This window comes from Mesorhizobium sp. CA10 (assembly GCF_020165285.1).
Taxonomy (GTDB): Bacteria; Pseudomonadota; Alphaproteobacteria; order Rhizobiales; family Rhizobiaceae; genus Mesorhizobium.
Map to the genome: position 1 here is coordinate 1 of NZ_JAIUHV010000018.1, position 54,162 is coordinate 54,162.

Below are 54,162 nucleotides of genomic sequence, written 5' to 3' on the forward strand. Positions count from 1 at the left end.
CCTTCTCCCGGTTCGCCGTTCTCGCGAACTTTCGGGCTGCTAATTTGTTCCCGGCATCAATCACTTCGCCGTGGCATTACACAAATTGGGAAAGGGCGCGCCACATGGCCATACTGCCGGATGGGCAAGCCCGGCGCGCTGGCCGACGATCCGCCGATCCTTCTGATGGACGAACCGCTGTCGGCCCTGGACAAGAAGCTGCGCGAGGAGATCCAGCCGAGATCCGACGCATCCATCGCGAAACCGGCGTCACCATCCTCTACGTCACCCACGATCAGGAAGAAGCGCTGCACCTGTTGGACCGCAATCGCTCTCTTCAAGGATGCCGTCGGCCTTTGTCTCGGACTGGACGCGAAACACGCTGGAGCAGGGCGCCATCCACCGCCGCCTGGCGGGATTGGGAGTGGGTATCGTCCTTAACAGGACCGTCACGAACATCGCTTCAGGCGGCGTCGTGACAGCCTGCGTCTATACCGGCGCGAAACAGGAGCTGGCCGCCGATGCCATCGTCCTGGTCACGTCACGCAATCAGGACGATGCCGTTTGGCGCGCGCTGAAAGCCCGGGAAAACGAGTGGGCCGGCAACGGCATTCGTTCGATCAAGGTCATTGGCGATGCGGAAGCGCCGGGGCCGATCGCCTGGGCAACCTATGCCGGCCACCGCTTCGCCCGCGAGCTGAACGAACCCGATATCGGTGACGCGCAGCCATTTCGACGCGAAGTGACGGCGCTGGCGGTGCAATAGGATAGAAGAGGGGAGCCGCAACTTCCCTTCCACTCTATTCTGCCCGCAAGCGGAGCGCGTATTTCTAGCAGGTATCAGCCAACAGATGCTGCCGACCAACAGGCGGGGGAGCTTCGCGTTGAGGAGCTCGATTGCCTCTTCCGGTGGCGACTTCTTCCGCCGACGTTCGCTTCAGTTAGAACATGGCTTGTAGCGGTACGAAGCGTGACGTGCCTGCGCGCTGTTCTGTTGATCCCGACCCACACTTCCGCGGCGTTGCCCTCGTTCCTCGACCGGCCGATCGAAGGCGACTGGCCATACCTGTGGATCGATCCCACCTAACTGAAGGTGCTCCGGCGCCACGCGCGGGCCGCTCGGGATCCTACTTGCACTTTCCTGCCGCACCGGTCGTCTCGCAAACCGATCCGTCGAATCTGGGCCCGCTTACCACTCGGCGAACGAACCGTCCTTGTGGCGCCAGACCGGGTTGCGCCAGCGGTGTCCCTCCCGGGCGCGCTCCTTCACATACTCTTCGTCGATCTCGACGCCGAGGCCCGGGCCATCGGGAATGGCGACATAGCCATCCTGGTAGCGGAATACGTCCTTGTTGGCGGCGTAGTCGAGCAGGTCGTTGCCGGCATTGTAGTGGATGCCTAGGCTCTGCTCCTGGATGAAGCAATTGTAGCTCACGGCGTCGAGCTGCAGGCATGCGGCGAGCGCGATCGGCCCGAGCGGACAGTGCGGCGCCACAGCCACGTCATAGGCCTCAGCCATCGCCGCGATCTTGCGGCATTCGGTGATGCCGCCGGCGTGCGAGAGATCCGGCTGGATGATGTCGACGACCGCATCCTCGAACACCGATTTGAAATCCCAGCGGCTGTAGAGCCGTTCGCCAAGCGCGATCGGCGTCGAGCCGAGTGCGGCGATCTCCTTCAGAGCCTCGCGGTTTTCGCTGAGCACCGGCTCTTCGATGAACATCAGCCGGTAGGGCTCAAGCTCCTTGACCAGGATGCGCGCCATCGGGCGGTGCACGCGGCCGTGGAAATCGACGGCGATGCCGATATTCGGCCCGACCGCCTCGCGCACCGTGGCGACGCGCTCTATAGCCGCGTCTATCTTGTCGTGGCTGTCGACGATCTGCAGTTCCTCGGTGCCGTTCATCTTGAGCGCTAGGAATCCGCGCGCCACCATATCCCTGGCGCCGGCCGCCACTTCCGCCGGCCGGTCGCCGCCGATCCAGGAATAGACCTTGACCGTTTCGCGCAGCCTGCCGCCGAGCAATTCATGGACCGGCACGCCGAGCGCCTTGCCCTTGATGTCCCACAGCGCCTGGTCGATGCCGGCGATAGCGCTCATCAGGATCGGCCCGCCGCGATAGAAGCCGCCGCGATGCATCACCGTCCAATGATCCTCTATCAAACGCGGATCCTTGCCGATCAGATAATCGGCCAGTTCCCTGACCGCCGCTTCGACCGTCAGCGCCTTGCCTTCGACCACCGGCTCGCCCCAGCCGCTGATGCCGGCATCGGTTTCGATCTTGAGGAACAGCCAGCGCGGCGGAACGATATAGGTGGTCAGAGCGGTGATCTTCATGCGGCCGGCCGGTCTCAGTTGTTTTTCAGTTTCTTGGCGCTGACGAGGTCGCGCGCGGCAAGGTCGAGGATCTTGTTTGCCGCATTGCGCGCGGCGACGGCGTCGCGCATGCGCAAGGCCTCGACCACCTCGCCATGCGCCGCCGCCGCTTCCCTGCGCCTGACCGGCGAGATGGTCGCGGTGGCTTCCAGCGAAAACAACAGCGCCGTGTCGATCAGCTTGCCGATCTGACGGAAGATCGGGTTGTGGCTCGCGCCATAGACGATCTGGTGAAAGACGATGTCGGAGCGCGAGAACTGCGTCAGGTCCTCGCCGGCACCCGCCATGCCTTGCCAGGCTACTTCGAGATCAGCGATCTCCTGCAGCGTCGCGCGCGTTGCCGCGAGTTCGGCGACCAGCGGCTCGATGGCGCGGCGGGTTTCCAGGATCGCGTCGAACAGCTTGTCGTCCAGCGCATGCGGCGCATGCCAGGCCAGCACCTGCGGGTCGATGATGTTCCAGTTGTCCTGGTCGCACACCACCGTGCCGACGCGTGGCCGGGACAGTACCAGCCCCTTGGCCGCCAGCACTTTCAGCGCTTCGCGGATGACGGTGCGGCTGACGCCATATTCGATGCCGAGATCGTTCTCGGTCGGCAGCGACGACCCGGCCGGATATCGTCCGGAGAATATGTCGGAGGCGATCGCCTTGGTCACGTCGGGCATGACGCGCGGACGGCGCGCCGTCTCGCGCGTTTGCGTGTCTTCGTCAGCCTTCTTCGGTGTTTCGTTCACCTCAGCCCCTCCTCCAAGGCAGCGAACCGTTCGGTTTGCGCGCAATTGGTCCGGCCTTAGCGGATGCGAGTGATTTGCGCCAGCGACTACTTATCGGACTACCTATCTCATTTATCATACCAGATCAATTGACGGGTATGATAAAATTGATTACACACGACCAATCCGGGCTGAGCGCCTGGCTGTTTGCTGGGAGGTAATCATGCGACTTTTGAAAACCGCGCTTGTCGCGGGTGCTCTCGCCGTCTTGTCGGTCACCACGATCGCGTCGGCCTACGCTCAGGACACCAAGATCGGCTTCATCGTCAAGCAGCCCGAGGAACCCTGGTTCCAGGACGAATGGAAGTTCGCCGACCAGGCCGCCAAGGAGAAGGGTTTCACTCTCGTCAAGATCGGCGCCGAGGACGGCGAGAAGCTGATGTCGGCGATCGACAATCTGGGCGCTCAAGGAGCGCAAGGCTTCGTCGTCTGCACGCCGGATGTGAAGCTCGGCCCCGGCATCGTCGCCAAGGCCGCCGCCAACAATCTCAAGCTGATGACGGTCGACGACCGCCTCGTCGGCGCCGACGGCAAGCCGCTGGAAGACGTCCCGCATATGGGCATTTCCGCCACCAAGATCGGCGAGGCCGTGGGTCAGGCCATCATCGACGAGATGAAGGCGCGCGGCTGGAAGATGGACGAGGTCGGCGCGATCCGCGTTTCCTACGACCAGCTGCCGACCGCCGTCGATCGTGTCGAAGGCGCGATCTCGGTGCTGAAGGCCGCCGGCTTCAAGGCCGAAAACATCTTCGACGCGCCGCAGGCCAAGACCGACACGGAAGCCGCGCTCAATGCCGCGACCGTGGTGCTCAACGCCCATGCCGACATCAAGAAGTGGATTGCCTTCGGCCTCAATGACGAGGCGGTGCTGGGCGCAGTGCGCGCTTCTGAAAGCGTCGGCATTCCGGCGGACGGCATGATCGGCGTCGGCATCGGCGGCGCGGAATCGGCGATCAACGAGTTCAAGAAACCCGCCGCCACCGGCTTCGTCGGCACGGTGATCATCTCGCCCAAGCGCCACGGCTACGAGACGGCGCTCGACATGTATGACTGGATCGCCAACAACAAGGAGCCGGCGAAGCTGACGCTGACCGCCGGCGCGCTGGCCAAGCGCGACGATTACCAGAAGGTGCGCAAGGACCTCGGTATCGAATAGTCCTCCCTGTACAAACAGGCGGCGGCTTGATGCCGCCGCCTGTTTGGCATGCTCAAGAAGGATCGAAGCCCCGTGTCCTTTCTCGAATTCTCCAACATCACCAAGACCTATCCGGGCGTCAGGGCTCTGTCCGATGTGTCGTTCGGCGTCGAAAAGGGCGCCGTGCACGGATTGATGGGTGAGAACGGCGCCGGCAAATCGACGCTCATCAAGATCCTGTCCGGCGACCAGCATGCCGATGCCGGCGAGATAAGCATCGACGGCAAGGTCCAGGCCTATGCCTCGACCAGAAATGCCTTCGACAATGGCGTCATTGTCATCCACCAGGAATTGCAGCTGGTGCCCGAGCTGAGCGTCGCCGAGAATCTCAGCCTCGGACGCTTTCCGGCAAGCGCCGGCGTCATCGCCCGCCGCCGCATGCTCGACGACGTCGGCGCCAAGCTGAAATCGGCCGGCATCGATATCGACATGCGCCGCAAGGTCAAGACGCTCTCGATCGGCGAGCGCCAGATGGTTGAGATCGCCAAGGCGGTGATGCTCGACGCCCGCGTCATCGCGCTCGACGAGCCGACCTCGTCGCTCTCCTCGCGCGAAAGCGAGATCCTGTTTAAACTGATCGGCCGGCTGCGCGGCGAGAAGGTCATCATCTATGTCTCGCACCGCCTCGACGAGGTGTTCCGGCTCTGCGACAGCCTGACGGTGCTGCGCGACGGCAAGCTCGCCGCGCATCATCAATCGCTGAAGGATGTCACCCGCGATCAGGTCGTGGCCGAAATGGTCGGCCGCGAGATTTCCGACATCTGGGGTTTTCGGCCGCGCAAGAGGGGAGAGGTTCGCCTCAAGGTCGACAATCTGAGCGGCGCCAGGCTGCGCACGCCGGCAAGCTTCGAAGCCCGCGCCGGCGAGATCGTCGGCTTCTTCGGCCTCATCGGCGCCGGCCGATCCGAACTGATGCGGCTGGTCTTCGGCGCCGATCCGCGTTCGGGCGGCACGATCATGGTCGACGGCAAGACGGTTGCCGCCGCCAGCCCGCATGACGCAATCAGGGCCGGCATCGTGCTGTGCTCGGAAGACCGCAAGCATGACGGCATCATCCAGGGCCGCTCGATCGAGGAGAACATCAACATCTCCTCGCGCCGCCATCACACGCGCTTCGGCGTGCTGAACCGCGCCAGCGAGATCACGACGGCCGAAACCTTCATCAAGAAGCTCAAGGTGCGCACGCCGTCGCGCAAGCAGGACATCATCAATCTTTCCGGCGGCAACCAGCAGAAGGTCATCCTCGGCCGCTGGCTGTCGGAGCAGAACATCCGCGTGCTGATCGTCGATGAGCCGACGCGCGGCATCGATGTCGGCGCCAAATCGGAGATCTACGAGCTGCTCTACCAGCTGGCCGAGGAGGGCATGGCGATCGTCGTCGTCTCCTCCGAGCTGCCGGAAGCGATGGGCATTTGCGACCGCATCCTGGTGATGTGCGGCGGGCGCATCAGCGCCGAGCTCGCGCGCGACCAGTTCGCCGAAAAGGCGATCCTGGCCGCGGCGCTCCCCGACAAGAAAACCCCCGACGCGATCGCATCCTGAGGCTTCCAATGACCAGTCGGCTGAAGAAGATCCTGCTCGGCGAACAAGGCCTCGTCGTCATCTTCATCGTCGCCTTCGCGCTGGTGTCGCTGCTCGTGCCGAACTTCCTCACCGACCGCAACATGCTCGGCCTGCTTCAGTCCGTGGTCACCGTCGGCATCGTTGCCTGCACGATGATGTTCTGCCTCGCTGCGCGCGACTTCGATCTGTCGGTCGGCTCCATCGTCGCCTTCGCCGGCATGGTCGCGGTGATGGCCTCGAACGCCACCGGCTCGATCCTGCTTGGCCTGGTTGCGGCGATCGCCTGCGGCGCCGTCGTTGGCCTCGTCAACGGCGTCGTCATTGCCAAGTTCCGCATCAACGCGCTGATCACCACTCTGGCCACCATGCAGATCGTGCGCGGTTTCGCGCTGATCTCGTCGGACGGTCGCGCCGTCGGCATCAACAGCCCGGACTTCTACCAGCTGGCCCTCTCGAAGCTGCTCGGCATACCGACGCCGATCTGGGTGCTGGCGGTGCTCTTCGCCATTTTCGGATTTGTGCTCAACAGCACCGTCTTCGGCAAGAATACGCTCGCCATCGGCGGCAACCCGGAAGCTTCGCGCCTGGCCGGCGTCAACGTCGATCGAACGCGCATCTGGATTTTTACCCTGCAGGGCGTGGTGTGTGGCATCGCCGGCATCCTGCTTGCCTCGCGCATCACCTCCGGCCAGCCTAACGCCGCGGTGGGCTTGGAGCTTTCGGTGATCTCCGCCTGCGTGCTCGGCGGCGTCTCGCTTGCCGGCGGCAGGGCGACGATGTCGGGCGTCATCGTCGGCGTGCTGATCATGGGCATCGCCGAAAACGCCATGAACCTGCTCAACATTCCAGCCTTCTATCAATACATCGTCAGAGGCGTGATCCTGCTCCTGGCCGTGCTCCTCGACAATCTGCGTTCTTCGGCATTGGGGCGGCGCTGATGGGACGCCTCTCCGGAAAACGCATCTTCCTCACCGGCGCCGCGCAAGGCATCGGCTACGCCATGGCCGAGGCCTGTCTGCGCGAGGAGGCCGGGCTGTTCCTGGTCGACCGCGACGCGGACATTCTCGTCGAAAGCGCTGCACGTTTGGGCGACGTCGCGCATGCCGCAGCCGACATCGCTGATGCCAAGGCAATCGAGGCCGCAATGGCGGCGGCGACGAAGGCCATCGGCCCGATCAACACCGTCATCAACAATGCCGGCATGAACGTCTTCTCGACGCCGCTTGAAGCCACCGAGGACGACTGGACGCGCAATCTTGACGTCAATGTGAAAGGCGCCTGGCACTGTGCCAAGGCGGCGCTGCCGGGGATGATCGGGCAGGGCGGCGGCGTGATCCTCAACATCGCCTCCACGCACGCCTTCACCATCATCCCGCACACCTTTCCCTATCCCGTCGCCAAGCATGCTCTGCTTGGCCTGACCAAATCGCTGGCGATCGAATATGCCGGCGGCAATATCCGCGTGAACGCGCTGGCGCCCGGTTATGTCGCCACCCAGAAGGTCATCGACTACTGGAACAGCTTCGACGATCCGGGGGCCGCGCGCGCCAAGACGCTGGCGCTGCATCCGGGCGGGCGGATCGCCACGCCTGAGGAGATCGCCATGGCGGCGGTCTTTCTCGTCTCCGACGAATGCCCCTTCATCAACGCCGCCTGCCTCGTCGCGGATGGCGGGTTGAGCGTGCTTCACCACCCCTGACACACAAGCCATAATGGGAGGAAACCATGGCAAATGATGTCTTCGCGAAATCCCTGCTGACACGCCGGCAAGCGCTTGCGCTTGGTGCAAGTGCTGCGCTGGCGGGCGCGTTGCCGCGCGGCGCCTTCGCCGCGGACGAGAAGGTGACGCTCTGGCATGGCTGGACCGGCGCCGACAACACCACCGCGCTCAACGGCGTCATCGACACCTTCAACAAGGGCGGCAAGGGCGTCATCGTCGAGCCGACCGGCTATGACTGGGACACCTTATTTTCCAAATGGGTGGTCTCCTCGGCCGGCGGTCGTGCGCCGGACCTGGTGCTCTTCCACATCACCGAGCTGCCGGAATTCGCCACGCGCAAGGTCATCCGGCCGATCGACGACGTCGTCGCTTCGTCCGGTCTCGACCTGTCGCAGGTTCCGGATGCCGGCCGCGCCGGCGTGACCTTCGACGGCAAGGTCTATGCCGCGCCGCTCGACGTGCATCCGCTCGGCTTCTATTACAACGTCGATATGGTGCAGGAGGCGGGGCTCGATCCGGCCAAGCCGCCGAAGACCGGCGAGGAATTCCTCGAATGGGCAAAGAAGCTGACGGTCAAGGACGGCAGCGGCAAGGTCACGCGTTACGGCTTCGAATTGCCGAACACCTGGGCGACAGCGCGCTGGATCTGGTTCAGCCTGATGTACCAGTTCGGCGGCACCTTCCTTGACGACAAGGGCCTGGCCGCGGTTGACAGCGAGGCCTCGCAGAAGGCGTTGCAATATCTCGTCGACCTGATCAACGTGCATGGCGTGACCAATCCCGAGGTCGGCGGCAACAAGGGCGAGGACGCCTTTGCTTCCAAGCAGGTCGCGATGAAGTTCATCGGCCCCTGGGAGGTCAATCTGCGCATGGCGCAGAAGATGAATTTCATGACCGCGCAATTGCCGGTGTTTGGCCAGAAGGCGGCCGTCTGGGCGAACTCGCATTGCATGGCGGTGTCGAAGCAGAAAAGCGACGACAAGCTCGCCGCCGATGGCACTTTCATGAAGTGGTTCTTCGACAACTTTGCCGCGCCCGCCACCACCGTCGGCATCATCCCGCAGAGCAAGGCGGTGCGTGAAAGCGCTGCCTTCACAGGCACCGAGCAGTACAAATATTTCAAGTCCTTCGTCGACGACCTGCCCAACATCGTCTACGAGCCGCTGATCCCGCAATATCTCTCGGTCTTCTCTTTCGACAAGCCGACGCCGCTGGTCACCAACCTGCAGGCCGCGCTCAGCGGCTCCAAGCCAGTTCCGGACGCCTTGAAGGCGATGAAGGAAGGTCTCGACGCGCAGCTGAAGAAGGGCTGATGACATCGCTGGCATCACACCCGGCGGGCCGCTCCAGGGCCCGCCGCGCATCGGCGCAGGAGGGAGGGGCGGTGCGCAGCGGCATGACGCTTGCCGCCTATCTCTTCCTGTCGCCCTATCTGGCGCTGTTCATCGCCTTCATGCTTTTGCCGACGCTGGCCGCCATCGGCATCAGCTTCATGCGCTGGGATATCCTCGGCGCGCCGGAATTCATCGGGCTCGACAATTACCGGCAGATCTTCGCCGATCCGCTGTTCCTGACCGCGATCAGGAACACCTTCTACTTTGTCTTCCTGACGGCGATCCCGATGGTCGTGCTCGGCCTGGCTTTGGCTATGCTGCTCGACCAGAAGCTCAAGGGCACCGCTTTCGTGAGGACGGTGGTGTTCCTTCCCTATGTCGTCATGGTCTCGACCGTCGGCATCCTGTGGGGTTGGCTGTTCGACAAGGGCACCGGCCTCGTCAACTATTACCTCACCACGATCGGCATCGAGCCCATTGCCTGGCTCAAGGACCCGCACTGGTCGATGCCGGCTTTGGCCATCACCACCATCTGGTGGACCGTCAACACCAACATGATCATCTTCCTGGCGGCGCTGCAGGACATTTCCGAGGAATTGCATGATGCCGCCACGCTCGACGGCGCCGGCCCCTGGCAGCGCTTCGTCTACATCACCTTGCCTTTGCTGCGGCCGGCCATGGCGCTGGTCACCGCGCTCACCATCATCAATGGCTGGCGCGTCTTCGGCCAGGCCTATGTGATGACGCAGGGCGGGCCGGAGGCGAGCACCTTCGTCATCGTGCAATATATCTACCTCACCGCCTTCCAGAATTTCGAGATGGGTCCGGCTGCCGCCGCGGGCGTGGTGCTGCTTTTAATCACGCTGCTCTTCTCGCTCGCCCAGATGAAGCTGATGAAGGCGATCTGATGCAGGACCAGCGCTCCAATCGTGCCGGAAAATCGCTTGGCGGGCGCTCGCTCGCCTATGTGCTGATGATCGTCGTGACGGCGCTCTGGGGCGCGCCGATCCTGTGGATGCTGGTCACTTCGGTCAAGCCGGAAAGCGAGATCTACGCTTATCCGCCCACCTGGATCCCGGATACGCCGACGCTGGAAGCCTATGGCGCGCTGTTTCAGCGCTTCCCCATGCTGACCTGGTTTCGCAACTCGGCCGTTGTCGGCATTCTCACCACCGCGCTGACCCTGGCCGTCGATGCCTTGGCGGCCTATCCGCTGGCGCGCATGCAGTTCCCTGGCCGCCGCGTCGTCATGGGCGTGATCTTCGCGACCTTCCTGCTGCCCTATGAACTCCTCTTCGTGCCGCTGTTCCTTGGCCTGAATAGCTACGGCCTGGTCGACAGCATTTTCAGCCTGACCGTGCCGGCATCGGCCAACGCCTTCGGCGTTTTCCTGCTGACTCAGTTCTTCCAGGCCGTGCCGCGCGAACTGGAGGATGCCGCCATCATGGATGGCTGTGGCCGTTTCGGCTTCTTCTGGCGCATCCTCTTGCCGCTCACAAAACCGGGGCTTGCCACCGTGGCGATCTTCACCTTCGTCGCCAGCTGGAACAATTTCTTCTGGCCCCTGATTGCCACCAATTCCGACGAGACGCGCACGCTTCCCGTCGGGTTGGCAACGCTGGTGGGCGGCGCCGGCATGTCGATGAAGCAGAGCGTGCTGATGGCGTCTGCCGTCGTGGCGACGCTGCCGACGGCACTCTTCTTTCTCGCCTTGCAGCGACACTTCGTGCGCGGCATCGCCGCGACCGGCATCAAGGGCTGACGATGGCCGATATCGAGATCGCCAGCCACCGTCTTCGCTGCGTGCTCTCGACGCAAGGCGGGTTGGTCTGGCGGCTGGAGGCCAAGCCTGGCGATGCCTGGCAAGCGCTGCTGCGCCCGCCGCCAGACGGTTCGGATCGCGATCCGCTGAAGGCCGGTTGTTTTCCGCTCGTCCCGTTCAGCAACAGGGTCGAAGGCAACCGTTTTCTGTTCGATCGGACCGAGTATCGTCTGAAGCCCAACACACCCTGGGACAAGCACTACCTCCACGGCGATGGCTGGCTTGGCGACTGGACTGTCGAGGATCGCGGCGACGCCGAGGCATCGCTGTCGTTCGAATTTCAGGGAGAACCTTATCGCTATCGCGCCACGCAACGCTTCAAATGCGAAGGGGTGAGCTTCCGGGCGATCCTTGGCGTGACGAATCTCGGTGAGCGGCCGATGCCGTTCGGACTCGGCTGGCATCCCTATTTTCCGCTGACGCCGACAACCACGCTTGCAGCGCCGGCGACGGCTTATTGGACGGAAAAAGCGGGCTGGCTTCCGGACACCTGCACCTCAGTGCCCGAGGCACTTGATTTCAAGTACCCGAGAGCGCTGCCGCGCCGTTGGGTCAACAACGGTTTTGAAGGCTGGGACGGCGCGGCCTCCATCGTCTGGCCTGAACAGCGCATGCGGCTCAGCATCGAAACCGCGCCGGCGCTGTCGCGCTATTTCCTTTTCGTCTCCGACACGCATTTCGATCCGCATTACCGCGAGGACTTCTTCTGCTTCGAGCCGATGAGCCACTCGGCTAACGGCCACAACCTGCCGGATTTGGGTGGCCTGACGGTACTTGCGCCGGGGCAGGGGACCGAGACTTCCATGGCATTTTTGTGTGGCGCGGCAGAGGATGGGGGATGAGCAGCGTCACGGAAGTCTTCCGCTCGCGCGACAAGCTTGGCGAGGTTCCGGTCTGGGATGTGGCCGAGCAGGCGCTCTATTGGGTCGATATCGAGAGCAAGCGGCTGCGCCGCTTCGACCATGCCACCGGTCAGGTTCGCGAATGGCACTTCCCCGAGCGCATTGGCTCTTTCGCACTGCGCGAAAGAGGCGGACTGGTCTGTGCCTTCGAAAGCGGGTTGGCCTTCTTCGATCCGGCTACCAAAAACATCGACTGGATCGCCAGACCCGAAGCGCACATCCCCACCAACCGCTTCAACGACGGCAAATGCGACCGCAAAGGCCGATTCTGGGCCGGCACCATGGACGACAAGCTCAAGGACCACAGCGCGTCGCTTTATCGGCTTGATCCCGACTTGCAGGTGACGCGGCTGGCGGGGGGAATCTGCATCTCCAATTCGTTGGTCTGGAGCCTCGACAACAGCATTTTCTATTTCGCCGATACGCCGGATAACGCGATCTACGCTTACGATTACGATCACAACGCTGGGACCATCGCCAATCGCCGGCTCTTCGCCTCGACCGCCGAGCAGCCCGGAACGCCTGACGGCTCGACGATCGACGAACATGGCTATCTGTGGAACGCGCAATGGGGCGGCTGGCGCCTGGTACGCTATGCGCCGGACGGCTCGATCGACCGCATCGTCGAACTGCCGGTGCAGCGTCCATCGAGCTGCATGTTCGGCGGCCCGGACCTTGCGACGCTCTATGTCACCACCGCCATCTGGGATTCCAACCAGGCCGACCTGCGGGCTCAGCCGCTGGCCGGCTCGCTGCTGGCGCTCGACGTCGGCGTGCGCGGCGTGCCGGAGCCGCGCTTCGCCGGCTGACAGGAAGCAGGAATTCTCCGGCGAGATCATCTCGCTCCAGAGTCCAGGCCAAGGGCATGGTCGGTGGTCGACCGGCACACCGGGGAGCCCGCTGAGCCGGAGGGTCGCCCTGCTGTTGGCCTTGAGCTGACCTATGCGACCGACCTCGCGATCCTCCTCAACGCCTCCGACATGAAGCGCAGGATGATCCGAAATCACACCGTGTGAACCTCAACTGGTTCTCCCCACCAGTTCCCATCAAGGCCCGCGTCGGGTTGACCCTGAACGTCTCCAACGTCCAGGCAGCCGGCACGGAGCTGCTGAGGTTCACTGAGAAGGGCCGACACTGGCGGAGGGCGGTTGAATGTGTGGTCGCTTTCGGTGAAGGTCAGGCCTCCGTAACCGACGTGAGGCGCACCTTTAGGCTGGCCGCTAAGGAGAAAGGGGGCCTGATGCCCGAATAACAATGTCGGGAACCTGTCAGGCGTTCGTCCGTTGCGTGGGGCAAACAGGTTTAGCTGCCATCATGACGTCACGCGCCGTGCTTGTGGTCGAGGACGAATCAGTCATCCTTCTCGATATTGAACACTCTCTTGAAGAAGCGGGGTTTGAGGTGGTCACCTCCTATCGGGGGGAGGATGCAATTTCAGTCTTTGATGACGATCCCGAGCGTGTCCTCGCGCTCGTAACCGATATCAGGCTTGGCGACGGCACTGACGGGTGGGCAGTGGCCAGACACTTGAGAAACGTGAATCCAACGGTTCCGGTGATCTACATGAGCGTCGATGGGGCCGTAGACTGGCCCTCTTTGGGCGTCCCGAATAGCCTCATGATCGAGAAGCCGTTCGTCATGCAGCAGATCATCACTGGTCTGGCAATCCTGCTGAATGAGGTCCATCAAGTCTGATGAGAGCGTATTTCCAGCATTGAGAGCAGAGCCTCTCGAGTGTCGATCCCTGAACGGAGCAGCATCAAGAGATGCTCCCGATCTTCCCGCGTGTCTCCTCGGTACAGCCGCGCTTGCAGTATTCGGAGGGGACCTCCGTCGGTAGCATCCGCTCCTGAGGCGCCCAATAGAGCATTCTTGAGTATTTGGACGTCTTGAGCAAAGTCGAACGCGCATGAACACTCGAAATAACGTGCAACTCACACCAACGCGGGATGGCTGTTCGGCGCGGCGGGAATTTGCCGTATGGAGAAGCGCTGCGCGGACGTGCTTAGCAGTCAGGAGACTTACGACCGCGTTCTGCGCCAGCTTTGCATGCTGATCGCTCGTCGATAATTGTCACCGCCGGACGGAAAGCGCGAACCGGCCGCCAGGCGGTATGACACTCTCCAAGCCTGCGGCCAGTCAGAAAACCCGTTGCTCCAAGCGTAACGGGCTCTTGTCGTCGAGATGCTGACACCGGGCTGGTTGCACTCCTGCGCAATCAGGCGCTCTTCCGCGTCGCTGGCGACGATGTCGAGCCGGAAGACGTGCTGCGCTTCATGGAGTCGGACGAGACCGCGGCGAAGATCCGCGCAGATTCTGACCGCCTCGACGGCGCGCGCAGCAACGGCTCCGGCTCGGTCACCATCGACCTTTGGGCCGGTGTCGAGGGCAGCTACACCATCGGGTCCATCACCGACACGCTTGACCACGGCAGCGGCTACACCACGCAGATCTCGCTCGGGAATCCGCAAGGATCGGCCGGGGCTGACAGCCGCTAGGTCGAGAGCAGTTTCACCATCGTCAGGCGCATGCGTGCCAGTCTTCGTGCCGAACTATGGAATGCCTCCCGCTCGGCCTCGAGCAGGAATTCAAGCGTCATCATGTCGAGCAGGAATTCATCCACGGCTGCAGCCAGGTCGTGCGACTTGCCTTTGATTTGAGCAAGCAGCGCGCGCGACTCCGCGACCAGGTTGGCGCCGCCGGCGTCGATCAGCCCCTCAAGCTTACTAAAGCAGTCCAAATCTGAAGTCCCCTGCGGCGACCCTCAATCGCCGACGAGCCGGAAAGTTCCCAAGCGAAACAAAAATTCGATGATCGCATCTCGCGAGCAGAGATCGCTCGACGATCTCTTCGAAATCTACGACTGCCAGTATCAAGCACCCTTGGCTAGTGCGGGTGCCCAAAGCGATCGCAGGTGACCGTGGACATCCGCGCACTGGAGATGACGGGACTATGCTCGCCAGCTACGCGGCGAATACCTTCGGAAGATGTTTCCCGGTCCCGACTTATGAGTTGCCCGGCAAGACCTTTGTCTCAGGAGTAGTACGACTGAGGCGTGAGGCTCACCTGCGGGAACGACAGACGCGCTTTGGTTGTTCCGTGATCGGCCTGCCGCGCACGTTGCACTTTGCGCATCCAGGCTACTCCAGCACCTGCCCGTGGGCCTCTGCCGGCGGGCTTTTTCTTTTGTTGACAAGGTGCGCAATCAATGGCGAGTTTGACCGCGTTTGAGGGATCATCCGATTTGGGAGGGTCTCGTGCCAATTCATCAAAGAGCCCGAGAAGCTGGCATCTTCAGTTCTTCGGACCTGGCGTTGCTCGGTCGCGTGTTCGACAAATTGAAGGTCGAACATCAGTCTCCCGAGCGACGCGAAGTCCTCGCATCTCGCCTTCTGGCCAACTACCTGGCAGGAATCAGGGACGAGGCTGAACTGATGTCAGTGTCAAAACTGCCACTCGGTCGTTAGTTTAGGCTGACCGTCCGGGGAAGGGAAGCACAAGCAGTTTGAGGAAGATGGCCCGTCGGCTCGGTCGGCGGGCTTTCTCACTTTCTACCACGCCTGATCCTCACCCGAAACCTTTCCGATCACAACCAATTCGGCGCGATGCATGGAGTTTCCGATGTGTCGCGAAGGAAGAGACGACAAGAAAGACCTGCCTGATCTATAGGCTCGGCGGCGGGTTGAGGAGACGGGGATGTCCAAAGACCCAGCCCGAGAGCAACGAGGCAAAGCAGCTATGATCAGGAGAGGGGAGAGGCACTCCGGAGGCCATAATTCCCCTTGGAAGAAGCGCATTTCACACCGATAGAGTTGGCGCTGCTCGGTAGAGTCTTCCACCGGCAGAAGGATTTGCCCACACGGCTGACAAGCGGGAGCCAAGGCTTCCCGCATTATAGCCTACTATCAAGTCGGCATAGTCGATGAAGCCGAATTGAATGAGCTTTCTCACAGGCCTCGGTCGCTGATCCTGACAGATTGCACTTCCTATACCGCTGCTTTGCTCGGGCGCCTTGTCATTATGTTAAGCGGGCAAGCCGTTCTTGATTGAAAAGGATTCAGGCTCATCCTCTCCCCATCAGAGGGATGGCCGTCCTGCCGAAGCATGAAGTCCCCTTCAGGGCAGCCAGCGCGCCCTCACGCAGCTTGCTCGGCAGTCAGTCCCAGCTTCTTGATAAGCCATGGCATTGTCAGGCCTTGGACGAAGATCGAGAACGCCACCGCGGCAAACGCCGTGACAATGATATCCCCACGCTCGGCTATGTTCTGTGGCAGCGCAAGGGACAGGGCAAGCGCGAGCGCGCCGCGCAGGCCGCCCCAGACCAGGACATGCTGGTACTTGAGATCCACCTTCAGCGAAGTCGGCTTGAGGAGCGCGCAGAGCGGGTAGATGGCCAGTACGCGACCGAGCAGTACGAATGCTATGGCGACCGCCGAGCTACCCGCAAAGATCCCGACCGGCTGGTGCGCCTCATGGCCGCCAATCAGGATGAACACGATCGAGTTGGCGAGGAAGGCGGCATAGCCCCAGAATGCCAGCACGTGACTTCGCGCCTTGGCCGATATCGCGCCTTTCCAACCCACATTGCCAACCAAAAGGCCGGAGGTGAGCGTCGCAAGAACGCCCGACATGCCAAATTTCTCGGCGATTAGAAATGACCCATAGGCTGCGAATCGTCGTTAGCGTAATTTCCACCAGATGGTCCTCCGTCCGCCCTGCGATGAGAAGGAGCACCGCTGCCACGGCCGCGCCGATCGCGATGCCGCCAGCGACAATCCACACGAAGGAAGAGGCGATGGCCACGGGCGTGGCGCTTGCGCCTGCTGCCACCGCGACCAGGATAGCGAAACCGACGGCGGCCGCGCCATCGTTGAGCAGGCTTTCGGATTCGACCAGAAGCCCGAGCCGCGGCTGCACCTTCATCTCCTTGAAGGCCGCCAGCACCGAAACCGGATCCGTCGCCGCGATCAGCACACCGAAGAGGCTTGCGCCAGCCCAGCTCCATCCGAGCAGCCAATGCATCCCGAGCGCTACAACAGCAGCAGCGATCGCCACCCCCGGAAAGGCAAGCAAAGCAGTCACCGGCAGGTTGACGCGGAAATGACGCCATTCGATTTCAAGCGCCGCCTGGAAAATCAGCGGCGGCAGAAATACTGTGAAGATCAGGCCCCGACTGAGTGGCAGCTCGGTTCCACCCGGGACAAAGCCGAGCGCTATGCCGGCCGCTACCAGCCCGACGCTGTAGGGAAGGCGCAGCCGCCTCGAGATCATGGCGACAAGCGAGGCCGTCAGGAGTATGAGCCCGAGCGTGGGAATAGAGAGTTCGTCCATTCCGGATTATGGCTAGGTGGGATGGGATTCGGCAAGCAAAGACCGTTGCCACTAACAAGCGCGCTCGTGGATGGCGCTGGCTGTGGACACCAGAGGTTGAACAGGCCAGGTCTCGGCCGATTTTGCCTTTGAAGACGGATTAGTCTGCCGTCTGGTGATGCGACATCGACGTCGTCGAAAGCCGGCGGATACCGGTGCCTTCGCATGCACGGCGCCTCCAGACAGCAAGAGCCGCCGCCGGGCCTAAGAGTTGGCTGCCCGCGCTGCGGAGTTCGGGCGTTCTGCGTGCATGCAGCCAAAGCTCGCCTGCCGCGGCAGACGGTCTATCGCAATGCCGTTGGTTTTCTTGGTGCGAGCGCAAGGTTGAGGTAACCTGGCAGTTGCTGGCGCTTGTCGCGGATCGAAGCTGTCTTGTCCGGATCGGCTGGCAGGAGGACGACCATTCATGCTTGGCCTCGGGAAGAGCGACCTGCCGGCGACCAGGAAAATCAGGGCGAGGCCACAATTAGCAACATAGCGGCGAACGTGTTTGCAATGATCTCGCCCAGCCGCATCCCGACCCGCCTCACTCTTGCTCCAGCCGGGGTTGTCGACGAGCCGGCTCCACGTTGATACCGTCGAGCAGCGCATTCTCTTCCAACTTGCTACACCGACGAGCGTCGGCTCGCGCTCCCAAATATTTTCGTTGTTGCTTGGAATAGTTTCCGGCCGGCCTTGGTAATTGGTGCAAGGAGGGGGAGCACAAGACCTGTCCAAGCCAATATCGGACACGGGAGCGGCGCAAGCATCTGAGGATACATGGCACCCAGATCTTGGAACCGGGAGGAGCACGCTCCCAGTCGGCCCAGCGGAAGCTGTCCCTGCCCGCTGGGCCGCCTACCTGTCAGTGAGATGCAAATGGAGATCCGGAAGTGACGCAAAAGAGTATATCTTTGGTGATATGAAGACCAGGTTGGACGTCATACCGCACCTTGAGGATCTTTGGCGTTACGGTCGCGTCCTCACCGGCAACGATTCTGATGCGGACGACTTGGTCCAGGAGGCGCTTGCCCGCGCACTGACGATGGCCGCCAGCTACGACACCTCACGTCCCTTGCTGCCCTGGCTCATCACCATCGTCCGCAACACGTTCCTCACGAATGCCAGCCGGGCCGTTGCCACCCGGCAGCGCATGGCATCGTTTGCCGATATAGCGGAGTCGGCCTTGCCGCCCTCGCAGGAGCATTCGGCTGAACTCGCGAAGGTACAAAGGGCTTTAACGCGAATGCCGGCCGACCAAGCCGAGATACTGCATCTGGTCGCGGTGCTGGGTTTCACATATTCAGAGACCGCCAATCTTCTGGGTGTGCCGGCAGGGACTGTGATGTCGCGCCTCAGCCGCGCCCGAGCGGCGTTGAAGCACGACCTGGAAGACAAAGACGGCGGGACTTCCCGTCTCAAGATCGTGGGAGGGCGCGATGCGGCCTACTGATGGGATTTCCGAAGAGGACATCAGTCGCCTGCTGGATGGTGAGCTTTCTGCGTCGCAGAAATCCGAGCTGCAAGCCCGCCTCGCACGTGAGCCGGAGCTGGCGGCGGAGGTCTTTGCTCATGCACAACGCATGGAGGCGTTGCGTGCCTCACAGCCACAGCGGCTGTTTCCGCCTGGCGCGAGTGTGGAGAAGGCGAAGCAACTGGAGAGTGCCTTTCGCCGCGGAAAGATGTTGGCCCTACTGAGGCTCCAAGTCGCCGCCGTCGTGCTGGTCGCGATCGGCTGGGGCGCGAACTCGTTGACAGTGCCGCTCCGCCAGGGCGGCAAGACGGCTGATGAGACCTTCATCTTGGCCGCGCGAGACGCGTTGCGGGTCGCGCAACTGAATGCAGGCCCGGACAGAGGTGTCGAGCCGAAGCAGGACAAGATCGAACGACTGGTCGGCGCCGTCAACGTCAGCATGCCGACCCTGCCGTCGGTGTGGGTGGTGAGGGACGTTCAGGTGCAGCCGTGGAACGGGAAACAAAGCCTCGTCGTCACAGCCGATACGCCAAGCGTTGGTCGCATCACGCTGGTGGCAGCCCCGATGAATGGCGAGGATGCAGTGCCTCCCACCCCGGCGACGGACGGCCGCGTCCCAACAGTCTACTGGCAATCCGGAGGCACCGCCTATGCCTTGATGGGATCCGCCGCGCCGGACCGGCTCGAAGTGGAAGCAAAGCAGATTGAAGTCGCCACCCGCAGGAATGTTGCTCCCAAGACACGAGGTTGATCGTCGCCGAAGGTTGACGCGCGTTCCCGTCCCCTACCAATCGGCTGCCGCCGCTGCCTCGCTATCGGTGTGTCGCTCTCGATAAGGCCCGAAAGAAGGCTCGTGTGATGAACGTTTTGTCGTTTGAGAGAAGATATTATCCCTCAAAATGTCCGATCTGCGCTGGAGCGGCCTTGGAGGCAGATATCGCGCTCCGCAAGGTGGAGTTCCAATGCGCTTCTTGCGGCCCCTTTGAAATCACTTCGGCAGCGCGCACCGCAATGAAGGGGCTCTCCGAGGAGAACCGAAGGATGTGGCTGTCGCAGGCTCGGCAACAGAATTCGACTATCCCGGTCTTTGCCTGTGTAAACGAGACGCTGTCGCGGGGTGGATCGTGAAATCCGCGTCACGCCAGTCAGCAAGTGCGCGCCGCGCGGACACTTCCCTGCGGCCCGGCATCAGGTTTGAGTGGTGCCGGGCCGTGCCACACGTGCTTGTGTCCATCTTGAACTACCGAGAGGTATCTGGCTTGAGTGCAGCAAACGCGATCCGCAAGCTTGAAGACTACGAAGAAGTTGGGCTCATCGACTATCCCTGCGATGGAGATTACATCGCGGTGGTCGGCGCCAACCACCGTGAAGATTGGCTGCTCGGAGGCGAGTTATGCAGATCTCGCCATCGGGAGGAACAGGCTCCCGTCCGGCCCAGCGGTTGCTGTCCTGGTCCCTACCCTGACCGCTGGGCCGTCAAATTTTTACTGCGCTATGAGCGCGGGTGAAGGCGGCGTTCAACGTCGTTCCGCATCGGGAGGATATTGGCGCTGTTGCCTCGTCCTCACGGACAATAAAACCCGATGCAGATCTGATCAGAGAGGGCGGCAATAGGACGCCCAGGTTATCGCCGGAACGAGTCAGTCCAACGCCGTCACTGTGCGCGAACGTGCTGGCGTTCCCTGACGGTTTGCGTTGCCGGCATTCGCCGCGTCAAGCTGGGACCTAAGTCTCACGCACAAGCGCATTGGGCCCTTCACTTTTTTGTGCCGAAACATGGATGCGACAAGCTCATTGATTCATGGATTGCCGAGAGGCCCGTCGGCGGTTCCGCTGCATCCGACAGCGTTGAAGAACGGGCACATACGAAGGAGAATTGAAATGAAGACGTTGATCACCAACTCTGTTGCCGGCCTGTTGCTCTTGTCGGGCATTAGCGTCGCAATCGCGGATACGGTGGTTCTGGCCCCGGAACAGGAAACGACCATCCGCGAATACGTGAAGAAAGAACCGCTGGCTTCCATCAAGTTGCCGGGGGTTGAACTGAAAGTCGGGAGCACGCTGCCGGAAAAGGTTGAACTCCATAAAGTGCCGAACGTGAAGTACGAATACACCGTGATCGACAATCGGACCGTGGTCGTTGATCCCGAAACCCACACGATCGTCAAAGTGCTCGACTGACAGTCCCGCGGGAGCGCCAATCCGGCGCTCCCGCTGTTGCATCTGGTTGTGCGACTCCTGTCGCACAGGCCAGAAACTCCGAGCGGCATCGGGGGCAAATTCTTCTTTGACTGCCCCCCTGATGCCACCAGTGTCGCTTGGGCCTTGCGTCGTAACCCGTGCTCTGTTCACATCCTTCACCAGCTCGTACGCGTTCACGTCGCTCGTCGAAGCTGCATCGAACTGATCGAGCGACGACGTCAATTTTCGGAGCACCATCGGGATACTGGCGCGCAGGACGCCAAGCCGCCGAAACCTACCTGCGCTGAGCTCCCCTCATTGCCTTCCCCTGTCTCGTCAACGAGGCCGAATTCAGGCCGAGTAGGGTTGAGCGCCTGCTTGACGACCGAAGCGGAGTGGCCCGGCAATGGCTTTCAAAGCTGTTCGTTGCCGTCCCCAGCCTGCCAGGCATCGCGTAACGAGGCGGCAGACTGTATTGGGCGCCCAAATCCCCGCAACTGCTGCGCCACGGTATCGACCAGAACCGCATTCGATGCCGCAATCGAACCGTCCGGCTGCAGAAGATTGTTTTCGAACCCGACCCGGACGTCTCCACCAAACAATGCTCCCGCGCATACGCAAGCAGCCTCGTCACGACCGAAGGCGCAGACCATGAACGACCGGAAGCGTGGAATGCCGGGCGAAAGAAACGGCAGCAGGTCTTTCGGGGCAGATTGCTGTGACGCCGTATAGCGGCCGAGAACCAAAAGCACGGGAATGTGATCCCAGGGGATCAGGCCGCGCCGGTGCAGGTCGAACAGATACAAAGCCTCGTCAGGGTCGTAAAGGATGATCTGCGGCATTATGCTTTCACGCTTCAGCCAAGCCAGGAATGCCGCAAAATCTGGCTCGGCATCTCTGCCGGGGACAAGCTCACGCAGCGCGAGCCACACCGCCTCGGGTCTGGCCTCGCGCACCACGCCCATCTGCCTTCCAGGCTCGGTAGGCGCCAAGCGACTCGCTTGTGATCTGCACCACCATCGCGTCGGCGATGCCGGAAAGACGAAGTCGCTCTTCGATATCTTCAAGCTCGACCACCTGTATACGCTGGCCGGACATCGCAGCCACAGCAGTCACAGCAGCCACAGTTCGCACTCCAGCCACAGGTCGTGGACGGGCGGCTATTCCTTTGTCCCGCCGGCGCCGAGCGAACCGGCTCCGTTGTATAATGCCCCTTCAACGCCCGCGCCGAGCTACCAGGCGCCCGCAATCGCACCAACGCCCGCGCCACTCAAGACGCTTCCGGGCAACGCCTACAAGTTCAAGGAGATCGTCCAGGAGGTCCAGTTCGCCCTGCTCGCATTCGGCTACTACAGCGGCGAGGTAGACGGCGAGATGAATCCTGAATTGAGGGCCGGCTGTTGCGCATGCAGGCGGACTACTCGCTCAAGGTCACCGGGACAATTACGCCGGAGACGCTGACTGCGCTGAGGATTGAAGCGGGCTAGCTCCAGGTTGCAGGGCCAGCCTGCATGACCGAACCAGCTAGCTAGTCGGCGCCGCAGCTTGAAAGATTCGACAGGGCTTGACGAACGACACGCGCGAATCCGGCCGCGACGTGCCGTCACAAAGCAGGGCCGCGCCGGTGTGCTTGCAATCGCTTTCGCCCGCAAGGAGAGCGGCTCCCAAGCTGGCGGACTGGTGGTGAGGAGAGGAATTCCGTTCTCTAAAGCCGTCAATCCTCGACGAGTGGCCCGATCTGGGCGACCTCAGCCCTTGCCGCATCCGCAATGAGCTTCGCCTCTCGCAGCAGCGAATTCCAATTCAAGCCGATCAGGAGAGCAAGTTCTTGCGCCTCCGAAATCCCGGTTTGTTTTCTCTGGCGGCGCTCGCCGGCGTGTGATCGAGATCGTTCACCACCCAAACTCCGCCCTGAAACCAAGGCCATCACTGTGGCAAGGTTCACGGGAAATTAAGAAAACTCTGTGTGAAAGAGAAAGCGGGCCGGCCGTTAGGGCAACGACCGGTCCACTTCCATGAAGCCTCGCAGCAGCGTCCCGGAGAGACGGGGGTAGGTCAGGGACAAACAGCGTCTGCAGGCTCTACCTTAACCATAGCAGACATTAGCAAGTGCTGATAATCAACTCTTTTGGCGACGGAACGTGAACCTCGAGTGGAAAGGGGTAAGCGCTGGCTGCGGCCGTTCGGCTTCTTCTGGCGCATCCGCTCGCTAAGCCCCGGTTCTGGCAGGGTGGCCGTCTTCACCGTCGTCGCCAGGTGGAGCAAATTCTTCCGGCCGCTGATCGCCACCAACTCCGGCGAGACCCGCAGGCGCTCGGGCTGGCAACTTTGGTCGGCGACGCGGCATTTCGATCAAGTAAAGCGTGCTGATCGCGTCCGCGGCCGTGGCGACGCTGCCGACGGCTTCCTACTCGCCTTGGAGCGCCACTTCGTGCGCGGCATCGCCGCGACGGGCATCAGGGCTGACGATGGGCGAACATCGAGATCGCCGCCGGGCTCTCGACGCAAGGCGGATCGATCTGGCGGCCGGAAATCAATCTCGGCGAAGCCTGACGGCCGCTGCTATGCCGCAAGGCTCGGATCGCGACGCGCTAAGGCCGGCTGCTTTCCATTGATCCGTTCGACAATAAGGTCAGCGCCGCCAGTTTCTTGGCTGATCGGACTAATGTCGTCCGACGTCCAATAGCCTGAGACAAGCAGTGTACCTGCATGGCGACAATTGACTTGGCGACTGGGTCGTTCGAGGGGGCGACGCCGAGGCATCACTGTCGATCCCATTTCAGGCAGAGCGTCATCCCTATCGCGCACTACAAACTTCGAATGCGAGGGGATGAGCTTCGAGGCGATCCTCAGGTCGGCCAGCGGACGATGCCGCTCGGGCCCGTCTGGCACCGCTGTTTTCCGCTGAGACCGGCGACCACACCTGAGCGCCGGCGGCGTGGAAGCCGGCGCCTTCGGGCCCCGTAACTCGGGGCCCGAAGCGCTTGATTTCAGTGGGCGGAGAACGCGGCCGCGTCGTTGGGCCAACAAGCATCCTGAGACGGCGCGGCCTCCATCGTCTGGCCAACGGGCACATGCGGCTCGGCGTCGAGACCGCTCCTGTGCTGTCACACGATTTTCCTGCCGATTGGCACGTTCAGCCTTCCACATAGACGATGCGGCGCGTCGACGGCTCAACCAACACCGGTCGGTTGTTCACATAGACATACCGGTACCGGTAGTTCGGGATCTTCTGCAGGGCTACCGTCGCAGGCAGGGTCGCGCCTGTCACAACCTTGCCTTGAAGGTAAACAGGCTTGACCCGGTGCTCGGTGATGTAGGTGCGCACCTGTTCGGGGGGAGTGATCACGGTACCAGCCGCACCGCCGCCCACGATCCCCGCCGCGCCGCCCACGGCAGCGCCAACTGGACCACCGATGATAGCGCCGGCGATCGCTCCGGTAGCGCCGCCGGCGACGGCTCCGGCATTAGCCTGATCGCGAGGAGCTTTCACCACCGCGATGCCTGAATTGGCCGGTCGCTCGGTTAAGACGACCCGATTGCCACCGAATTCTGCGGTAACGTAGTCGGAATAAACCCAGCCCTGACCACCAGCTTCGGCGATGGTGCACCATTTCGAGTTTTGCAGACAGCCGTTCAATGTGGCCGTCTGGCCCGCCCGCAGCACGCCGATGACCGGATATTGCGAGCCTGGACCGGCGCGAACATTAAGGTTTGTAGCGGCTGATACGGGAGTGTCGGCAAAAGCTGCGCCAGACAAGGCGACAAGCGCGCCTGTCACAACGGGTAACAAAAGCTTTCTCATCGTTCTGTCTCCGTTTCATGGTTCCCTTCAGAGCCAAAAACGAGGAAGAGCCACGTGCGTTCCGCTGGCGGATTGCTGAACGGATGTCATTGGGTCGCTCTGCCGCTCCTGCTTGGTCGAGATATGCCCATCATCGAAGCAGTCGATCTCGCCGATGCCATCGACATGGCTGCACGCACAGCCGCGCGGGAGAATAGGCTCGTTGAGGTCCGACCGCTGGAACAGCTATGGTCGCGGGGGGAAGCGGGGCAGATCTTGAAATGCCGGCATTACTGACGCTATATTACGTCATAGTTTTTGGCGGTGCACGGAGGTGCTGCGATGGGCCTGGCACGATATGCGGATAACGGTTTGTTCGCACCGAAGAAGATCGCGGACGCTTTCCGCACCACGAGCGAGGAGATCGCGCGTACCGCTGGTCTGGGCAAGGACGCGGTCCAGCGCCGGGAGCGGGTGCGCTCAGACAAGACGCAGCGCCGCCTGCGCGAGATGGTGGAAATCGTGAACAAGGTCGAGCCGCGATTTGGCTCCGCGCTCATGGCCTATGCCTGGTATCGGTCCGAGCCGCTGCCGGGATTTTCGGGGCAGACGGCCATGCAGCTCGTGCGGGAGGGTCGAGCCGATGAGGTTCTCGACTTCATCGACGCGGTCGATGCGGGGATTTACGCCTGACCATCGCCGCCATCGCCTATTCGGGCCGGCTCTACCGTGCTCTCAATCCGGTGTATGCCCGCGAGCCTATGTCGGGACGTGGTGCCGAGCTTTATGGAGGACGTTTCAACCCCAAAGGCATGCCGGCGCTCTATGCGTCGACCTCGGTGCTGACGGCTTTGCGCGAAGCCAACCAGGTAGGCGATCTGCAGCCGACGACGCTGGTCGCTTATCGTGCCGAGATCGAGGCCGTCTTCGATGCGGGCGACCCCACTGCTCTTGCAGCAATGGGTCTCGATGCGGCGGCCCTCGCCGACCCGACATGGCGCGATCAGATGAGAGACCATGGCGAGGCGCATACGCAGCGATTTGCCCGCGAGCTGGTCGCGCAAGGCTATAATGGCCTGCTCGTGCCGAGCTTTGCCAAGGGCGCCGCAATCGGCGACTTGAATCTGGTTCTGTGGCGATGGGGTGACGCTGCCCCATCCAGGCTCGAGCTGATCGACGACGAGCACCGGCTCGGTTGATCTAGCCGGCCGCTGCCCGTTGCCTGCCAATCCAAACCAGGTCGCTGTGGCTAGATTCCAACAAGCAGATCGTTACATGAGGACGTTTGGCGGGCCTTTCCGGACGTGAAGTTGTCGCGTGCCCGTTCTAGGAGCGATGATGTCATTTTGCATCATCCGGGCGACGAACGCGAAGGTGGTGTATTGACGCCGGTTGACGGCCCGCAACGCCAGCGCGGCGTTTACAACCCAAAGGGGGATATGCGTCAGCCGGGGTTTACGCCCCTCGCGGGTGGCGGGCCCAAAAACACATCAATTTCTGGGAAGCTGAACGAAGTCGGAACCCCCGGGCGGGCACCGGTGTTTCTTTTTGCAACGGAGGACGATACATGGCAGCGCCGCGGGCGGTTTGGAAGGGTTTCCTGAAATTTGGATCGGTCGCATGCGGCGTAAAGCTGGTGGGAGCAACCACTGAGGCGGGGAAGGTCCATTTCAAGATTCTGAACCGCGAAAACGGCTTGCCGGTCAAAAGCGCCTATATCGATGAAGGAACCGGCGACATCGTTCCTTCAGAAGATCAGATCAAGGGCTACGAGGCTGAGAAGGGCGACTTCCTCGAAATCGAGCCGGACGAGATCAAAAAACTGAAGCTCACGTCGCAGCATACGCTCGACATTGAGGGCTTCGTCGCGATCGATGAGATCGACACGAGGTATCTGGAAAAGCCCTATTACGTCATTCCGGCCGACGGTGCCGCTGTTGAGACATTTTCGGTGCTGCGAGAAGCAATGGCCAAGAAGCGGGTCGCGGCGCGATCTTGCGTTGTGCTGTACCAGCGGGGCAGGGAAGTCATCATCCAGCCCTTCGGCAAAGGAATGCTGTTGACCGAGTTGCGAACCAATAACGAGATGATTTCAGAAACGAGCGTCTTCGACGACGTGAAAAGCCCCAAATACGACAAGGATCTCCTCGAAATTGCCGGGCTGCTGATCGACAAGAAGGTAACAAAGTTCGACCCCTCGAAATTCGAAGATACATACGAGGATGCGCTGATCGCCATGATCGAGGCCAAGCGCAAGGGCAAGAAGCCGCCCAAGCCGGCGCCGATACCCAAGGAGAACGTGGTGGACCTAGCTGCAGTGCTGAAGAAGAGCCTCGCCGCGGAGGGCATCAAGGGGCGGCCAAACGCAAAGCCCGCGCGAAAATCCGCCTAGCATGGCAACGGACGGCCCCGTTCGGATTCCTTTTGTGGGGACAGCATGTGCAACGACTATGAGCAGCATGTCGCCTGGGCCGAATATTGCCGGATGATGGCTTCGCTGACGCTGAAGATCCCGGCTCATCAAACTGAACTCGATCTTCCCCAAGCTGATGATATCCGCATCAATGATCCGGCGCCGATTATGCTCGCTGCCGCAGACGGAGTTGAACTTGCGTCGATGACGTTTGGGTTTCCGCCGGCCGGCCCGAAGGGAGGGCCAGTGTTCAACTTCAGATCGGAAGGACGTCGTTTCGCCGACAGCAAACGCTGTCTGGTCCCGGCCTCGGCGTTCTTCGAATTCACTGGCACGAAATACCCGAAGGCGAAACACCGCTTCACTCTGAACGGCGCTCCTTTCCTGGCTATTGCCGGGCTATGGCGGGAAGCGGCCGGCAACAAGCCGCCCACCTTCACCATGTTGACGACCGATCCCGGGCCGGATGTCTCGCCATATCACAATCGCCAGGTGGTCGTTCTTCAGCCCGAAAACTGGTCAGCGTGGCTTGACTTGTCGAGACCGGAGAGAGAGTTGTTGCGACCCTCGCCGGCGGGATCGTTGTCCGTTGAAACGGTACGGCCAGAGCGCGCCTGAGTTCAGTTGCGGAGAGGCTCCGGCACACTGAGCGGTCCAGTCTCGAAAATCCGCTGATAGACGTCCTTGCGGCGCCAGGCGCCACGTGCGCGTCCATTCTCCCTGTCGCGCTTGGGATTGAACATGATCCCGCCCAAGTGGTCAAGGAATGCGGCGGCGGCATTGCGATCAGCGAAACAGTGCAGTCGCCATTGCTCCTGCTTGCCATCTTCCCAGATCGCGATCACGGATCGCGTCCGGCAAAATAGCCCTTGCTCCTCAAGAACCGCCGGATCAGCGTGAAATTGTGTGCTGTGCATATGTCATCGGGCAGCGCCACCTGGTGCGGCATATCGCGATCGATCATCGTGGGCGGCGGAATGCTACGGCTGCGGGCAGCCATTAATTGCTCAATTTCCGTCGCCTGGTTTCAAAGGCTTGCTGCAAATCGATGTCGGTCTGGTCGCGCATTGCATCGGAAAGCGATATCGCCAGGTCAAGGCTGTCGGGATAGATCGCCATGATCCAAGCGGCCGTCAGCTCTGTAATCGCCTGCTTCTGGCTGACATCTGACAGTCCGCGCAGGTGCTTTGCCATCTTTTGAGCTGCTCGGTGGATGGCAGGCATTTCGCGCCTGACGGTCGCGTAGATTTCGGGCTGCTCGGCTTCGGTCGCACGCATCGGTTTCATGGTTCTGTCTCCTTTCGCTAACAGTGAACGAAAAGAGAACAAAGAGTCAAGACGCACCTTGACTGCATGGGAATATGTTCCTCATTTCAGCGGATGCCGGAACAACCCGAAAAGTGGCCACGAGGCCAGGCTTGGACGCTGATGCATGCCCATGAGGCAGGGCAGATCGCGCGCATCTCCTGCGGCCATTGCCACATCACACGCCATTACAAACCGATCGAGCTGCGCGAGGTGATCGGCAATGTCACCATAAACCAGGTGCGAGAAAAGGTGCGTTGTCAGGCCTGCGGCAAGCGGGAGTGGATGTCGGCGGAACTCTTCCATCCCTACGGACAGGAGCTGGTGAGCATCCGTTTCCGGCGCCTAAAGGAAATACGATGGCAAAGGCATGTGATTTGGCGCGACGAGTAAAGTCTATTTGAAGACGGGCCCCGTTAAGTTATGAAGCTCTTCGAAACGACCAGGGAAATTGCGTGCGAGATACCGCACCACTCTGGAATTATCCATCAGCCGGTCAAAATAGCGGCAGGCGGCGACGAGTTCCAGGCTCGCTGGCCCGCGCCGGTCGAGCGCATTTAAAAATGCGCCGCTAAGGTTGGCCAACTCGCACTCCATTTCTCCCCTCCGGTCCTCGGAAAGGCTGGCGAGCTCATGTTGTGGATGGATATCTTTAACCAGGAGCGACGGTGGCGTGAGAGCGACGAGCATCTTCACGTAGTTGACGCTGACCGGCCCCCTGGCGATCATCAAGCGTACAATTTCTATTTGCCTGACCGGCAGCACCACCCGCACCAATGCGAAAAGCCCTGCCGGCCCGCTGCAGTCCCTCAGCAGACTGAGGACCTCCGGGCAGATCTCGCCGGCTGAAATCGGATTGGCGTCGGCGGAGATGAGTTGCGATGAGGTCTGCGCAGGCGGCGAGCCGCTGATTCTCCGCGCCAATGTATTTGGCATTGTAGCAAGGCCTTCGGATGCCAACAGGTCGCGGAACTGCCCGTCGCCTGCTATCAGGCGTACCGCCACGGCGATCCTGTCCAAACGCTGCTCCAGTTCTTCCACCTCTGCGATGAAGGCACGCTTGCGGCTGCATTCGGCGTCGTAAATCCTAAGGAACTCGGGAGTGGAACGGCGCATCTTCGGGCGTAGCTGATCGGAGGCCAACGCGCCGGCATGTCGGCGGCCGTTGTTGAGGAGAATCTTGTGGGCAGCTTCCCGGCTCAGCCGCTTCGGCCTCATGTTGCGCTCTCGACAGCGACCCGCTCCGCCAGAGCAAGCAGCGGCGTCAATGTGGGGAAAACATAGGAATCCAGAAGCGCTCCGTTGTGGGCGTGCAGATCACGCTTGCCGGCGATCTCACGGGCCGGAGCAATCAGGTAGTCTCGAATGGTGAGGTCGCCGGGATTCATCCGGATCAGGACATAGATGTCCGGCAACGGTTGCCGATCAGCCTTCACAAACCATCTTGGATAACCGAAGTAGGAGGCTCTGCAGCGCGCTATTGCGATCGCCACAATGACCTCCTCGTTGATCTGCACGACGCCTGTCTCCGCGTCATAGGCCGCAACCGCGCCTCGCGCCTCGACTGCGGCCAAGAACTCCTGAATCGCCTGCAGCTTCACTGTGTCCAGTCGTCGGTTGACGTAGATGTAGCGGTAGTTCTTGGGCGCCTGGTATCCGATCAGCTCATAGGCTTTGACTAGGGTTCCAAAACGCCACGAGTATCGTTGGGCGGGCGGGCAATCGGGTGCGGCGTCGATGATGAAGGTGGATAGGGCACCACGGCGTGCCAGCAGCTCCTCGAGGGCGACCAATATCTCCTGATCGGACATGTGGCGGTGGATAGTCTTGAGCAAAATCTGTGCGCGCCTGAATAGCTTGCGATCAACGATCGGCTCCAGGACGTTCTCCACCCGAAGCCACTGTTCGGGAGGATTGTGGACCCGATGGCTCTTGAGCCTGGTCGAGCCCCTGTTCCAGACGCTGTTGCCAATGTAGTTCTCGTTGGTCAGCAGCGAGTGGACAGATTCTCGCGTCCAGGGGCGCGCCAGGTCGGTCAGCAGGCCGCGCTTGTTGAGCGTTCGGGCAATCTCCAGCTGTGATTTTTTTGTTCTGACAACGTGGTTGAAGATCCATCGTACAGTCGCGACCTCGTCAGGCGGTCCGTGGATCAGAACGATGCGATCCGTCTGCAGGTTCTTGTACTCGTAGGACGACAGGACGCCTTTGGGACGGCCATGTTGATCGACAAGCAGGCGCCGCAGGCCAAACCCTGCCTTGCCGCCCTGTCGAAAGCCCATCCGGATTAACCTCGCCTGGCCAATGAAGACTTTCTGCGACAGCATTCTGCTGTGCTCAGCAGCCATGCTGCGCTTGATCGCCTTGAGCACATCGGATCCGATGCTGCCGTCATTTGCGAACTGTTCGGCACAGAACTCGATCCGCACACCTGCCATTTGACATCGATACTCGTATGCGGCGCTCTCATCGATATTCTGGAATCGTCCCCATCGGCTTACGTCGTACACCACGATGGTCTCGAAATCGGGTCTCCCGATTTCGACATCGGCCAGCAACCGCTGAAGGCCGGGGCGGCCTTCGAGGTTGAGCCCACTGCGGCCCGCGTCCTCGTAGGTGGCGACAATGTCGTAGCCCATGAGGTCCGCATAGTCGCGGATGGCATCCCGCTGATTTTCGATCGAGTAGGCCTGATACTCAGTCGACATGCGCAGGTATTGCGCGGCGCGAACCCTTCGCCTCCCCGCAGGCGGATTGCCACCCTCTGCAAACTTGTCCATTGCCTTGCACCTTGGTGCCGGCAATTTAAACTAGCGGTCGATCGCCCTCCAGCAAGGGAAACTGAGATGCAGCAATATCTCGGGCTGATCCATCAGGAAGGCGCCAGCGATTACGGCGTGTCATTTCCCGACTTTCCCGGGCTGATCACGGCCGGCGCCACTGTTGACGAGGCGCGCGAGCTCGCCGAGGAAGCCCTGGCCTTTCACGTCGCAGGAATGATCGAGGACGGCATAGCGGTTCCGCAACCTACGTCGCTCCAGCACATCGAGGCAGATCCGGACCATCGCAGCCAAGCTTTCGTATTGGTGCGCTTGAAGATCGACTGAACGCGCGGCTGGTCACCATCGCCCGCATAACTTTCCCATTTGGCAACCATGGCGTTCAACCGGCGGGAAACTGTGATTCACTTCGTGAGCGGGGTCTGCCGCCGTTCCGCCGCAATGCGACCGCACTCGGAATTTTGTTCGCCCCAGCCTGTCAGTCCTCGGGGCTTCAGAGGAGTTCGAGTGATGTTTATCAAGAAGGCCATTCTCGCGGTGGTGATGACCGCGGCGCTCGCCGGCTGCGAGACGCAAACCGAAGGCCAGCAGCGGGCCACCACCGGCGCATTGCTCGGCGGCGCCGGCGGCGCGCTCGTCGGCCAGGCGATTGGCGGCAACACCAAGAGCACCGTGATCGGTGCGGCCAGCGGCGCTCTGCTCGGCGCGGTGGTTGGGTCAGCGACCACGCCGCAGCGCCGCGGCGATCAGCTCTGCCGGTACCAGGACCGCTACGGCCGCATCTACACCGCGCCCTGCGACGACCGGTACTACAACGGCAATTATTGATTATCTGGATTCTTCCCGCTGACTTCGAACGGCGGGAGGAAGTCCACCCGAATGCCGGCCTTGATCATTCAGCGGGGCTCGGCTTCAGCACCGGCTTCTTCCTCCGGGCGAACCAGCGCAGGACCGTGCGGCCGAGTTGCTGGCCAGGCATTTCGATGACCCTGTAGGTGACGAAGGACAGAAGGCAGACCACCGGCAGCACGATCGCCAGCACGATGGCGAAGCGCAGCGGGGCGTCCATCTCCTGGCCGTAGCGGGCAATGACGAATGCCGCGACCGGCTGCAGCACCAAAAGGTGGATGAGATAGATGCTGTAGGACAGCTCGCCCAGAACATGAAAGACACCGCCGCCCAGCGCCACGGCGACCTTTTTCGCCACCGTGCCCGCCACGCTTGGCAGCATCCGGTAGAGGACAAGGGCAAAGAAGCCCAGCACCAGCGCTTCACGTATCAGGAATTTCGAAAGCCCGTAGCCGTCGCCAAAGGGAATCGCAGCAAGCCCCATGGCCAGGGCCAGATGCAGCAGTGGCCTCGGTTGGCTTTGTGCCAGGATGCCCGCCAGCAGCATGCCGCAAAGAAACACCTGGATCTTCAGCGGCAGGAAGGACGGCATCGGGAAATGGATCGACAGCGACTTGAGGATCATCACAGCCAGGCCGCCGATCGCCGCCACGAGTATGGCGCTCCATATCCAGTCGAAGCGGCGCACCAAAAGCATCAGCGCCGGGAAGACTGCGTAGAACTGCATTTCCAGGCCAAGACTCCAGTCTGGCAGCGGCGTCCGATAGGCGAGGTTCGGCGACAGGCCGAACAGGAATGTCAGGTGGGCGACGATGTTCTTCAGGCTGCCGTCGAGGAATCGCTCGGGCGCTTGTGGCGCGCGCTGCAGGAAGGCATCGATGACCGTCCGTGACTCATAGAGATACGGCCCGAGCGCCAGCGCGAAGAGCAACATGACGTAGAACAGCGGCGCAATGCGAAAATAGCGCCGCGTCCAGAATTTCAGCCAGGTCTCAGGCCGTTGCCAAGGCTCCTTGGCCTGGCGCAACTGATAGTGAAACACCATTAGAAATCCGGACAGCATGATGAAGAGATCGACGCCGAGCGCAGGGTCGCCAAGCACCGGAATATGCCAGCCGGTCAACAGCAGACAGTGACCGACCAGCACCCACAGCGCGGCGGCGGCGCGAAGGCCATCCAGGCACTCGATGCGTGATGACGCGGTAAGGCTATTATTCATGCTGCAATGCAGCATGGCGAGCAAGCCACGAATGTCAACCCGCGATGTGACCAGGACAAGCCGGCGGCAACGGCTGGGTTGGCGCTCTACAACAATCTCGTTGCGAGACGGGAATTGGCCGGACGCCCGCTCGGACGTTCGATGCTAAGGCCGAAGCGCTGCGGCTACACGCCGAGATAAGCCACTCGCTGCTGGATATCGTCCTGGATGCCGGACATATGGTGCATCAAAGCAAGCCGCAGGCGGTTCTAGCCATGATTGATAAGATTGCGGCTCTCGCGAGCGTTGCCGACCCTGTCTTTGGAACCACTCGATGATGCGACAGCTCCAAGCGCGCACCGTCGGGTTTCGATCGGTGGCGGCTGCGAGCCGACAGGGGCGGCCGCCAAATAGGTAGTGAAGATATTTGTGTATTTTGTAATGACGTGCTCGCGACACCCAGAGTTGTGGCAGCGTGGGTTTTCGCTGCCACGAGATCAGTGTGGATTGCCGGCTTTTGGACGGTAGCAGCAGCACTGCTTTGCAAGGGGGTACTTCGGGCTGCTTATGGGCTGAGATCCCAAGGACCGCGCGTTGGCCAGCCGGGCGCACAGTCCGAGATAACGCTTCTAAAGACCTCCCTGGCGCTCGTCCCCATTGATCGTAAGATCAGCTCTGCGAGAGCTGTTGCCAGTCCTCCAGGCCGCCTCGCGCTATGGCTGGAGAAGTGCGCCACCATATTGCGCCCAAAGGTGTTCGCAGTCCCATATCCTCAAGCTTGGCGCTCCTGGTTCCCCATATAAGACCATTGCACCGCGAACGTCGTATCCAAGCACCGAGGCATTGGCGACGAACTGGATGGCGCGCCCTAAGCTGATGGCGCCGATCCGGGCTTCAATTTTGCTGGTGAGGTCGATCACTCCGAAGATTTCCGCATCCGTGGCTCTGCCGGCCAAAACAGCCATCGAGATCGCATCGTCCAGGGCAAGGAGCATCGCGTGAGTCCCCGTAAGCAGCGCTTGCTAACTTCGATAAGCGAAATTGGTTCCGCGTCCTGCATGAACCTGAGATCAACCTTCAGTTTCCGTCGCCTGGTGGATATCCGTTAGGGGGAGCGAGTGATCTGGCGCTATGAGTAAATGAACAGCGGGAGCGGCTGCGACACTCTGCTCGGTGGGCCAGGACGAGTCGGCGCCTAACAGTCAAGGACGCGGCTCAGCGTTATCGCGGAGAACGCTTTTTACCCGTGTCCTTCGCCGGCTTAACTCCCCGGCTTGCGGCCAAGATTTGCTAGCCGGGTATCATTTTGACGCCGGCGTCGGAAACGGTCCTGGACGCCGACAGGCTTGCTTACAACAACGTCCGATCACCATAAAAGGTGACCAGGTCTCGCGGGCTACGCCATCCTCGCTGTGGGAATAGTGTGAAGCATTTCAGGCTTCAAATGGGTGTATCGTTTCAACATCTTCCAGTCCTTGTGTCCCGTAACCAGCGCCACCTGTTCGATAGTGAACCCGGCTTCGAATAGGCGGCTCGTGCCTTCGTGCCGCAAGTCGTGAAAATGAAGATCGTTGATGTCCAGCTCAGCGCATCCTCGACGGAAGGCGGTCCCGACTGATTTGTGATTGAATGGGAAAATTCGATCATCGTCATTGCTTCGCTTTGCGCGCTGTTCCTCAACGATGGCCCATGCGTCGTACCCAGTCGCCGCGAATAGCGGTATGCGCTGATTATTGCCATTCTTGTTGCGCGGGTCTTTCCGGTCGCGGATGAGAAGCATCCGCGTGCAAGAATCGACGTCAGACCAACGCGCTTTGCAGATCTCCTCCTGCCGCATGGCCGTAGCGACGGCAAAACGTATGATGCGACCGACGGGCGCTATCTGCAAAGGGTTTGAATTGAAGTGAGCGATTAGCCTGTCGAGTTCATCCTGGGTAGGCCGCCTGTCGCGCTCACATCCCTTGCCGACAAGGCCGAGGCGCTTAAGTGCGATGCGCGCGAGATCCACAGGCTCGACCTTGACCGGTAGCCCGTGGACCGCCGCAGCATGAGACAGGACAAGTTTTATAAAGCCGATATCAATGCTGAGAGTCATCGGTCCGGCACCTTGCGCGGCCCGGTCACGACCAAAACGAATGAGCCGTTCGCGATCGAGCGCAGCGACGTGGCACTTCCCCAAATCTCTTTTCAGCATCGCAAGGGCCGCAGCCTTGGAGCGGCGAGGGGCCTTGCCTACATCGCACATGTCCTCGATATGAAGGTCTATGAGTTCGCCGAAAGTTTTCAGGCGCGCTATACGGGACTTGGTCGGCGTCTCACCGCGATCAACTTGGCGCTCGGTTTCGGTCGCCCAGCGGCGTGCGTCGTCTCTGCGCAGGAATGTCTCGCTGGCGTAGCGACCTTTGCGACGGACTTGCACACGCCAGGAACCGGACGAGAGCTTTGTGTAGGTCGCCATTTTTTCGTGTGCGCTCCGTGTGCAATGAGAGGTCGAAACGTGGCGAAAAGGGTCGTATTCTGGCGTAAATTCGTGTGCACTCGGCACCATCTAACGATTTGATACTAAAGAAAAAATGCTGAAAAATCAAGAGCATAGGATAGCCGTTGCGCCCATGATGGACTGGACGGACCGGCATTGCCGGTTCTTCCATCGTCAGCTGACGCGCCGCGCGCTGCTTTACACCGAGATGGTGGTGGCGGATGCGGTCATACATGGCGCGCGCGAAAGACTGCTCGGTTTCGACAATGTCGAGCACCCGGTTGCGCTACAACTTGGCGGATCGGATCCCGCAAAGCTCGCCGAGGCAGCGCGGATCGGCGAAGCCTTCGGCCATGACGAGATCAACCTCAATGTCGGCTGTCCGTCCGATCGCGTCCAGTCGGGGACGTTCGGTGCCTGCCTGATGAAGACGCCGGTTCTGGTCGCCGAGTGCGTCGCGGCGATGAAGGCCGCGGTGAAAATACCCGTCACGGTCAAATGCCGCATCGGCGTCGACGATCAAGACCCAGAGCCTGCGCTCGATATGCTCGCGGACGGCGTGCTCGCCGCCGGCGCCGGCGCGCTCTGGGTGCACGCCCGCAAGGCTTGGCTGGAAGGGCTGAGCCCCAAGGAAAACCGCGAGATCCCGCCGCTCGATTACCCGCGCGTCTATCGGCTGAAGGCCAGAAAGCCGGACGAATTCATTGGCATCAACGGCGGCATCCAGTCGCTCGCCGAGGCGTCGGCGCATCTTTCCCATGTCGACGGCGTGATGCTCGGCCGCGCGGCCTATCATACGCCGGGGATCCTGACCGGCATCGATGCCGCCTTCTATGGCGAGGCGCCCGCCGCCTTCGATTATTCGGCGCTGATCGATGCCATGGCCGGCTATGCCGCGCGCCATATCGAGCGGGGCGGGCGGCTCGGCCACATTACCCGCCATATGGTCGGACTGTTCCACGGCTTGCCCGGCGCGCGCCGCTTCCGGCAGATCCTCTCCACCGACGCGAACAAACCCGGCGCCGGGCCGGAGGTGCTGAAGACCGCGTTTTTGGCAATCGATTTCGCGGCGGCAGAAGCCGAGGCAGCCTGACTGTCGGTTATGCGTGTCGCGCCGCATACTGCCGCGCGACACGCATCAGTCCCGCAGGATCATGCGGTCGCCGCGCACGTCGAAGCCCGACAATGAGCCGATGAAGTTCATGCCGAGCAGGCTTTGGTCAAGCATGCCGGGCGCGGCGACCATCACCGACATGTCCTTGCGCACGATGCCGCCGATCGCTACCTCGTCGGTCCTGACCGTCGCAGCGCGCGCCCTGCCATTGGCCGTGGCGACATCCACGCTGTAGCTGAGCGCCGCCGGGTTGAACCCAGCGGCTTGAGCATCTTCGGACGTCAGCACCGTGCTGGTTGCGCCGGTGTCGACCACCGCGCGCACCGGCGTGCCGTTGACCAGGATGCGGGCTTCGAAATGGCCGTTGTCGGCTTTGTCGAGCGTGACGGTCGGGCGGCCATTCTCCACGCCTAAAGCCAACGGACTGCCCGGGACAAAGCCGGCGGTGACGCGGCTCGCCACATCCTGCAACTCGTAGCGATACTGGTAGCCGGCGATCAACACGAGCACGAATGCCGCCCAGACGCCCAGATTGCGCGCCATGTCGCCCAGCGGTCGGCCGGAGCGGAGCAGGCTCGCACCGATCACCATCACCAGGACGCCGACCCAGATAAGCCGGCCGAAATCATTGTTGTTCATGCCGAAAGTGCGGCCGGCCGAATTGTTGAGCATGAGCAGCACGACCCCGACGCCGATCACCGCCATGACGATCCAGAACAACCGGTTCATCGGTTTCTTCTCACAGAACGCCGCGCTCGCGCGCCATACGGGTACGCCGGGTTTCGCGGCGCGGCCGCCGCTCGACCGTTTCGAGCCGCGCGGGCAGTTCGGCCATCACCGCCCGGCGCGTTTCAGGGGTCATCGCGAGCCAGGCGGAAATCTCGTCGCGTGTGCGGCCGCAACCAAAGCAGAAGCCGGTTTTCATATCGATCGAACAGACCAGGATGCAGGGAGATTCGATGGCGGTCATGCTGTTCTCTTGGCTTTATTCCACATGGTGCAACCGCCGGAGCAATGCAAGCCCTCCGCATTGCGCCGCAAGGCGACGCGTTCGCGGCATCGCCAGGCAGTTGTGCCGGATGGAGAAGGCGGCTATGCCGCCTGCGACTTCCGCAACGAACTGCGACCGACATAATGCCTGCTAAGCCTTTCGACGATTTCCGAAACCTTCTGGCGGCCCTGCCGCCGGCCGACGATGCGGCGAGCGCCCGCGTCCGGGCGCTTTTCGCCAAAGCGGAAAAGCCGAAGGAATCGCTCGGCCGCGTCGAGGACGTCGCGGCCTGGCTTGCTGCCTGGAGCGGGCGCGCGCCGCCGGCGATCAATCGGCCTCTGGTGGCGATCTTCGCCGGCAATCACGGCGCCGTCAGGCACGGCATCTCGCCGCGGCCGGTGGCGGCGACCGCAAATGAAGTCGAACTCTGCGCCGCTGGCGGGGCCGCGATCAACCAGGTCTGCATCGCCAACGATCTCGGCCTGAAAGTCTTCGACCTCGCCTTGGATATCCCCACGGGCGACATCACCGAGGAGGCCGCGCTTGATGAACGCGGCTGCGCCGCAACCATGGCCTTCGGCATGGAAGCGGTCGCCGGTGGCGCCGACCTCCTTTGCCTGGGCGATCTCGGGGTCGGCAATTCGACGATCGCCGCCACGCTTTGCGCCGCCCTGTTCGGCGGCGAGGGAGCCGACTGGGTCGGGTCGGGTTCGGGCGCCGATGCGGCGATGATCGCACGCAAGGCCGAGGTCGTCGATCGGGCGCTGGCATTCCATGGTCCGGGTCTGGGAGATCCGCTCGAGGTTTTGCGCAAGGTCGGGGGGCGCGAATTCGCGGCGATCTGCGGCGCAATTCTCGCGGCGCGCATGGAGAAGATTCCCGTCCTGCTCGACGGGTTCGCGGCGACAGCGGCGGCCGCCGTCCTTTATGCGGCCAATCCCGGCGCGCTCGATCATTGCCTGCTTGCCGGCCTGTCGCCGGAACCCGGCCATGCCAAGGCGGCCGAAAGGGTCGGGCTGAGGCCGCTGCTTGATTTCGGCATCGGCCATGGCGAAGGGGTAGGGGCCGCTCTCGCCGCCGGTATCGTCAAGGCCGCCGCACTGACCAGCTCGGGCATGGCGCTGGCTGTGCGGCTTTAGCGCCCGGCGAGTCAACGGCGTCCGCGCGCGGCGACCGTCTTGGTCGGCAAGGCCGGCAGTTCCTCCATCACCCGGCTCAACGGGAAGATGGCGATCGCCTCGGTGCCTTCGCGCAGCTTGGAATGAAGCTCGAACTCGCCGCCATGCATGGCGAGCAGGCCCTGCACGATCGGCAGGCCGAGGCCGGTTCCCTGCTCGGCGCTCTTGATGGCGATCGAGCCCTGGCCGAAGGCGGAAAGCACCACCGGGATTTCCTCTTCCGGTATGCCCGGGCCGTTGTCCTTCACCGAAATGTACTGGCCGCCGCCGGCCGTCCAGCCGACACGCACGCGCACTTCGCCGCCTGACGGGGTGAACTTGATCGAATTGGACAGGAGGTTGAGCGTGATCTGCCTGACGGCACGCTCGTCGGCGAAGAGGCGCGGCAGGGTCTCCTCGAACTCCTGAATGATACGGATGTCCTTGTTGCGGGCGCGCAGCTCCATCATGTGGCAGCAGTCCTCGACGATGGTCACCAGCACGACCGGCTCCTCGTTGAGCTGGTAGCGGCCGGCTTCGATGCGCGACAGGTCGAGGATCTCGTTGATCAGGTCGAGCAGGTGCTGGCCGGACTCGTGCACGTCATGGGCATAGTCGCGGTAGGTCGGATTGTTCATCGGCCCCAGCACTTCATTGGCCATCACTTCGGAGAAGCCAAGGATGGCGTTGAGCGGCGTGCGGAGCTCGTGGCTCATCGAGGCGAGGAAACGCGATTTCGCCAGATTGGCGTCCTCGGCCCGCCGCCTCGCCTCGTCCGACATCGATTTCGCCGTCTCCAGCTCGGCGATCAGCGCGTCCTTCTCCGAGCGGAAGGACAGCACCATCAACGAAGCCTGGTTGAGATGACGCGCGACGTAACCGAAGAAGGGAAGCGCTGCGATGAGCAAGGCCGCCATCGTGGCTTCGATCGGCGTCCACAGGCGCATGACGGTGTAGACATAAACGGCAACGGGAATGGCAAAGGTCGCGAACAGCGCGCCGCCAAGCGAGGAGGCCATCACGGCCGTCGTCGCCATGGCGATCAGCAGCACCATGGCCTTGGCAACATGGAACTGGTCGATCTGGCATGTGGCGCAGCCGACCCAGGCGAACCATGCCCAGCCGAGGCCGCAGAGAAAATGGCCGATCAGGAAGTCGCGACGCGTCTGCGCCGGGTCGAGTTCGGCCGCCTCGGTCCGCTCCACGCGACGCGCCATGAACGCGACGATCGTGTAGCAAAGCAACGTCGACAGCGCCCAGATGGTGATCTGGCTGTCCAGACCCGCCAGCCGGCCGATGGCCGCCACGGCGAGCACGAGCAAGGGGATCGCGACCGCGCTGACCACCATGGCGCGCGCATGCAGCTTCAGCAGTTCACGGTCGAAATCGAGGCTGCCCGCCTGCTGCGAAAGGCGGTCGCGCGTCTTGCGCACCGCTCGCGCCACATCGCTGTTGCGGTGCGGTTTACGGCGGTCCACAATAAACTTATCCGCTGTGTTCGAGCGTTGCAAAGGCATACAGACTTCAATTTCTGCGCGCAGCGACTTCCGGTTCGTTAAGCTACGTTCGAATGATTAAGAGACTGTTTGCCATATGAGCCGTTTCGGGCCGCGAGGACCGCGCCGACGCTATGTGGCGAGCCCGCCGCGGAGCCACTGGCGCAAGCTGCTGGACTACGGACTTGCCATTCTTCTGCTTGGTTTGCTCATCCTGGTGGCGGCACGCCTCGACCGCTTCGAGAGGCGCCAGGAGCAAGGCACGGCGATCGTCAATGACGGCGATTCGATCACGCTCGGGGCCGAGCGCATCCGCATGCGAGGCATCGATGCTCCGGAGTATCAGCAGACCTGCCAAAAGGCCGGCGCCGACTATCCCTGCGGCAAGCTGGCGCGGCAGTCGCTGGTGCGCCTGATCGCCGGCAGGCCTGTTGTCTGCAGCGGCTGGCGGCGCGATCGCTACGGCCGCCTGCTCGGCGATTGCAAGGCAGGCGATACCGACCTAAACCAGACCCAGGTGCAGGCCGGATGGGGTTGCCTTCGGCGATTTCGAGACCGAGGAAGCAGCGGCGAGAGCGGCCAAGGCCGGCATCTGGGCAGGCACCTTCGCGGAGCCGCAGGACTGGCGCGACAGCCATCATGGTGCGCCGGTCGAGCGAAAGCATGGCATGCTGGCCTCGTTCGGCGGTGCGTTGCGCGAATTTGTTCGCTTCTGGTGATGCGCTGACCAGCGCCTTATGATCAGGTGGATAAGCTGGAGGATGGAATGAAGCTGTTCGATGGCGGCCGCGCCCCCAATCCCCGGCGCGTGCGCGTCTTCCTCGCCGAGAAGGGGCTGACGGTGCCGCTCGTGCCTGTCGACATGGGCGCGCTGGAGCATCGCGGCGAGCAGGTGGCTAAGCGCAATCCGCTGCGGCGCCTGCCGGTGCTTGAGCTCGACGACGGCACCATCATCACCGAATCGATCGCCATTTGCCGCTATTTCGAGGAATTGCATCCCGAGCCCGCTTTGTTCGGCACGGGCGCGCTCGGCAAGGCCGTGGTCGAGATGTGGCAACGACGCTTGGAATTGAACCTGATGAGCAGCGTCGCCGCCGCTTTCCGGCACATCCATCCGGCGATGAAGGAATGGGAAGTGCCGCAAATTCCGGAATGGGGTGAGGCCAACAAGCCGAAGGCGATCGAATTCCTGCACCTGCTCGACAATGAACTGGCGAAGCGCGAATTCGCCGCCGGCGATGCCTATTCGGTCGCCGACATCACCGGCATGATCGCCATCGACTTCATGAAACCAGCGCGTATCAAGGTGCCGGAGGAATGCACGAACGTGCTGCGCTGGTACGCGGCACTTGCAAGCCGGCCGAGCGCGACGGCCTGAGCGACAGAAATTGGATAATCCGCCCGATACAAGACAAGCGCTGCAGCGCCTCACCGAAAGGGTGCGGGCCTGCCGTATCTGCGTCGACCAGCCGCTTGGCCGGCCTTTGCCGCATGCGCCGCGGCCGGTGCTGCAGCCGTCCTCCACAGCGCGGGTCCTGCTTGCCGGCCAGGCGCCGGGGACAAAAGTGCATGCGTCGGGCATGCCCTTCACCGATGCCTCGGGAGACCGGCTGCGAAACTGGCTCGGTGTCAGCAGCGATGAGTTCTACGACGCTGAAAAATTCGCCATCGTGCCGATGGGCTTTTGTTTTCCTGGACAGGACGCCAAGGGCAGCGACCTGCCGCCGCGTCGCGAATGCGCGCCGGCCTGGCGCTCGGACCTGATGGCGCTGATGCCGCAGATCGACCTGGTGCTGACCATCGGCGGCTATGCGCAGGCATGGCATATGGGCACGGCACGGCTGCCGTCGCTGACCGAGACGGTCAGGAACTGGCGCGCCATATGGGATGGACCGGCCATGCCGAAAGTGCTGCCGCTGCCGCATCCGTCCTGGCGAAACACCGGCTGGCTGAAGAAGAATCCCTGGTTTGAAATGGATTTGCTGCCCTTTCTCAGGTCGGAAATCCGCTATCGTATTGATTAGCCATTCTGCAAGAAATCACTCGCATTTACCGCCATCGGCAGAATTTCTTTCTTGTGAAAGGCTCCGGTAAAAGGGATTATAGCCAAACTATTCCCCTGGAGCCTCCCATGGATCGCCTCGATAGAAAAATTCTCCGCCTCTTGCAGGAGGACGCGACGCTCGCGGTCGCCGATGTCGCCAAGAAAGTCGGCTTGTCGACCACGCCATGCTGGCGGCGCATCCAGAAGCTCGAGGAGGAGGGCGTCATCAAGCGGCGCGTCGCCATCCTCGACCATGAGAAGGTCAATGTGCGCGTCACCGTCTTCGTGTCGATCCGCACCAACTCGCACAGCCATGAATGGCTGCGGCGCTTCTCCGAGGTCATCCAGGAATTCCCGGAAGTGGTCGAGTTCTACCGCATGAGCGGCGACGTCGATTACTTGCTGCGCGTGGTGGTGCCCGACATCGCCGCTTACGATGCCTTCTACAAGCGGCTGATTGCCAAGATCGAGATCCGTGACGTCTCGTCGTCCTTCGCCATGGAGCAGATCAAGTACACGACGGAAATTCCGCTCGATTACATGGTGCTGGACAAGGAATCGGGCGCGAACGCGGCGTGACGCTGGTTGCGCCGATCGGCCCTAATTCTTCTTTTTGTTCAGAAAATTCCACGGCGAGTTGACCGGCAGGGTGACCGTGTCCGGCACGCTGTCGACGCTCGCCACCTCGGCCTTTCGCACCGTGTAGCCCGACTGGACCATCGAGACGCCGTCGAGGATGAACAACTGGCTTTTCTCCATGCCGGGCTTCAGCACGCCGGTGACTGCGACCGGCTCGTAGGCCTCTTTCATCTTGTAGGGATGCGCCGGCGTCACCAGCACGATCTGATTGGGCGGCGGCGTCGGCATGTGGCTGCAGGCGCCCGTCCACGGCACCAGCAAGAACTGGTAGACGAGGTCGCCGTCACGATCGACCGGCAATGCATATCCGGCTAATTGTATCGTCTTGTCCTGCAGATTGAGCGACAAGGTCTCGCCATGGTCAGGCAGTTTTGCCGCGATCATCGGCAGGTTCGCGTCTTCGGCTATCGCTTGCGTCGCGGGGCGCAGATCCTTCCAGACAATATGCGCGACATCAGCCGCGGCATCGGCTCCAGTGGCTGCGAGGAGGAGCGCAGCCGCCAGCGCCGCGCATGACTTGAAACGCTTGCTCATGATCGCTCCATCCTCCGCCAGTCCATTTGCTGAATCGAGTAAAAGCGTCGTGACCGGTCCGGGCTCACCGACCCAGCCGCATTACATGCCGTCGCGTACCGGCGGTGCCGGTCTCATGGAAGCCCCTTGTAGTAAACATGTCGCGAAATCCCATGAAGCGGTAGCTCGGGGCGGCCTCGTCGACGGGATAGGCCTCGATTGTATGTGCGCCTTTGCTGAAGGCATGGTCGATCGCAGCGTCAAGCAAAGCGGAGGCCAGCCCGCCGCCGCGCAGGGCCCTGGGCACATAGAAGCAGACGATCGACCAGATGCCGGTTTCGGTGTCGTCCTGCTGCTTTGAAAGTTTCCGGTAGGTCTCGCGTGGCGCGACCGAGCACCAGCCGACCGGCCTGCCGTCCATCTCGGCGATGATGCCGACCGGGGTGCCTTTGTCGATGAGCGCCATCATCATGCGCTTCTTCTCATCGTTCTGAATGTGTTCGCGGGTGGAATGGCGCCAGGCCATGCACCAGCAATATTTCGGTGCGCCGGGCTGCTCGAACAGGTTTTCGAAGTCGGCAAGTGTCTCTGGCGTCACCCCGACGAACCGAATCCCGGCAAGGTCATGCTTTTGCGGCTGCGAGCCTTTCGAGCTGTCTGGCATCCGTCAGTTCCTTCACCGCATCCTTGCCGATCCAGCGCGCCGTCTTGTCCGGCGATGCCGCTAATCTTTCCGCCAGCGCAAGGGCAGGGGCGTGCAGGCTCATCGACCGTTTGCCGATTTGCCGCAGCGCCCAATTGACCGCCTTGCGGACGAAATTGCGCGGATCGCCGGCATGCTTCTCGATCAGTGGCAGATAGGCCAGGAAGGTCGCGTCCGGCTCTTTTTTGAGATGCACCGCGCTCCAGGCCAACATGGCAAAGGCGGTGCGGCGAACGAATTCGCGTTCGTCTCCAGCGAACTCGTCGATCAATTCGCGCCAGAACGGTGTTTCGGCAAACAGGTCCGCAACGGTGTCGACGATCTCCCAGCTGTCGAAATCCGCGGCCCAGCGCCGGCATTGATCGATATCGACCTTCTTCGGCTCGCCGGTGAAGGCGGCCATCAGCCGCGCTTCGCGGATGCCGCTGTTCCAGAGCTGCAGCGACCGCTCGTGGTTCCTCTTCAGCTTGCGCGCCAGCAGCCGCAATTGTGAATTGCCGACGCCGAGCGCGCTGGCGGTGTTGATGCCGAAGCGCGCCATGCCCGCCCGATTGTCCTCGGTGCCGACCGAACGCAAATGAGCGACGATGTCGTCGGCGCTCCAGCTCGGATCGGGCAGAGGCATCGTCGCCTATCTTTCCAGGCGCGCCAGCAGCGATGACGTGTCCCAGCGCTTGCCACCCATGTCCTGCACATCCTTGTAGAACTGGTCGACCAGGGCGGTCACCGGCAGCTTGGCGCCGTTGCGGTTGGCCTCCGCCAGGCAGATGCCGAGATCCTTGCGCATCCAGTCGACGGCGAAGCCGAAATCATATTTGCCGGCATTCATCGTCTTGTGGCGGTTGTCCATCTGCCAGGAGCCGGCCGCCCCCTTGGAGATCACCTCAACGGCCTTTTCGATGTCGAGGCCAGCCTTCTTGCCGAAATGGATGCCCTCAGCCAGACCCTGGACGAGGCCCGCGATGCAGATCTGGTTGATCATCTTGGTCAGCTGGCCTGCGCCAGCCGATCCCATCAGGCCGACCATGCGGGCGTAGGCGTCAATGACGGGCCTGGCCTTGTCGAAGGCAGCCTCGTCGCCGCCGACCATGACGGTCAGCACGCCGTTCTCGGCGCCGGCCTGGCCGCCTGACACCGGCGCGTCGAGGAAGGAGAAGCCCGCCTTGCGCGCGGCGTCGTCAAGCTCGCGCGCGACCTCGGCAGACGCGGTGGTGTTGTCGATGAAGACCGCGCCCTTCTTCATCGCGGCAAAGGCGCCGTTGGCACCTGTGGTGACCGAGCGTAGATCATCATCATTGCCGACGCAGGAGAAGACGAAGTCCTTGCCCGCAGCTGCATCGGCCGGCGTCAGCGCCAGTTTGCCGCCATGCTGGGCAACCCACTGCTCGGCCCTTGCCTTGGTGCGGTTGTAGACGGTGACGTCATGGCCGCCTTTGTTCCTGAGGTGCCCGGCCATCGGATAGCCCATGACGCCAAGACCGAGAAATGCAACCGATGCCATAGACCTGCCTTCCAACAAAACACAGTTTCCAGTGGCGGAAGGTCTAGGCCATGCGAAAAATTCGTCAAGGCACGCAGCGCTGCATCGACTGGTGCAGGCGGCCGGGCCGCAATCTATCGATGCAGATGGACGGTGATGCGGCGCTCGATCCATTCGACGCCGTGGCGCAGGATCTCGACCATCACCAGATAGACGATCGCCACCCAGATATAGGCCTGGATGTCGAAGGATTTCGCGTAGGCGAGCTTGGCGTTGCCCATCAGGTCGTAGACGGTGATGATGGCGACGATCGCGGAGGCCTTGATCATCAGGATGAGCTCGTTGCCATAGGGCCTGAGCGCGACAATGATCGCCTGGGGCATGATCACCTTGCGCAGCGTCTGCAATCTGTGCAGTCCGAGTGAGGCCGCACCTTCCCATTGGCCGCGCGCCACGCTTTCGATGGCGCCGCGCAGGATCTCGGCCTGATAGGCGGCGGTGTTGAGCGAGAAGGCAAAGACGCCGCAATAGAAGGCCTCGCGGAAGAACCACCACAGCCCGACCGTCTCAAGCTCAGGCCGGAACGAGCCGATGCCGTAATAGACCAGGTAGGTCTGCACGAGCAGCGGCGTGCCGCGGAAGAAGTAGACGTAGCAATAGGCAAGCGCGGACAAGATCGGGTTCTTCGACATGCGGCCATAGGCGACCGGCAGCGACAGGAGCGCGCCAACGACCATCGAAATGCTCACCAGCGATAGGGTGGTCCCCAGGCCCTGAAGATAGGCGGGAGCATATCTGGCGAAGAATTCGGCGTTCCAGGCATAGACCAGATAGGCGACGATGCCGGCGCCGAACAGCACCCAGATGCCGACCAGCGCGTAGCCGAGGATGCGGACCCGCGGCCAGCCGCGCGCTGGCGGCGGCGGCTTGTCGATGGCGATAGCCTGGCTGACGCTCATCGCGCTTCCCTCCGTCCGAGATAGCGCAGGATATAGCTCGTGGCGATCGACGACAGGACGGCCAGCGCCAGGAAGATCAGCGCCGCGACGCTGTAAAAGAGGAAGGAATGCTTGGTGACGCGCGCCGCCACGCCGGACTGGCGCAGGGTCTCCGCGAGATTGACGACCGAAACCAGCGAGGTGTCCTTGAGCAGGCTCAGCCAACAATTTTCGAGACCCGGAAAAGCGATGCGTATCAGCTGCGGCAGGATCACCAGCCGCATTGTCTGCCATTTCGACAGGCCAATGGCGTAGCCACCCTCATATTGGCCTTTCGGAATGGCGCGGAACGCGGAGAGGAAGACCTCGCTGGCGTAAGAGGAGAAGATCAGCGCCAGCACGATCATGCCAGCGATGAAGCTGTTGACGTCGATAGTTGCGTCCGGATTGAACAGCCGGACGAGATATTGCAGCAGAAGCGGCATGCCGAAGAAGAACAGGAACAGCGTCACCAGTTCCGGCAGGCCGCGAAAGACCGTGGTGTAGATGTTGCCGGCAAGGCGCAGCGACGGCTCTTCATGCTGCTTGGCAAAGGCGACGAAAAAGCCGATCACTAGGCCGATCGGCAGTGTGGCGAGCGCCAGCGCGATGGTGACCAGAACGCCAGAGGCAATGTCGTCACTCCAGCCCTCCGGTCCCCAGCTGAGAAGTGTCCAAATGCTTTGGGCCGGCATTGACGGGTCGTGTCTCCGTGGCGATCCCGGAAGGATTTAAGGGCGGCGAGGGATGCCTCACCGCCCTTGGCTTATCGATCAGGACTCGGCGCCATAGACGTCGAACTTGAAGTATTTGTCGTTGATTTCCTTGTACTTTCCGTTCTTTCGGATGGTGTCGATCGCTTCATTCAGCTTGTTGACCAGATCGGTCTCGCCCTTGCGCACGGCGATGCCGGCGCCCGGTCCGAAGATTTCGACCGGCTGCGGCGAGGGCTGGCCGAGGATCTTGCAGCAGGCGCCGTCCGGCGAATCCAGCCACTGCTGCAACACAACGATGTCATCCTCGATCGCATCGAGACGGCCATTGGCGAGGTCAGCCTGTTCCTCGGGGCTGCTCGGATAGCCCTTGATGGTGCTGTCCGTGTAGGTCTTCGAAGCATAGTTGTAATGCGTGGTGGTGGTGGCGACGCCGATGGTCTTGCCGGCGAGGTCTTCCTTGGTCACGCCTTTGAGTGGTGAATCCTTCGGCACGGCGATGGCCGAGGGGGTGTTGTAGTATTTGTGGGTGAAGTCGACCTTTTCCTGGCGCTCGGGCGTGATCGACATCGAGGCGACGATGGCGTCGAACTTGCCGGCCTGAAGCGCGGGGATGATGCCGTCCCAATCCTGCGCGACGAAGGTGCACTTCACCTTCATCTCGTCGCAGAGCGCCTTGGCGATATCGATGTCGAAGCCGACCAGCTGGCCGTCCGAGGTCAGGTTGTTGAAGGGCGGGTATGCGCCTTCGGTGCCGATCCTGAGGGTCTTTTCCTGAGCCTGGGCGACGCCGAGTGTCAGCAGCGCGGCCGAAGCGGCGAGCGCGATACGCAGTGCAATACGCATGATAATCCTCTCATATTGTCATGGCCGCTGTCCCGTGCGGCTCTTGTGGTCGGTCGTTTCCCGACCGCCCGCTGGGCCGGATACTCCCACTCTTTGCGAGAAAAAAGCAACTGCAAATCAACGGCAAACGACAATCAGGACGTGCCGCTGCGTTACTTGGTCTGAGCCACGAGACCTGTGCTGCGCTCGATGAAGTCGGCTATCGATTTCGTGTCGTCGAGGTCGAAAACCGGCAGGTCTTCGCCTTCGACCGTGAAGTCGGCGGCGACCGCGACAATGTTGGGATCGTTGGCCGAAAGCGGCGTCCGATCCTTGGCTTCAAGCCGCCTTGCCTCGATCTTCTTATGCGCCTCGCGCTTGTAGCCTTCGACCAGAACGATGTCCGCGGGCGACAGCCGCGCCAGGATTTCGTCCAGCGTCGGCTCGTTTTCCTCGCGCAATTCGTGCATCAGAGCCCAACGCCGGCCGGAGACGATGGCGACTTCCGTCGCGCCCGCCTGGCGGTGGCGGAAGGAGTCGGCGCCCGGCTTGTCGATGTCGAAGGCATGGTGCGCGTGCTTCACCGTCGACACCGTCCAGCCGCGCGCCACCAGCTCTGTGACCAGCTTTTCCGTCAGGGTCGTCTTGCCGGAGTTCTTCCAGCCGGTGATGCCGAATACGCGTCTCATGGCCCGAGGCTTTGCAACAGACGCTCCGCCGCCGCAAGGTCGTCCGGTGTGTTGATGTTGAAGAACGGATCGATCTTTTGGCCGCGAGCCTCGATCATGGGGAACTCAACCTCGACATGGCCGTGCCGCTCCATAAACGCGGAAACCCGTCGGTTGTCCTCGTCGACCAGGAAATGACGCAAGGCGTCGCGCTGGCCGAGCGGCCAGAGCGCGAAGGTCGGGTGCCATCTGCCGTCCGAACTGGCGACGGCGATCGTGCCGGGCCGATCGGGCGCTGCCAGCACCAGGCGCTCGACGAGGTTGTCGGGAAAGAACGGCGTGTCACCGGCGGCGCTCACCAGCCACCGGCAGTTTGTTTGCGTTGCCGCCCATTCGAGGCCGGTGAGAATGCCTGCGAGCGGGCCGGCATGGCCCGGCATCGTATCTTGGATCACCGGCAGGCCCATGCCGGCAAATCGCGCCGGATCGCCGTTCGCGTTGAGCCCCAGTGTGGCGACCTGCGGCCTCAGTCGCGTGGCGACATGGTCGATCAGCCTGGCTTTGCCCAATGAAAGGAGCGGCTTGTCGCCGCCGCCCATCCGGCGCGACTGGCCTCCGGCCAGAATGATCCCCGCAACACTTCGGTCCATTGCGCCTATATGCCGTCCGGTGCCATGTCGGGTCCAGTGCTTTCGGCGGCAGGTTGCTGTCGGCCGACGACGCGCTCGCGGTAGAGCGCATAGAGGCCCGAGCCGATGATGATGGCGGCGCCGACGGTCATCGGCGCATCCGGGATATCGCCGAAAATGACGAGGCCGAGCAGGATCGACCACAATAGCGCGGTGTAGCGGAACGGGGCGATGAAGGAGATGTCGCCCGAGCGCATCGCCATGATGATGAACTGATAGCCGATCAGCACCAGCACCGCCGCCAAGGCCAGCAGTGTGGTCGCCCGGCCGCTCATCGGCGTCCAGCCGCCCATCGGCGACAAAAGCAGCGCGCCCAGCACCGTCATGGCAAGCGCGGTCGCCGTCGACACCAGCATGGTCGGGATCGCTTCGGGGATCCGCTTGGTGGCGAGATCGCGCACCGCGCAGCAGGCGACGCTGGTCAATGCCAGCAGCGAGTAGACGCTGAAGCCCTCGAAGCCCGGCCGCACGATGATCAGCACGCCGGTGAAGCCGATGGCAATGGCAAGCCAGCGCCGCCAGCCGACGCCTTCGCCGAAGAACAGCGCCGCGCCCATGGTCACCGCCAGCGGCAGCGCCTGCAGCACGGCCGAGACGTTGGCGATCGGCAAATGCGCAAGCGCGATCAGAAACGATACCGTGGCGCCGGCTTCGCCCGCGACGCGCGTCGCCACCATCGGCTGCAGCATGGCCGCCGGATTGGCAAGCGCGCCGCGCCGCCAGGCGAGCAGGCCGACGAACAAGGACGCGAAGGCGCCCCGCACCAGCATGACCTGCGCCATGTTCATCGATTCCGACGAGAATTTGGTGATCGCGTCGTTCAAGGTGAAGCCGACCATGGCCACGATCATGAACAGCGCGCCGCGCAGATTTGGCGAGAGAGGCAAGGGCGTTTCCGGACTATTTTAATTCAGCCGTCTAGCAGGCAGCCGGAAAACAGCAACGGCAAAGAAATGGGCCACGAATTTCTGCGTGGCCCATGAGATCGATTTGCCGAGCTTTGGAAGGCTTACTTCGGCGTCAGCACCTCGGTGCCGTTGCCGTTCTGGCCGGCGATGGTCCACAGCCCGTGCAGGGAGCCGTCCTTCTCGATCTTGTAGACGACGAGACCGATCTCCTTGCCCATCGCGTAGCCGGCGGAAAATGCATTGTCGTTACGCATGCAGATGCCGTCCGAGGTCGAGCCGCCGGTTTCCCAGTGGATGGTGCAGGTCGTGTCGCTGGTCAGCGTGATGGTTGCCTCGCCGTCATATTTCGAGCCGTCGAAATTGGTGCCGGCGACGGTGTAGGTGCCGCCGATCGACTGAGCCGCGGCCGATACGGAAGCAACCCCAAGCATTGCTAGTGAAAGCATGAATGTGCGCATGTGCACTCCCCCTAGAGCGATAATCGCGCGCGAAGGCTAGGCTGGAAAAGGCCGGCGGTAAATCGGCCGGAAGGCGACGCCAGCGCTTTATTTTCAGTGCGGCCAGGCTGACCTCAAGGGCCGCGCAGGGTCTTGGCGATGGAGCCGGCCAAAGGGTCGTATTTTGCCTTGAGCGCGGCAGGGTATTCGATCCAGACGGTGCGAATGACGTCGTCCTTTCCGAACAGGCGCCGTTCGTAAAAAATGTTGCCGTCCTTGGTGCCGGAGAGCACCGCCCAGTTCTTGCCGGTCTTGCTGTAGGTGATCTTGTAACCCGGTTCGGTGCTGGCTTTCTCCTGGACGACGAAACCTTGCGGCGTGTCGTTGTCGATGTTGTAGATGCCGGAACAGGTCAGGCTGGCGCCGTCGGCGCTAAGCCATTGCTGTCCGTCGCCATTTTCCGGCTCGGGCATCGGCTTGTTGAAGATGTCATCGGGAAAAGTGCAGGACTGGCCGAACCGCGCATTCACGTAGGTGAAGGGCTTGGCCATCGCGGCCGACATGATTGTCGACAGCGACAAGATCGCCGCTACCGACGACCAACCGATGCGCTGCGGACGTTGCATGATCCCCCTTTGGTCGATGACCGAAGGTGATCCTGCACCAAATCGCAGAAAAAATCAGCCGCCGGTGACGCTCATATGCCGAGATACCGATGGGCGGCTGGTGCGGCGGTCGATGACGAAATCATGGCCCTTGGGCTTGCGGCCGATGGCTTCGTCGATCGCCTCGCCGAGCAGCTCGTTGCCTTCGGTGGCGCGCAACGGCGCCCTAAGGTCGGCGGCGTCCTCCTGGCCAAGGCACATATAGAGCGTGCCGGTGCAGGTCAGCCGCACGCGGTTGCAGCTTTCGCAGAAATTATGCGTCATCGGCGTGATGAAGCCGAGGCGGCCGCCGGTCTCCGCGACATGGACATAGCGGGCAGGGCCGCCGGTCTTGTAAGGAATATCGGAGAGCGTGAACTGTCGCTCCAGCGCGGCGCGCAACAGCGACAGCGGCAGATACTGGTCGGTGCGGTCGGCCTCGATCTCGCCCATCGGCATCGTCTCGATGAGGGTGAGATCCATGCCACGGCCATGCGCCCAGCGCATCAGCTCGGGGATTTCGGCATCGTTGAAGTCCCGCAGTGCAACCGCATTGAGCTTGATCTTCAACCCGGCCTTCTGCGCGGCATCAATGCCCTCCATCACCTTGCCGAGATTGCCCCAGCGGGTGATCTGGTGGAATTTCTCGGCATCGAGCGTGTCGAGCGAGACGTTGATGCGCTTGACGCCGCAATCGGCGAGCTCGGCGGCGAAGCGCGACAGCTGCGAGCCGTTGGTGGTCAGCGTCAGCTCTTCCAGGGCGCCGCTCTCCAGATGCCGCGACAGCTGGCGCACCAGATGCATGATGTTCTTGCGAACCAGCGGCTCGCCGCCGGTCAGCCGCAGCTTCCTAACGCCCTTTTCGATGAAAACGGTGCAGAGCCGGTCAAGCTCCTCGAGCGACAACAGATCCTTCTTGGGCAAGAAGGTCATGTCCTCGGCCATGCAATAGGTACAGCGAAAATCGCAGCGGTCGGTGACCGACACGCGCAGATAGCTGATGGTGCGACCGAAGGGGTCGATCATGTCCATTTGCAAACGTTTCCCATGGCCTGAGCGGCACCGTTATATACAGCTATGTGATACGATCCAATGCCGCATTCAAGATAGACGGTCTTGATCTTTGGTAACATTCCCCGGCCGACATCGCGTGTCGGCTGGCTGAAAGTCTTGGTCGGATGCATGTCGTTTGTCCCAGAACCGCTGCCCACTTCCGGGCGACATGCATTGGCACCGGTCTTTCCGGATCGCGCGAAGCGGCGTAGGGAAGGGCGCAACCCAGAGCATGATGCCGAAAAGTGTGAAGCGGTTTTTCGGACGACATCATGCTCTATCTCTTTGACTTAGAGACGGATTCAGATTTCAGGTCGAACAGACCTGAAATCATCCGGCTCCAGACAGGACAGTCATGACCGCGCCAAAGGAACTCAGGGTCTCGAAGGACCGCAAGCTGCTGACGGTGACCTTCCCGGGCCATCAACCGTTCGAATTGCCGGCGGAGTTTTTGCGCGTGGCTTCGCCGTCGGCGGAAGTGCAGGGGCATTCGCCGGAGCAGCGCGTGACGGTCCCCGGCAAGCGCAATATAGCGATTCTCAAGATCGAGCCGGTCGGCAATTATGCGGTGCGCATCACCTTCGACGATTTCCACGACACCGGCATCTTCACCTGGAACTATCTGCATACGCTTGGCCACGAAAAGGACGAGCGCTGGAACGCCTATCTTACCGAGTTGGCCGAGAAGGGGCTGAGCCGGGATCGCTAGCCCTGCGCGTGGCAATCCAAGGTCGGCTGTCGTCAAGACGTCATGGACATGGAGTAGCGCCGGCAAAAGGTCAGGAGGCGAAAAAGGTGTCGCGCATCACATCCGTCGAACAGCTCGAGGTCCTCTACGGCCTGCCGGGCGAGGCTTCGGTCGTCAAAGAACTCGACCATGTGATTCCCGAATATGCCGCCTTCATCGAGGCCTCGCCCTTCGTGGCGCTGGCGACGAGCGGGCCCGAGGGCCTCGACTGCTCCCCGCGCGGCGATCTCGCCGGCTTCGTGCGCATTGTCGACGACAAGACTCTGATGATGCCCGACAGGCGCGGCAACAATCGCGCCGATTCGCTGAAGAACATCATTCGCGATCCGCGCGTCGGCCTGCTCTTTCTGGTGCCGGGCTCGGGCACCACGCTGCGCGTCAACGGCCGCGCTCACATCACGACCGATGCCGGGCTTTGCGCGTCCTTCACGGTCGACGGCAAGCCGGCCCGCTCGGTCACTGTCATCGATGTCGATACGGTCTATTTCCAATGCGCCCGCGCTATCGTCCGCTCGGAACTGTGGAACCCGGCCAGGCATATCGACCCGAAGTCGCTGCCGACACCCGGCCAGATTCTCGAGATCACCAGCCGCAAGAACATCGACGGCCAGAAGTACGACGAGGAATGGCCGGAAAGAACGAAGAAGACGATGTGGTGACAGGTGCGCCGATATTTCGGTGAGGCCGGCCTGCAAATGGCGGGTCCCTGCGCTTCCGGTGCTCACGTACTTTAGGTACGCTCCGCTCCGGTTCTCGGAATCCCGCCATTTTCGATTCGGCCTGACCGAAATCTCAGCACACCTGAGGTAGTCGCATCAAACCCGCGCTCAGGCTTCCTTCAGCACGTCGGCGATCTTGCGCATTTGCTCGCCGATCATGTCGCACTGCT

Annotated in this window: 61 protein-coding genes and 2 pseudogenes (1 of these 63 only partly in view); 31 read left to right on the forward strand and 32 right to left on the reverse strand. The window is 61.9% G+C overall.

Features of this window, described 5'->3' with window-relative positions; genetic code table 11:
- Window positions 1–132: 132 nt before the first annotated feature.
- Together LB535_RS26700 and LB535_RS26705 are read left to right on the forward strand one after the other, a co-directional pair.
- Window positions 133–305 (forward strand): annotated as a pseudogene (locus tag LB535_RS26700) (polyamine ABC transporter ATP-binding protein); the annotation flags it as partial.
- A gap of 98 nt (window positions 306–403) precedes the next feature.
- Window positions 404–745, forward strand: coding sequence for a hypothetical protein (locus LB535_RS26705; protein WP_224634348.1), 342 nt, complete (start codon window positions 404–406; stop codon window positions 743–745).
- A gap of 423 nt (window positions 746–1,168) precedes the next feature.
- On the opposite strand, the gene dgoD is transcribed toward LB535_RS26705, so the two are convergent.
- Window positions 1,169–2,317 (reverse strand): galactonate dehydratase, encoded by a 1,149-nt coding sequence (gene dgoD, locus LB535_RS26710; RefSeq protein WP_224634301.1) that lies wholly within the window; start codon window positions 2,315–2,317, stop codon window positions 1,169–1,171.
- A 14-nt stretch (window positions 2,318–2,331) separates the two neighbouring features.
- The gene (locus LB535_RS26715) at window positions 2,332–3,021 is read right to left on the reverse strand and encodes a FadR/GntR family transcriptional regulator (protein WP_224608188.1); all 690 of its coding nucleotides are present in this window, start codon (window positions 3,019–3,021) and stop codon (window positions 2,332–2,334) included.
- A gap of 271 nt (window positions 3,022–3,292) precedes the next feature.
- Here LB535_RS26715 and LB535_RS26720 point away from each other — a divergent pair, with 271 nt between their 5' ends.
- From LB535_RS26720 to LB535_RS26770, 11 genes are all read left to right on the forward strand, one after another.
- Window positions 3,293–4,285: an arabinose ABC transporter substrate-binding protein gene (locus tag LB535_RS26720; protein ID WP_042645135.1), complete on the forward strand. Its 993-nt coding sequence runs from the start codon at window positions 3,293–3,295 to the stop codon at window positions 4,283–4,285.
- Window positions 4,286–4,357: 72 nt separating this feature from the next.
- On the forward strand, window positions 4,358–5,866 hold the full coding sequence (gene araG / locus LB535_RS26725) for an L-arabinose ABC transporter ATP-binding protein AraG (protein WP_318012352.1): 1,509 nt from the start codon (window positions 4,358–4,360) through the stop codon (window positions 5,864–5,866).
- An 8-nt stretch (window positions 5,867–5,874) separates the two neighbouring features.
- Entirely contained in the window at window positions 5,875–6,825 is a 951-nt protein-coding gene (araH, locus tag LB535_RS26730) for an L-arabinose ABC transporter permease AraH (RefSeq protein WP_224634303.1), read from the forward strand.
- Window positions 6,822–7,586, forward strand: a complete 765-nt coding sequence (locus tag LB535_RS26735; protein WP_224634345.1) for an SDR family oxidoreductase — start codon at window positions 6,822–6,824, stop codon at window positions 7,584–7,586. The genes araH and LB535_RS26735 overlap by 4 nt, the downstream gene beginning before the upstream one ends.
- Before the next feature lie 26 nt (window positions 7,587–7,612).
- Window positions 7,613–8,920 carry an ABC transporter substrate-binding protein gene (locus LB535_RS26740; RefSeq protein WP_224634304.1) on the forward strand — a complete coding sequence of 436 codons (1,308 nt, stop codon included), beginning with the start codon at window positions 7,613–7,615 and terminating at the stop codon, window positions 8,918–8,920.
- Window positions 8,920–9,849 (forward strand): carbohydrate ABC transporter permease, encoded by a 930-nt coding sequence (locus LB535_RS26745; RefSeq protein WP_224634305.1) that lies wholly within the window; start codon window positions 8,920–8,922, stop codon window positions 9,847–9,849. Before LB535_RS26740 ends, LB535_RS26745 begins: the two co-directional genes overlap by 1 nt.
- The gene (locus LB535_RS26750; RefSeq protein ID WP_224634306.1) at window positions 9,849–10,703 is read left to right on the forward strand and encodes a carbohydrate ABC transporter permease; all 855 of its coding nucleotides are present in this window, start codon (window positions 9,849–9,851) and stop codon (window positions 10,701–10,703) included. Before LB535_RS26745 ends, LB535_RS26750 begins: the two co-directional genes overlap by 1 nt.
- A gap of 2 nt (window positions 10,704–10,705) precedes the next feature.
- A complete protein-coding gene (locus tag LB535_RS26755; RefSeq protein ID WP_224634307.1) occupies window positions 10,706–11,605 on the forward strand; it encodes an aldose 1-epimerase in 900 nt (299 codons plus the stop codon).
- The gene (locus LB535_RS26760; RefSeq protein WP_224634308.1) at window positions 11,602–12,474 is read left to right on the forward strand and encodes an SMP-30/gluconolactonase/LRE family protein; all 873 of its coding nucleotides are present in this window, start codon (window positions 11,602–11,604) and stop codon (window positions 12,472–12,474) included. Before LB535_RS26755 ends, LB535_RS26760 begins: the two co-directional genes overlap by 4 nt.
- A gap of 505 nt (window positions 12,475–12,979) precedes the next feature.
- On the forward strand, window positions 12,980–13,360 hold the full coding sequence (locus LB535_RS26765; protein WP_224634309.1) for a response regulator: 381 nt from the start codon (window positions 12,980–12,982) through the stop codon (window positions 13,358–13,360).
- 569 nt (window positions 13,361–13,929) lie between these two features.
- The gene (locus LB535_RS26770) at window positions 13,930–14,163 is read left to right on the forward strand and encodes a hypothetical protein (RefSeq protein ID WP_224634310.1); all 234 of its coding nucleotides are present in this window, start codon (window positions 13,930–13,932) and stop codon (window positions 14,161–14,163) included.
- Here LB535_RS26770 and LB535_RS26775 read toward each other — a convergent pair.
- The 3 genes and pseudogenes from LB535_RS26775 to LB535_RS28925 form a co-directional block, all read right to left on the reverse strand.
- On the reverse strand, window positions 14,160–14,405 hold the full coding sequence (locus LB535_RS26775; protein WP_224634311.1) for a hypothetical protein: 246 nt from the start codon (window positions 14,403–14,405) through the stop codon (window positions 14,160–14,162). The genes LB535_RS26770 and LB535_RS26775 overlap by 4 nt on opposite strands.
- A gap of 1,396 nt (window positions 14,406–15,801) precedes the next feature.
- Window positions 15,802–16,296 carry a cation:proton antiporter gene (locus LB535_RS28920; protein ID WP_263490959.1) on the reverse strand — a complete coding sequence of 165 codons (495 nt, stop codon included), beginning with the start codon at window positions 16,294–16,296 and terminating at the stop codon, window positions 15,802–15,804.
- Between the two features lie 106 nt (window positions 16,297–16,402).
- Window positions 16,403–16,996 (reverse strand): annotated as a pseudogene (locus tag LB535_RS28925) (cation:proton antiporter); the annotation flags it as partial.
- Window positions 16,997–17,948: 952 nt separating this feature from the next.
- Here LB535_RS28925 and LB535_RS26790 point away from each other — a divergent pair.
- From LB535_RS26790 to LB535_RS26800, 3 genes are all read left to right on the forward strand, one after another.
- Window positions 17,949–18,467, forward strand: coding sequence for a sigma-70 family RNA polymerase sigma factor (locus LB535_RS26790; protein WP_224634313.1), 519 nt, complete (start codon window positions 17,949–17,951; stop codon window positions 18,465–18,467).
- The gene (locus LB535_RS26795) at window positions 18,454–19,239 is read left to right on the forward strand and encodes an anti-sigma factor family protein (RefSeq protein WP_224634314.1); all 786 of its coding nucleotides are present in this window, start codon (window positions 18,454–18,456) and stop codon (window positions 19,237–19,239) included. The genes LB535_RS26790 and LB535_RS26795 overlap by 14 nt, the downstream gene beginning before the upstream one ends.
- 1,130 nt (window positions 19,240–20,369) lie before the next feature.
- Window positions 20,370–20,669, forward strand: coding sequence for a DUF1236 domain-containing protein (locus LB535_RS26800; protein ID WP_140845499.1), 300 nt, complete (start codon window positions 20,370–20,372; stop codon window positions 20,667–20,669).
- A gap of 413 nt (window positions 20,670–21,082) precedes the next feature.
- Here LB535_RS26800 and LB535_RS26805 read toward each other — a convergent pair whose 3' ends face one another.
- Complete coding sequence (locus LB535_RS26805; protein WP_318012354.1) at window positions 21,083–21,634, reverse strand: 3-keto-5-aminohexanoate cleavage protein; 552 nt, start codon at window positions 21,632–21,634, stop codon at window positions 21,083–21,085.
- Between the two features lie 2,171 nt (window positions 21,635–23,805).
- Window positions 23,806–24,474 carry a DUF1236 domain-containing protein gene (locus LB535_RS26810; RefSeq protein ID WP_224634315.1) on the reverse strand — a complete coding sequence of 223 codons (669 nt, stop codon included), beginning with the start codon at window positions 24,472–24,474 and terminating at the stop codon, window positions 23,806–23,808.
- Window positions 24,475–24,795: 321 nt separating this feature from the next.
- Between LB535_RS26810 and LB535_RS26815 the strand changes: the two genes are divergently transcribed.
- The 4 genes from LB535_RS26815 to LB535_RS26830 all read left to right on the forward strand — a co-directional run bounded on the left by LB535_RS26815 (window position 24,796) and on the right by LB535_RS26830 (window position 27,484).
- The gene (locus LB535_RS26815; RefSeq protein WP_224634316.1) at window positions 24,796–25,146 is read left to right on the forward strand and encodes an antitoxin Xre/MbcA/ParS toxin-binding domain-containing protein; all 351 of its coding nucleotides are present in this window, start codon (window positions 24,796–24,798) and stop codon (window positions 25,144–25,146) included.
- A gap of 11 nt (window positions 25,147–25,157) precedes the next feature.
- Complete coding sequence (locus LB535_RS26820) at window positions 25,158–25,652, forward strand: RES family NAD+ phosphorylase (protein ID WP_224634346.1); 495 nt, start codon at window positions 25,158–25,160, stop codon at window positions 25,650–25,652.
- A gap of 368 nt (window positions 25,653–26,020) precedes the next feature.
- A complete protein-coding gene (locus LB535_RS26825; RefSeq protein WP_224634317.1) occupies window positions 26,021–26,845 on the forward strand; it encodes a Ku protein in 825 nt (274 codons plus the stop codon).
- Between the two features lie 45 nt (window positions 26,846–26,890).
- Window positions 26,891–27,484 carry an SOS response-associated peptidase gene (locus tag LB535_RS26830; RefSeq protein WP_224634318.1) on the forward strand — a complete coding sequence of 198 codons (594 nt, stop codon included), beginning with the start codon at window positions 26,891–26,893 and terminating at the stop codon, window positions 27,482–27,484.
- 2 nt (window positions 27,485–27,486) lie between these two features.
- On the opposite strand, the gene LB535_RS26835 is transcribed toward LB535_RS26830, so the two are convergent.
- Genes LB535_RS26835 through LB535_RS26845 form a run of 3 tightly spaced genes read right to left on the reverse strand, consistent with a single transcriptional unit; the run spans window position 27,487 to window position 28,153 of the window.
- On the reverse strand, window positions 27,487–27,711 hold the full coding sequence (locus tag LB535_RS26835; RefSeq protein ID WP_224634319.1) for a hypothetical protein: 225 nt from the start codon (window positions 27,709–27,711) through the stop codon (window positions 27,487–27,489).
- Window positions 27,708–27,866: a hypothetical protein gene (locus tag LB535_RS26840; RefSeq protein WP_224634320.1), complete on the reverse strand. Its 159-nt coding sequence runs from the start codon at window positions 27,864–27,866 to the stop codon at window positions 27,708–27,710. Before LB535_RS26840 ends, LB535_RS26835 begins: the two co-directional genes overlap by 4 nt.
- On the reverse strand, window positions 27,866–28,153 hold the full coding sequence (locus tag LB535_RS26845; RefSeq protein WP_224634321.1) for a hypothetical protein: 288 nt from the start codon (window positions 28,151–28,153) through the stop codon (window positions 27,866–27,868). The genes LB535_RS26840 and LB535_RS26845 overlap by 1 nt, the downstream gene beginning before the upstream one ends.
- A 141-nt stretch (window positions 28,154–28,294) precedes the next feature.
- On the opposite strand from LB535_RS26845, the gene LB535_RS26850 reads away from it, so the two are divergent.
- Window positions 28,295–28,564: a hypothetical protein gene (locus LB535_RS26850; RefSeq protein WP_224607898.1), complete on the forward strand. Its 270-nt coding sequence runs from the start codon at window positions 28,295–28,297 to the stop codon at window positions 28,562–28,564.
- Window positions 28,565–28,567: 3 nt separating this feature from the next.
- On the opposite strand, the gene LB535_RS26855 is transcribed toward LB535_RS26850, so the two are convergent.
- Window positions 28,568–29,389, reverse strand: a complete 822-nt coding sequence (locus LB535_RS26855) for a plasmid partitioning protein RepB C-terminal domain-containing protein (RefSeq protein WP_224634322.1) — start codon at window positions 29,387–29,389, stop codon at window positions 28,568–28,570.
- The gene (locus LB535_RS26860; protein WP_224634323.1) at window positions 29,386–30,948 is read right to left on the reverse strand and encodes a recombinase family protein; all 1,563 of its coding nucleotides are present in this window, start codon (window positions 30,946–30,948) and stop codon (window positions 29,386–29,388) included. The genes LB535_RS26855 and LB535_RS26860 overlap by 4 nt, the downstream gene beginning before the upstream one ends.
- Window positions 30,949–31,014: 66 nt before the next feature.
- Here LB535_RS26860 and LB535_RS26865 point away from each other — a divergent pair, with 66 nt between their 5' ends.
- Window positions 31,015–31,275 (forward strand): type II toxin-antitoxin system HicB family antitoxin, encoded by a 261-nt coding sequence (locus LB535_RS26865; RefSeq protein ID WP_224532272.1) that lies wholly within the window; start codon window positions 31,015–31,017, stop codon window positions 31,273–31,275.
- 183 nt (window positions 31,276–31,458) lie between these two features.
- Window positions 31,459–31,776: a YMGG-like glycine zipper-containing protein gene (locus LB535_RS26870; RefSeq protein WP_224516903.1), complete on the forward strand. Its 318-nt coding sequence runs from the start codon at window positions 31,459–31,461 to the stop codon at window positions 31,774–31,776.
- A 64-nt stretch (window positions 31,777–31,840) separates the two neighbouring features.
- Here the strand turns inward: LB535_RS26870 and LB535_RS26875 are convergent, their stop codons facing one another.
- From LB535_RS26875 to LB535_RS26885, 3 genes are all read right to left on the reverse strand, one after another.
- Complete coding sequence (locus LB535_RS26875) at window positions 31,841–33,016, reverse strand: acyltransferase family protein (protein WP_224634324.1); 1,176 nt, start codon at window positions 33,014–33,016, stop codon at window positions 31,841–31,843.
- Between the two features lie 692 nt (window positions 33,017–33,708).
- Window positions 33,709–33,990 carry a hypothetical protein gene (locus LB535_RS26880; protein WP_224607887.1) on the reverse strand — a complete coding sequence of 94 codons (282 nt, stop codon included), beginning with the start codon at window positions 33,988–33,990 and terminating at the stop codon, window positions 33,709–33,711.
- A gap of 401 nt (window positions 33,991–34,391) precedes the next feature.
- Window positions 34,392–35,453 (reverse strand): site-specific integrase, encoded by a 1,062-nt coding sequence (locus LB535_RS26885; RefSeq protein ID WP_224634325.1) that lies wholly within the window; start codon window positions 35,451–35,453, stop codon window positions 34,392–34,394.
- Between the two features lie 115 nt (window positions 35,454–35,568).
- Here LB535_RS26885 and dusA point away from each other — a divergent pair, with 115 nt between their 5' ends.
- Complete coding sequence (gene dusA / locus LB535_RS26890) at window positions 35,569–36,567, forward strand: tRNA dihydrouridine(20/20a) synthase DusA (RefSeq protein WP_224634326.1); 999 nt, start codon at window positions 35,569–35,571, stop codon at window positions 36,565–36,567.
- A gap of 45 nt (window positions 36,568–36,612) precedes the next feature.
- On the opposite strand, the gene LB535_RS26895 is transcribed toward dusA, so the two are convergent.
- Window positions 36,613–37,317, reverse strand: a complete 705-nt coding sequence (locus tag LB535_RS26895; RefSeq protein WP_095765387.1) for a TIGR02281 family clan AA aspartic protease — start codon at window positions 37,315–37,317, stop codon at window positions 36,613–36,615.
- Between the two features lie 10 nt (window positions 37,318–37,327).
- Window positions 37,328–37,558 (reverse strand): DUF1289 domain-containing protein, encoded by a 231-nt coding sequence (locus LB535_RS26900; RefSeq protein ID WP_095765388.1) that lies wholly within the window; start codon window positions 37,556–37,558, stop codon window positions 37,328–37,330.
- 164 nt (window positions 37,559–37,722) lie between these two features.
- On the opposite strand from LB535_RS26900, the gene LB535_RS26905 reads away from it, so the two are divergent.
- Window positions 37,723–38,718, forward strand: a complete 996-nt coding sequence (locus LB535_RS26905; RefSeq protein ID WP_263490961.1) for a nicotinate-nucleotide--dimethylbenzimidazole phosphoribosyltransferase — start codon at window positions 37,723–37,725, stop codon at window positions 38,716–38,718.
- Between the two features lie 11 nt (window positions 38,719–38,729).
- Here the strand turns inward: LB535_RS26905 and LB535_RS26910 are convergent, their stop codons facing one another.
- Window positions 38,730–40,253, reverse strand: a complete 1,524-nt coding sequence (locus tag LB535_RS26910; protein WP_224634327.1) for a sensor histidine kinase — start codon at window positions 40,251–40,253, stop codon at window positions 38,730–38,732.
- Window positions 40,254–40,329: 76 nt separating this feature from the next.
- Here LB535_RS26910 and LB535_RS26915 point away from each other — a divergent pair, with 76 nt between their 5' ends.
- The 4 genes from LB535_RS26915 to LB535_RS26930 all read left to right on the forward strand — a co-directional run bounded on the left by LB535_RS26915 (window position 40,330) and on the right by LB535_RS26930 (window position 42,855).
- Window positions 40,330–40,959 (forward strand): thermonuclease family protein, encoded by a 630-nt coding sequence (locus LB535_RS26915; RefSeq protein ID WP_224634328.1) that lies wholly within the window; start codon window positions 40,330–40,332, stop codon window positions 40,957–40,959.
- Between the two features lie 39 nt (window positions 40,960–40,998).
- Complete coding sequence (locus LB535_RS26920) at window positions 40,999–41,610, forward strand: glutathione S-transferase (RefSeq protein ID WP_224634329.1); 612 nt, start codon at window positions 40,999–41,001, stop codon at window positions 41,608–41,610.
- A gap of 10 nt (window positions 41,611–41,620) precedes the next feature.
- Window positions 41,621–42,256: a uracil-DNA glycosylase family protein gene (locus LB535_RS26925; protein WP_224634330.1), complete on the forward strand. Its 636-nt coding sequence runs from the start codon at window positions 41,621–41,623 to the stop codon at window positions 42,254–42,256.
- 107 nt (window positions 42,257–42,363) lie between these two features.
- Complete coding sequence (locus LB535_RS26930; protein WP_006205209.1) at window positions 42,364–42,855, forward strand: Lrp/AsnC family transcriptional regulator; 492 nt, start codon at window positions 42,364–42,366, stop codon at window positions 42,853–42,855.
- 21 nt (window positions 42,856–42,876) lie between these two features.
- Here the strand turns inward: LB535_RS26930 and LB535_RS26935 are convergent, their stop codons facing one another.
- From LB535_RS26935 to moaA, 13 genes are all read right to left on the reverse strand, one after another.
- Window positions 42,877–43,449, reverse strand: coding sequence for a DUF3299 domain-containing protein (locus LB535_RS26935; protein ID WP_224532262.1), 573 nt, complete (start codon window positions 43,447–43,449; stop codon window positions 42,877–42,879).
- Window positions 43,450–43,513: 64 nt separating this feature from the next.
- Window positions 43,514–44,092, reverse strand: a complete 579-nt coding sequence (locus LB535_RS26940) for a GNAT family N-acetyltransferase (protein WP_140843284.1) — start codon at window positions 44,090–44,092, stop codon at window positions 43,514–43,516.
- Entirely contained in the window at window positions 44,052–44,756 is a 705-nt protein-coding gene (locus LB535_RS26945; protein WP_140843286.1) for a DNA alkylation repair protein, read from the reverse strand. The genes LB535_RS26940 and LB535_RS26945 overlap by 41 nt, the downstream gene beginning before the upstream one ends.
- 6 nt (window positions 44,757–44,762) lie before the next feature.
- Complete coding sequence (locus LB535_RS26950) at window positions 44,763–45,632, reverse strand: NAD(P)-dependent oxidoreductase (protein ID WP_224634331.1); 870 nt, start codon at window positions 45,630–45,632, stop codon at window positions 44,763–44,765.
- A gap of 113 nt (window positions 45,633–45,745) precedes the next feature.
- Window positions 45,746–46,570, reverse strand: a complete 825-nt coding sequence (locus LB535_RS26955) for an ABC transporter permease (protein WP_140843290.1) — start codon at window positions 46,568–46,570, stop codon at window positions 45,746–45,748.
- Window positions 46,567–47,283, reverse strand: coding sequence for an ABC transporter permease (locus LB535_RS26960; protein WP_140843292.1), 717 nt, complete (start codon window positions 47,281–47,283; stop codon window positions 46,567–46,569). The genes LB535_RS26955 and LB535_RS26960 overlap by 4 nt, the downstream gene beginning before the upstream one ends.
- Before the next feature lie 78 nt (window positions 47,284–47,361).
- Window positions 47,362–48,147: an ABC transporter substrate-binding protein gene (locus tag LB535_RS26965; RefSeq protein WP_095765397.1), complete on the reverse strand. Its 786-nt coding sequence runs from the start codon at window positions 48,145–48,147 to the stop codon at window positions 47,362–47,364.
- Window positions 48,148–48,299: 152 nt separating this feature from the next.
- Entirely contained in the window at window positions 48,300–48,815 is a 516-nt protein-coding gene (gene mobB, locus LB535_RS26970; protein WP_140843294.1) for a molybdopterin-guanine dinucleotide biosynthesis protein B, read from the reverse strand.
- The gene (mobA, locus tag LB535_RS26975; protein WP_140843296.1) at window positions 48,812–49,444 is read right to left on the reverse strand and encodes a molybdenum cofactor guanylyltransferase MobA; all 633 of its coding nucleotides are present in this window, start codon (window positions 49,442–49,444) and stop codon (window positions 48,812–48,814) included. Before mobA ends, mobB begins: the two co-directional genes overlap by 4 nt.
- 5 nt (window positions 49,445–49,449) lie before the next feature.
- Window positions 49,450–50,370, reverse strand: a complete 921-nt coding sequence (locus LB535_RS26980; protein ID WP_140843298.1) for a DMT family transporter — start codon at window positions 50,368–50,370, stop codon at window positions 49,450–49,452.
- Window positions 50,371–50,492: 122 nt separating this feature from the next.
- Window positions 50,493–50,849, reverse strand: a complete 357-nt coding sequence (locus LB535_RS26985) for a hypothetical protein (RefSeq protein ID WP_140628062.1) — start codon at window positions 50,847–50,849, stop codon at window positions 50,493–50,495.
- Window positions 50,850–50,962: 113 nt separating this feature from the next.
- A complete protein-coding gene (locus LB535_RS26990) occupies window positions 50,963–51,454 on the reverse strand; it encodes a hypothetical protein (RefSeq protein WP_224634332.1) in 492 nt (163 codons plus the stop codon).
- 54 nt (window positions 51,455–51,508) lie between these two features.
- Window positions 51,509–52,504 carry a GTP 3',8-cyclase MoaA gene (gene moaA / locus LB535_RS26995; protein WP_224634333.1) on the reverse strand — a complete coding sequence of 332 codons (996 nt, stop codon included), beginning with the start codon at window positions 52,502–52,504 and terminating at the stop codon, window positions 51,509–51,511.
- A gap of 376 nt (window positions 52,505–52,880) precedes the next feature.
- On the opposite strand from moaA, the gene LB535_RS27000 reads away from it, so the two are divergent.
- Together LB535_RS27000 and LB535_RS27005 are read left to right on the forward strand one after the other, a co-directional pair.
- Window positions 52,881–53,234 (forward strand): gamma-butyrobetaine hydroxylase-like domain-containing protein, encoded by a 354-nt coding sequence (locus LB535_RS27000; protein ID WP_224634334.1) that lies wholly within the window; start codon window positions 52,881–52,883, stop codon window positions 53,232–53,234.
- Between the two features lie 86 nt (window positions 53,235–53,320).
- Window positions 53,321–53,932, forward strand: a complete 612-nt coding sequence (locus LB535_RS27005) for a pyridoxamine 5'-phosphate oxidase family protein (RefSeq protein WP_224634335.1) — start codon at window positions 53,321–53,323, stop codon at window positions 53,930–53,932.
- Window positions 53,933–54,100: 168 nt separating this feature from the next.
- Here LB535_RS27005 and LB535_RS27010 read toward each other — a convergent pair whose 3' ends face one another.
- A protein-coding gene (locus tag LB535_RS27010; protein ID WP_095765406.1) for a MarR family winged helix-turn-helix transcriptional regulator crosses the window boundary here: on the reverse strand, window positions 54,101–54,162 show its 3' end. 391 nt of this gene lie beyond the right edge of the window; only the last 62 of its 453 coding nucleotides appear in the window; its start codon lies beyond the right edge, outside the window; the stop codon is at window positions 54,101–54,103.

What these genes read in the sequence shown, in the direction of transcription:
- dgoD (WP_224634301.1), bottom strand. Translation starts at nt 2,317, where the DNA reads ATGAAGATCACCGCTCTGACCACCTATATCGTTCCGCCGCGCTGGCTG.
- LB535_RS26895 (WP_095765387.1), bottom strand. Translation starts at nt 37,317, where the DNA reads ATGAACCGGTTGTTCTGGATCGTCATGGCGGTGATCGGCGTCGGGGTC.
- LB535_RS28920 (WP_263490959.1), bottom strand. Translation starts at nt 16,296, where the DNA reads ATGTCGGGCGTTCTTGCGACGCTCACCTCCGGCCTTTTGGTTGGCAAT.
- mobA (WP_140843296.1), bottom strand. Translation starts at nt 49,444, where the DNA reads ATGGACCGAAGTGTTGCGGGGATCATTCTGGCCGGAGGCCAGTCGCGC.
- LB535_RS26740 (WP_224634304.1), top strand. Translation starts at nt 7,613, where the DNA reads ATGGCAAATGATGTCTTCGCGAAATCCCTGCTGACACGCCGGCAAGCG.
- LB535_RS26715 (WP_224608188.1), bottom strand. Translation starts at nt 3,021, where the DNA reads ATGCCCGACGTGACCAAGGCGATCGCCTCCGACATATTCTCCGGACGA.
- LB535_RS26940 (WP_140843284.1), bottom strand. Translation starts at nt 44,092, where the DNA reads ATGCCAGACAGCTCGAAAGGCTCGCAGCCGCAAAAGCATGACCTTGCC.
- LB535_RS26795 (WP_224634314.1), top strand. Translation starts at nt 18,454, where the DNA reads ATGCGGCCTACTGATGGGATTTCCGAAGAGGACATCAGTCGCCTGCTG.
- LB535_RS26905 (WP_263490961.1), top strand. Translation starts at nt 37,723, where the DNA reads ATGCCTGCTAAGCCTTTCGACGATTTCCGAAACCTTCTGGCGGCCCTG.
- LB535_RS26960 (WP_140843292.1), bottom strand. Translation starts at nt 47,283, where the DNA reads ATGCCGGCCCAAAGCATTTGGACACTTCTCAGCTGGGGACCGGAGGGC.
- LB535_RS26950 (WP_224634331.1), bottom strand. Translation starts at nt 45,632, where the DNA reads ATGGCATCGGTTGCATTTCTCGGTCTTGGCGTCATGGGCTATCCGATG.
- LB535_RS26855 (WP_224634322.1), bottom strand. Translation starts at nt 29,389, where the DNA reads ATGAGGCCGAAGCGGCTGAGCCGGGAAGCTGCCCACAAGATTCTCCTC.
- LB535_RS26865 (WP_224532272.1), top strand. Translation starts at nt 31,015, where the DNA reads ATGCAGCAATATCTCGGGCTGATCCATCAGGAAGGCGCCAGCGATTAC.
- LB535_RS26755 (WP_224634307.1), top strand. Translation starts at nt 10,706, where the DNA reads ATGGCCGATATCGAGATCGCCAGCCACCGTCTTCGCTGCGTGCTCTCG.
- LB535_RS26860 (WP_224634323.1), bottom strand. Translation starts at nt 30,948, where the DNA reads ATGGACAAGTTTGCAGAGGGTGGCAATCCGCCTGCGGGGAGGCGAAGG.
- LB535_RS26875 (WP_224634324.1), bottom strand. Translation starts at nt 33,016, where the DNA reads ATGAATAATAGCCTTACCGCGTCATCACGCATCGAGTGCCTGGATGGC.
- LB535_RS26880 (WP_224607887.1), bottom strand. Translation starts at nt 33,990, where the DNA reads ATGCTCCTTGCCCTGGACGATGCGATCTCGATGGCTGTTTTGGCCGGC.
- LB535_RS26965 (WP_095765397.1), bottom strand. Translation starts at nt 48,147, where the DNA reads ATGCGTATTGCACTGCGTATCGCGCTCGCCGCTTCGGCCGCGCTGCTG.
- LB535_RS26810 (WP_224634315.1), bottom strand. Translation starts at nt 24,474, where the DNA reads ATGAGAAAGCTTTTGTTACCCGTTGTGACAGGCGCGCTTGTCGCCTTG.
- LB535_RS26845 (WP_224634321.1), bottom strand. Translation starts at nt 28,153, where the DNA reads ATGAAACCGATGCGTGCGACCGAAGCCGAGCAGCCCGAAATCTACGCG.
- LB535_RS26945 (WP_140843286.1), bottom strand. Translation starts at nt 44,756, where the DNA reads ATGCCTCTGCCCGATCCGAGCTGGAGCGCCGACGACATCGTCGCTCAT.
- mobB (WP_140843294.1), bottom strand. Translation starts at nt 48,815, where the DNA reads ATGAGACGCGTATTCGGCATCACCGGCTGGAAGAACTCCGGCAAGACG.
- LB535_RS26935 (WP_224532262.1), bottom strand. Translation starts at nt 43,449, where the DNA reads ATGAGCAAGCGTTTCAAGTCATGCGCGGCGCTGGCGGCTGCGCTCCTC.
- LB535_RS26985 (WP_140628062.1), bottom strand. Translation starts at nt 50,849, where the DNA reads ATGCGCACATTCATGCTTTCACTAGCAATGCTTGGGGTTGCTTCCGTA.
- LB535_RS26760 (WP_224634308.1), top strand. Translation starts at nt 11,602, where the DNA reads ATGAGCAGCGTCACGGAAGTCTTCCGCTCGCGCGACAAGCTTGGCGAG.
- LB535_RS26930 (WP_006205209.1), top strand. Translation starts at nt 42,364, where the DNA reads ATGGATCGCCTCGATAGAAAAATTCTCCGCCTCTTGCAGGAGGACGCG.
- LB535_RS26745 (WP_224634305.1), top strand. Translation starts at nt 8,920, where the DNA reads ATGACATCGCTGGCATCACACCCGGCGGGCCGCTCCAGGGCCCGCCGC.
- LB535_RS26720 (WP_042645135.1), top strand. Translation starts at nt 3,293, where the DNA reads ATGCGACTTTTGAAAACCGCGCTTGTCGCGGGTGCTCTCGCCGTCTTG.
- LB535_RS26920 (WP_224634329.1), top strand. Translation starts at nt 40,999, where the DNA reads ATGAAGCTGTTCGATGGCGGCCGCGCCCCCAATCCCCGGCGCGTGCGC.
- LB535_RS26910 (WP_224634327.1), bottom strand. Translation starts at nt 40,253, where the DNA reads ATGCCTTTGCAACGCTCGAACACAGCGGATAAGTTTATTGTGGACCGC.
- LB535_RS26900 (WP_095765388.1), bottom strand. Translation starts at nt 37,558, where the DNA reads ATGACCGCCATCGAATCTCCCTGCATCCTGGTCTGTTCGATCGATATG.
- LB535_RS26805 (WP_318012354.1), bottom strand. Translation starts at nt 21,634, where the DNA reads ATGGGCGTGGTGCGCGAGGCCAGACCCGAGGCGGTGTGGCTCGCGCTG.
- LB535_RS26750 (WP_224634306.1), top strand. Translation starts at nt 9,849, where the DNA reads ATGCAGGACCAGCGCTCCAATCGTGCCGGAAAATCGCTTGGCGGGCGC.
- LB535_RS26825 (WP_224634317.1), top strand. Translation starts at nt 26,021, where the DNA reads ATGGCAGCGCCGCGGGCGGTTTGGAAGGGTTTCCTGAAATTTGGATCG.
- araH (WP_224634303.1), top strand. Translation starts at nt 5,875, where the DNA reads ATGACCAGTCGGCTGAAGAAGATCCTGCTCGGCGAACAAGGCCTCGTC.
- LB535_RS27000 (WP_224634334.1), top strand. Translation starts at nt 52,881, where the DNA reads ATGACCGCGCCAAAGGAACTCAGGGTCTCGAAGGACCGCAAGCTGCTG.
- LB535_RS26915 (WP_224634328.1), top strand. Translation starts at nt 40,330, where the DNA reads ATGAGCCGTTTCGGGCCGCGAGGACCGCGCCGACGCTATGTGGCGAGC.
- dusA (WP_224634326.1), top strand. Translation starts at nt 35,569, where the DNA reads ATGCTGAAAAATCAAGAGCATAGGATAGCCGTTGCGCCCATGATGGAC.
- moaA (WP_224634333.1), bottom strand. Translation starts at nt 52,504, where the DNA reads ATGGACATGATCGACCCCTTCGGTCGCACCATCAGCTATCTGCGCGTG.
- LB535_RS26885 (WP_224634325.1), bottom strand. Translation starts at nt 35,453, where the DNA reads ATGGCGACCTACACAAAGCTCTCGTCCGGTTCCTGGCGTGTGCAAGTC.
- LB535_RS26800 (WP_140845499.1), top strand. Translation starts at nt 20,370, where the DNA reads ATGAAGACGTTGATCACCAACTCTGTTGCCGGCCTGTTGCTCTTGTCG.
- LB535_RS26765 (WP_224634309.1), top strand. Translation starts at nt 12,980, where the DNA reads ATGACGTCACGCGCCGTGCTTGTGGTCGAGGACGAATCAGTCATCCTT.
- LB535_RS26990 (WP_224634332.1), bottom strand. Translation starts at nt 51,454, where the DNA reads ATGCAACGTCCGCAGCGCATCGGTTGGTCGTCGGTAGCGGCGATCTTG.
- LB535_RS26830 (WP_224634318.1), top strand. Translation starts at nt 26,891, where the DNA reads ATGTGCAACGACTATGAGCAGCATGTCGCCTGGGCCGAATATTGCCGG.
- LB535_RS26870 (WP_224516903.1), top strand. Translation starts at nt 31,459, where the DNA reads ATGTTTATCAAGAAGGCCATTCTCGCGGTGGTGATGACCGCGGCGCTC.
- LB535_RS26815 (WP_224634316.1), top strand. Translation starts at nt 24,796, where the DNA reads ATGGGCCTGGCACGATATGCGGATAACGGTTTGTTCGCACCGAAGAAG.
- LB535_RS26955 (WP_140843290.1), bottom strand. Translation starts at nt 46,570, where the DNA reads ATGAGCGTCAGCCAGGCTATCGCCATCGACAAGCCGCCGCCGCCAGCG.
- LB535_RS26840 (WP_224634320.1), bottom strand. Translation starts at nt 27,866, where the DNA reads ATGGCTGCCCGCAGCCGTAGCATTCCGCCGCCCACGATGATCGATCGC.
- LB535_RS26850 (WP_224607898.1), top strand. Translation starts at nt 28,295, where the DNA reads ATGCATGCCCATGAGGCAGGGCAGATCGCGCGCATCTCCTGCGGCCAT.